The sequence below is a fragment of the Streptomyces sp. AC550_RSS872 genome, from assembly GCF_019049285.1.
Classification (GTDB): Bacteria; Actinomycetota; Actinomycetes; order Streptomycetales; family Streptomycetaceae; genus Streptomyces.
This window is the reverse complement of sequence record NZ_JAGMUL010000018.1, coordinates 1-57,671: the sequence shown is the minus strand read 5'-3', so window position 1 is coordinate 57,671 and position 57,671 is coordinate 1. Positions and strand designations below refer to the sequence as shown.

The window sequence follows — 57,671 nt, the reverse complement described above, 5'->3', positions numbered from 1 at the left end:
CCAGCTCATGCTCCATATCGACGAGTTCGCACGCGTCGAGGACCTCCATCGGCTGTACGCCGTGCCGTGCCGCGAGCCCGCCGATGACCGAGTCGGTGGTGTCCTGAAGCTCGTACAAGCCCGGAGCCTGATCGGCCTCCGGCTCCGCCTCCCCCGCTTCCGCGGCGGCTCCGTACCGCTCCAGCAGGGCGGTCCACAGGTCGCCGGTCCACCGGTCCACGGTGCCGGCGAAGTCACCGGCGGCGTCCGCGGCGCCGCGCTCCAGCAGTGAGGTGGCGCCCGCCGCGGCGAGCCGCTCGTCGATGAGGGTGGGGATGCGCTGATAGGTGGCGGCCCAGTTACGGTCGCCGACGCCGAGTACGGCATAGCTCAGGCCCTCGAGCGCGCCGGGCTCCAGGCCTTCCAGCCACGTAACGAACTCGGTGGCGTCGTCGGTGGGCCTGCCGTTGTAGGAGGCGGCCACGATCACCACCGGACCATCGCCCGCGGAGAGCTTGCCCACGGCGTCGTTGAGCGCGGCGACGGACGGGGCGAAGCCGCGCTCGTCGCCGTCCTCGGCCAGATCGCGGGCGATGCCCGCGCAGGTGCCCAGGTTGGAGCCGTGCAGCAGGGTCAGCGCGGTTCCCGTGGCACGCCGGAGGACGGGCCCGTTCCCGGCGGCGGGAGCGTTGCCGGCGGTGACGGCCGCCGCGGCGGGCAGGCGGCGCTCTGCGCTGGTGCGCCGGGCCAGGTTCAGGGTGAACGCGTCCGGCTTGAGGGTGAGCGACTGCTTGATCTTCAGCTGGTAGTTGGTGTGGTCGATCAGGCGGTAACGGTGGATCACCAGCGCGAGGACCAGCGTCGCCTCGTGCAACGCGAACTGGCGGCCGATACAGGCGCGTTCACCGCTGCCGAACGGCTTGAACAGGTGGACCGGGCGCTCCTGCTCCTGCTCGGGAAGGAACCGGTCGGGATCGAACAGCTCGACGTTCTCTCCCCAGGCAGGGTCCCGGTGCAGCTGCGGGATGAGGATCTGGATCGACTCGCCCTTGCGCACCGCGTATTTCCCGCCGATGACCGTGTCCTGAAGCGGTTCCACCGCGAACGCGGGCGCCGTCGGCCACAGCCGCAAGCTCTCGTTGAGCACCTGTCGGATGTACGTCAGCTTGCCGATGTCCCCGTAATCCGGGTCCGGGGCATCCGCGTCACCCCACAGCGCGTCGACCTCGGCCTGGGCACGGGCCAGGACCTCGGGATGCTTGGTCAGGTAGTACAGGGCGAAGGACAGCGCCCCGCTGGTGGTCTCGTGCCCGGCGATGAGGAACGTGATCGCCTGGTAGCGGATGTTGACATCGTCCAGAGGCTCACCCGTCACCGCGTCCCGGGTGTGCAGCATGCGCCCGAGCAGGTCATCGGTGCTCGCGTCGCCGGACGCCCGGCGCTGCCGGATCACATCGTCGACCAGCCCCTCCATCAAGGCCACGTCGGCCCGGAACTGCTCCGCCTGCCGCCACTTGAACAACTCCGTACCGGGGATGGACTCCCCCTTGGCCTGCGCGAAACCCAGCGCCCGCGACAAGGCGGTGACGAAAGGATGCGGCTCGTCGCGGTCGAACGACTCGAAGTCGTAGCCGAAACCGCACAGGCCGATCGTGTCAAGCGTCAGCCGCGTCATGTCGTCGGCCACATCCACGGCCTCCGTCCCGGCGGCCCGGTCCCACTTCCCCACCAGCTCCCGCGCCACCCGGAGCATCGTCGCGTGGTAGCCGCGCATCGCGCCGAGGGAGAACGCCGGCATCAGCACGTCATGCGCCTTGCGCCAGTTCGGCTCGTCATTGAACGCCGTGAACAGCCCGTCTCCGCCGATCCCCCGCAGGATCACCAGGTCGGGATGCACGTTCTTACGGAACCGGCTCTCGTCCGCCAGCTCGGTGACCAGATCCAGACCGGACGCGAAGTTGATCTCATTGCCGAAGACACGGAGCTTGAACAACGGCCCCAGCTCCCTGGCCTCCTTCATCACGTACAGCAGGCCGTCGGCGCCACCCGGAATGTCGAATGCGTGGCCGACCAGGGGCAGGGCGGGACGCTGAGGGATCGGCTCGGTTCCGCGCACGGTCTCGTGAGTCATGAGCTTGCCTTTCGTTCGGCACGGGCTGTCGCTACCCAGAACCATACAAGCGACATTGTCGAGTGACAATGTCGCTTGATTGTGTTGAGTGACACAGTCACTTGCTGGAACTGTCGGAGGCCTTGAAACGTCCGGCCGGACCAAGCCCCCGGGGCCCCGGGGGACACCTCTCCGCCCACCGGCCCGCCACAAGGCACGAAGCCCCTCCCGCGACTCACCGTCGCCGGAGGGGCTTCTCGGACCTTCTTCGGACCACTTCGATTTCAGACCCCTTCGATCAGCCTTGGCCCCCAGGGCGGGGTCAGCAGGCTTCAGGGGGTGAGAACAAACCGGATCGGGTCGCCGATCTTCTTCTCCAGCCGGGTGACGGCGTCGGCGGCCTCGGCCAGCGGGATGTGAGCAGTGATGGAAGGGGCCAGATCGATCCGTCCGGCGGAGGTCAGGCCGATGAGCTGTTCCACGTGCTCGAACCCGGAGCCGTAGTGGCCGCGGATCTGGTTGCCCCGGAAGCTGAAGCCGGTGCTGTCGCTGACGACGATCGACTCCGGCGTGAGCCCTGCGAGCACCAGGATTCCACCGGCCCCCAGCGCGGCAACCGCCTGAGCGCGAGCGGCGGGTACGCCGGCGAAGTCGAACGCGACCTCGATGCCCCGCCCCGCCGTGGCCTCCGCCAGCGCCTCCGCAAAGCCGTCCGCCATCGGGTCGAGCGCGAGATCGGCACCGAAAACGAGGGCCCGCTCCCGAGCCGTGGGCAGCGGATCGACGGCGATGATCGGGGCTGCGCCGACCATACGGGCAAGCCGGATGCCATGCGCGCCCAGACCGCCCGCACCCCAGATCCCGACCGCCTGCGCCGGACGTACCGCACCCGCTTCGACGATGGCGGCGTACGGAGTGGAGACGGCGTCGGGGATGATGGCGGCCTGGTCGAAGGGGAGGTCGTCCGGGATGGCGAGCAGGGTGTCCTCGCGCGCTACGGCGTACTGGGCCCAGCCGCCGTCATAGTCCACGCCGCGTGTGAGCGGCTGACGGCACTCGGAGCGGCGCAGACAGCCGCCGCACCCGCCGCACGCCTGCCCGGCCTGGAGCACCACCCGGGTGCCAGGCACCCATTCCCCGGCCACCTCCGGGCCTACGGCATGGACGACGCCGGCAACCTCATGACCGAGGGTGACGGTGCGGGCCTTCCTCACGGAGTCGACAGGGAACTCCGGGCTGATGCTGCCGTCGATCAGATGGACGTCGGACAGGCACACCCCCGCGGCCCGCACCTCGACCAGCACCTCCCCCGGGCCGGGGGTGGGCACGGGGACCTCTTCGACGGCGAACGTGTGGGTGTCCAGGCGGAGCCGCCCGGCAAGCATGGTCTTCATGACGGAGCTCGATTCTTCCGATGTCTCAAGCGGCTGACATTGTCAGTCGACAATGTCAGCTAATCCAGTCGATAAACAAGATCGAGTGACTCATGTCTCACCAGGCCAGTCGGCGAAGGACTTCGGCGACCGCTTCAACAGGCGGAAGTACACGCCCCGGCTCGCCTCGGAGATGCGCCGACCGGACGATCGGCAGCCGGGTGCATTGACTCTTACGCAGGGGCCAGAAGCAGTACGGGCGGGGCGAGCAGCGGCCCGGCGACCACCCCAGACACTCAGCGCCCCTGCCGTCCCCAGATGCCGCACGGACTCGCCGATCTCGGCGGCGACTGCGTCGGTGCAGCAGTCCGAGCGGAGGCCAGGCCCGAGCCGGTACACACCGGCCCCGCCGGGTACCCATGAGGTTGCCGTCGCTCCCCGATTGCGGAACTGATCCGCCGTCCCGCACGTCTTGAGAGCAGAGTCAGGAGATGGGGGGCGGCATGGCGGTGACGCTGGGCGAGGAGATCATGCTGCTGTCGCTGGACGACGCGTCGGGGCGGTGCGGGAGCGGCAGGCCTGCCAGTGGGCGGTGGCAGGCGGTATCGTCCTCGAACTCGTCATGGCAGGTTGTGTGTCCTCGGTGGCCGATACGGCTCCGACGGGAGTCCGGTTGCTCGACGACCGGCTGGGGATGATCGATGCCTGGGCGGCGGGGAAGAGCAGGCCGCCCAAGGTGACGGAGTGGCTGACCAAGGACAGGGGCAAGGCTCTGGACGCCCCTCGAAAGCCTCACAGAGCGTGGCCTGGTCAGTAGGCAACAGCGCAACGTGCTGGGCATGTTCCCGGTGCGGCGGTTCCCAGAGACGGACGGCACGGCCGAGCGCGAACTGCGGGTACGGCTTGAGGAACTGGTCTTGCGCCATGCCGAACCCGACGACCGCTCGGCCGGCCTCATCGCACTGCTGCACGGCGCCAAGCTGCACCGCCTGGCATTCCCGACCTGCCTCGCAAGGAGGTCGCTCCACGGATGAAGGAGATCTCCGAGGGGCAATGGGCGGGTGAGAGCGTGCGCAAGGCGATCCGAGAAATGCAAGCGGCGATGACGGCGGTCGCCCTGGTCACCATGAGAAGCTGACCGGTCCCCTCCGCATTGGCATATCAGGCGACCATGGCCTGAATGACAGGCGGCGCCACTATGCGGCTGCTACTGACACGGCGATCGCCGGGGAGCTCGTCGTACGTGCTCCCCGGCGATCGTCGTTGTCCGGAAGGTCAGGAGGAGAGACCTCGCTGCTCCTCGCGCCTGCGCAGGCGTTCCGCGAGCGGTACCTGCCCTGGGGGCCTGAGGATGAACTTGTTCTTCATCTCGTCGAAGTCAGTCAGATAGCAGGACACACGGTCTCCCACCTGGTAGTTGTCGTCGTCGTCGATGTAGAGGACATCAATGAAGCCGTCCCGTGACAGACCCAGGTCCACGATGACCCCCCAGCGGAAGACGGCCGTGGCCTCTCCCTCGACGATGCTCCCCACGAGGCGCATCTCGGCCTCGGGTACCTCAGGGCTGGTCATAGCTCGTCCATCACTCTCAGCGGATATGAGTTGAGGAGACCGAACATCTCCTTGGGGATTGCGACCTCGGCGCGTGGAACGCCGTCGTACCTGCCGACGAACTTGTCGAAGTGCTGATCGAAGTCGGCCCTGGGGACTGGACGAGTTCCAAGTCGTACGTCAGCCAGCAGCTCAACCCATCCCTACGGCGCTAAGTCTGCCCAAGGAGTGGCCGGTCGGCGACGCCTTCCCTCTACGGCACCAGAACTACTCAAGCTGAAGGCAGCGGCGCCACCGTCTTTGGCTTCTACGTCTTGCAGCTCGAAGGACGCGATGCGCCGCGCGGGAGACGCCTTCATGCCCGGCCCGGCTCCACAACTGAGACCAGAACTGAGACCGCCGATACCCGTGCGGCGCGCGCCCGGCGTCGTCGGCGCATCCATTGAATGAGAAAACCCCAGGTCGGAGCACTCCGCCCTGGGGTTTGATGGAGCCGCCTTCGGGATTCGAACCCGAGACCTACGCATTACGAGTGCGTTGCTCTGGCCATCTGAGCTAAGGCGGCGCGCTGTCCGCACTATGGTGCGATCAGCAACGTCGGTAAGTCTACACAGTTTCCCAGGTGCTCCGTACCAACCCCTCCCGGGCCCTCCCCGGGCCCTCCCCAGGCTCTCCGCGGCCGGCTCCGCGCCCCGCCCTGGCCCGCCCCCGGCCCCGGAGCGAGGTGCTCCGGGGCAGCTCACAGCGGCTGTCGGCACCCGCTGTCGGCACCCGCTGGCAGTACCGGCGGAGCAGCTCACCGCGCGCCAGCAGCGGCGTCGGCCTCCACTGTCAGCAGCGGCCGCCAGCAGCAGCCCTCAGCACCGCTTGTCCCGCACCGGCGGCGTCCCCCGCAGGAGATACGCGTTGATCGTCCGGTCGATGCATGTGCTCCCCCGCCCGTACGCGGTGTGGCCGTCCCCCTCGTAGGTGAGGAGGCGGGCGGAGGAGAGCTGGCGGGAGAGGGCCTGGGCCCAGCGGTAGGGGGTCGCCGGGTCGCGGGTGGTGCCGACCACGACGATCGGGGCCGCGCCCGCCGCCTCGATGCGGTGCGGCTCGCCGGTGGGTGCCACCGGCCAGTACGCGCAGTTCAGGGTGGCCCAGGCGAGGCCCTCGCCGAAGACGGGGGACGCCTTCTCGAAGGCGGGGAGGGACCTGCGGACGTCGTCGGGCGTGGAGAAGGCCGGCGGGAGGTCCAGGCAGTTCACCGCCGCGTTGGCGAACATCAGGTTCGTGTAGCGGCCCTCGGCGTCGCGTTCGTAGTAGCTGTCGGAGAGGGCGAGGAGGCCCGCTCCGTCGTTCCCCCGCATCGCCGCGGACAGCGCGTCGCGCAGATGCGGCCACGCGCCCTCGTCGTACATCGCCGCGATCACGCCGGTGGTGGCGAGGGATTCGCCGAGCTCACGGCCGTCCCTGTCCCCGGCCGGGATGGGCCGCGCGTCGAGCTTGTCGAAGAAGGCCTTGAGGTTTCTGCCGACGTCGCTCACCTTCGTGCCCAGCGGGCAGTCCCGGTGGTGCACGCAGTCCCGGGCGAACGCCTGGAACGCCGTCTCGAAGCCCGCCGTCTGGTCGAGGTTCAACCGGCGGGCGGGCAGGGAGGGGTCCATCCCGCCGTCCAGGACCAGCCGGCCCGCCCGGTCCGGGAAGAGCCCGGCGTACGTCGCCCCGAGCAGGGTGCCGTACGAGGCGCCCACGTACGTCAGCTTCTCGTCCCCCAGCACCGCGCGCAGGATGTCCATGTCCCGGGCCGCCTCGGTGGTGGAGACGTGCCGGAGCAGGCCGGCCGCGTCCGCGCCGCAGCCCTCCGCGAACTTCTTGTACGCGCCGACGAGCCGGCCCGTCTCCTTGGTGTCGTCGGGCGTGAAGTCCGTCTGTGTGTACCTGTCCATCGCCCGGCCGTCGAGGCATTCGACCGGCTCGCTGCGTGCGACTCCACGCGGGTCGACCGCGACCATGTCGTACTGGGCGCGTACCTCGACCGGGTAGCCGATCCCCGCGTACTGCTGGAGATAGCCGATCGCCGAGCCGCCGGGGCCGCCCGGGTTCACGAGCAGCGAACCGAGCCGCTTGCCCGGGCCCGTCGCCCTCTTGCGGGCCACGGCGAGGCGAGTGTCCCCGGCGTCCGGCTTCGCGTAGTCGAGCGGCGCCTTCATGGTCGCGCACTGAAAGCCGGGCACCCCGCAGCTGCGCCAGGTCAGCTTCTGCGCGTAGTACGGCGCGAGCGCGTTCGGTGTCGCCCGGGGCAGCGCGGCCAGCGCCGCCCCGGCCGCCGGGCCCCCCGACTTCGTCGCGCTGGTCACGCCGCCGGAGGTGCAGGCGGAGACGAGCAGCGCGCCGGCGACGAGGAGGGCACCGATCGTGCCGGTCCGCCGGGCGGTCGAGGGACGGTTGCGTGGGCCCTGTCCTCGACGGTTGCGAGGTCCCTGCCCGCTGGGACTCGGGGCTGGGCCGGCTGGAGAGCTGCGCCTGATGTACATCAGGCGAGCGTAACTCTGCGCAGCCGTCCGGATGCTGTGCGTGCGCGCCACGGCTCGTACGTGTTACATGGTCAACCTCCCGTTGATCACCGGTGAACGCCTACCGCCCCCGGGGCCCCGCCCGATTCAGCCCGCTCTCAGCGCCATGGTCATCGCTTCCACCGCCAACAGCGGCGCCACATTGCGGTCGAGGGCGTCGCGGCAGGCGGCGATGGCCTCGATCCGGCGCAGGGTGGACTCCGGGGCGCTGTCGCGGGCGAGGCGCTCCAGGGCATCCTCGGCGTCGGTGTTGGCGAGGGCTACGCGGGAGCCCAGCTGGAGGGCGAGGACGTCGCGGTAGAAGGCGGTGAGGTCGGTCAGGGCGAGGTCGAGGCTGTCGCGCTGCGTCCGCGTACGGCGCCGCTTCTGCTTGTCCTCCAGATCCTTCATCACGCCCGCCGTGCCGCGCGGCATCCGGCCACCCTGGGCCGCGCCCAGCGCCGCCTTCAGCTCCTCGGTCTCCTTGGCGTCGATCTCCTCGGCGAGCTGCTTGGCGTCCTCGGCCGCGGCGTCCACGAGTTCCTGGGCGGCCTTGAGGCAGCCACCGATGTCGCCGAGTCGGAGGGGCAGCTTGAGGACGGCGGCCCGGCGCTCGCGGGCGGCCGGGTCGGTGGCGAGGCGGCGGGCCCGGTCGACATGGCCCTGGGTGGCGCGGGCCGCCGCAGCGGCGACTTCGGGCTCGACGCCTTCGCGCCGTACGAGCATGTCGGCGACGGCGTCGACCGAGGGCGTGCTCAGGTTCAGGTGGCGGCAGCGGGAGCGAATGGTCGGCAGGACGTCGTCGAGGGAAGGGGCGCAGAGCAGCCACACCGTGCGGGGAGCGGGCTCCTCGACCGCCTTCAGGACGGCGTTGGCCGACTTCTCGTTCAGCCGCTCGGCGTCCTCGACGAGGATGACCTGCCAGCGGCCGTTCGCCGGCGAGGTGAACGACTTGCGGACCGTGTCCCGCATGTCGTCGGCGAGGATCTGGGTGCCGACGGCGGCGACGGTGGTGACGTCGGCGTGCGTGCCGACGAGCGCCGTATGGCACCCGTCGCAGAAACCGCAGCCGGGCGCGCCGCCCAGCGCCCGGTCAGGGCTGACGCACTGAAGTGCGGCGGCGAAGGCCCGTGCCGTCTGGTTCCGGCCCGCGCCGGGCGGGCCGGTGAACAGCCAGGCGTGGGTCATCTTCGACGCCTCGGGGGGCGGCGCGTCGGTGGCAGCGGCGGTGACGAGGGCATCGGCGTCCCGAGCGGCGGCATCCAGCTGCTCGCTCACCCTCGCCTGCCCCACCAGGTCGTCCCACACGCTCATGGGTCCCGCCGCCCTTCGTTCACATTTCGCGGTGCGGGATCCATTGTGCGGGGCGGCACTGACAACAGGTGCCGGAGCGGGCAACGGACGTCGGAGCGAGCACCGGCGCCGGAGCGGGCAGAGCCGACGAGCGGCCCTGCCGAGCCGGGCGTCAACGCCGTCGGCCGCGGCCCCGGCCCCCGTCCTCGTCGTACTCGTCCTCGCGCGGTCCCAGCAGCTCGTCGGCCAGCGTGGGCAGATCGTCCAGCGGCGTCTCCTCGGCCCAGTCGGACCGAGCCCTGCGCCGCGGCGTCCCCGCCTCGTCGACCTGGGGCATCTCGCGCGTACGTTCCTCGGCGCGGACGTCGTCGCGGAAGTACCCGGGCGGAACCTGGTCCGCCCCCCGGTCACGATCCACCCGCTCCTCCCCCGACACGGAAGGCAGCATCGCAGTCTCGTCGGCGGCCCCCGGAGTGACCGGCGGCAACACAGCGGTCTCCTCGGCGGCGCCGGGCACCACCGGCGGAAGCACCGCCGTCTCGTCCGCCGCCCCCGGCACCGGCGGCTGCGGCAGCTTCGCCGTCACCTCGGATTCGGACTCCCCGGCGGTACGGCCACCGCGAGCACGGCTACCGGACGGACCGCCCTCGAAAGCACCCTCTCCTGCGGCGCTGTCTGCGGAAGAGCGCTCACCGGCCGTCTCCCGCCGCTCCGCGTCGCGCACGGGCCGCAGCACAGTCGTCTCGTCCGACACCCCGCCCGGCGCGCTCCCCGGCGTCACCACCGGCGTGGGAACCGTCAGCGCGTCCCCGGGGGTGGCCCCGGCGCCGGGCGCCGGCGGCCTCGGACCCGCCTGGGCCTGCGCGGCCGCCTGCTCCGCGAGCCGTCGGGCCTCCTCGGCGCGCAGCAGGGCCTCCTCGGCCTTGCGCTGCTTCTCCAGTCGGAGCGCCTCCGCCTCGGCGCGCAGTCGCGCCTCCTCCTCGGCCTGCTTGCGGCGGCGTTCCTCTTCGGCCTTGCGGCGCGCTTCCTCCTCGGCGCGCGCCTTCTCCTCCGCGAGGAGCCGCTGCCGCTCCTCCTCGGCCCGCCGAGCCGCTTCCTCGGCCCGCAGCCGGGCCTCCTCCGCCTGCCGTTCGGCCTCGCGCCGCTGCGCCTCCTCCAGCTCGCGCCGCTTGCGCTCCTCCTCCTCGGCGCGCAGCCGGGCGAGCTGCTCCTGGCGCTCACGCTCCAGGCGCTCCTCCTCGGCCTTGCGGGCGGCCTCCTCCTCGGCCTTGCGGCGGGCCTCCTCCTCGGCCTGGCGGCGCGCTTCCTCCTGGGCCTGGATCTCGGCCTCGGACAGCGGCAGCATCTGGTCGAGCCGGTGCCGGACGACCGTCGTCACGGCTTCCGCCTCCTGGCCCGCGTCCACCACCAGGTAGCGCCCAGGGTCAGCGGCGGCCAGCGTCAGGAAGCCGGACCGCACACGCGCGTGGAACTCCGCCGGCTCCGACTCCAGCCGGTCCGGCGCCTCGGTGAACCGCTCGCGGGCGATCTCCGGCGAGACGTCCAGCAGCACGGTCAGGTGGGGTGCGAGTCCGTTCGTCGCCCAGCGGTTGATGCGTGCGATCTCCGTCGGCGACAGGTCACGGCCCGCCCCCTGGTAGGCGACCGAGGAGTCGACGTAACGGTCCGAGATGACGACCGCGCCGCGCTCCAGGGCGGGCCGGACCACCGTGTCGACGTGCTCTGCGCGGTCCGCCGCGTACAACAGCGCCTCCGCGCGGTGCGACAGGCCCGCGCTCGACACGTCCAGCAGGATCGACCGCAGCCGCTTGCCGACCGGCGTCGCCCCCGGCTCGCGGGTGACGACGACCTCGTGGCCCTTGCCCCGGATCCACTCGGCGAGCGCCTCGGCCTGGGTGGACTTCCCGGCGCCGTCGCCGCCCTCCAGGGCGATGAAGAAGCCGGACGTCGCGGGCACCTGCTCCGGGTCGTCCCCGCCGAGCAGCGCGTCGCGCAGGTCCTGGCGCAGCGGCACGCCGGAACGGTCGTCGACCTTGGCCAGCACCAGCGCGGCGACCGGCAGCAGCAGCGCCCCGGCCAGCATCAGCGTGAACGCCGCGCCGCCGTGCGCGAAGACGAACTTGCCGCTCTCCAGCCGGTGCGGCCCGATCAGCGCGGCCACCAGCGGCGCGATCACCGCGCCGAGCGCCACACACACGCGTACGACCGCGTGGAGGTGCTCCGTCGTGCGCGGGCGCCGGAATTCCTCGGCCTCCTGGTCGAGCAGGGTGTGCCCGGTGTTGGCGGCCATGCCCGCGCCGATTCCGGCCAGGGCGATGATCAGCAGCACGGTGGTGACGTCCGGGACGAGTCCCGCGGCCAGCAGCGCGATGCCGGTGAAGGCAATCGCCAGGGCCAGCAGCCGGCGCCGCGACAGGGACGGCAGCACGGAGGGGGCCGTACGGATGCCGACGACCACGCCGCCGGTCAGCGCGAGCACCAGCAGGCCGTACAGCACCGGGCCGCCGCCCAGGTCCTTGGCGTGCAGCACGGCCACGGCGACCCCGGCGGACACCGCACCGGCGACAGCCGCGCACGCCGTCACCAGCAGCGGGATCGCACCGGTACGGCCCTTGTCGACGCCGGAACCGGTCTTGGGCCGGCGCAGGCCCTCGAGCGGCGACCGCGCGCGTGGGGTGCGCGTGTCGGGCAGCTCCAGAAAGGTCAGCACGGACAGGGAGGCGGCGAACAGACCGGCCGCGACATAGGACGCGAGGGCCGCGTGGTGCTGGTCGAACCAGTCGAGGCCGGTACCGAGCAGGTTGTTGAGCAGGGCGGCGGCGACGAGTGCGGCGGCGGCCATGGGGATCGCCACGAAACCCGTACGCAGCGACAGGCGGCGCAGGGCGTCCATGTGGTCCGGCAGCGGTCGTACCGTCGCTCCCTCGGGCGGCGGGGGCGGCAGCAGCGCGGGCGCCGCGCTCTCCCGGCACACCGTCCAGAAACGCTCGGCCACGCCGGACACGAAGCCGGTGACCAGCAGGACGGCCAGCGCGTCGTCCGGGGTCCAGTCGATCCACAGGGGCGCGACGATCAGCAGGGCGGCCCGCAGGCCGTCCGCGCCGACCATGGTCCAGCGCCGGTCGAGGGGGCCTTCCTGGGAGGTGAGCGACGTCAGCGGGCCGAGGAGTACGGCGCCGAAGAGCAGCGTCGCGAGGATGCGCACCCCGAAGACGGTCGCCACCGCGAACGCCACGCCCCGGTACCCACCGCCGAACGACCCTTCGGCGATCGCCGCCTGAAGGGCCAGGAGGACCAGCACCAGCAGGGCGAGGGTGTCGCCGACACCTCCCACCAACTGCGCGCTCCACAGCCGCTTGAGCTGCGGTCGCCGCAGCAGGGCGCGGACGGCGCGCTCGCGGGAGTCCGCGACCAGGGCGTCGTCGGGGGCGGGGTGGTGGGCCGTTGGCTGCTCGGCTCGCGTCATGCTTTCAGCCTATCGGGACGCACTGACAGCCCGGCGCGCACGCCCGAACGTACGCGCGCCTCGACACCAAACTGATGCCGAGGCGTTCGTTTTGCGAACCGCAAGCGAAGAACCGGGCCCTCAACCGGACTCCGAAAGAGCCCGGTTGGCGCTCAAAGCGACCTAGGACGGCGGCTCAGTCCTCGCTCGCCGACTTCGAAGCCGCCGTCTTCTTCGCGGTGGTCTTCTTCGCCGTCGTCTTCTTCGCGGCCGTCGTCGTCTTCGCCGCGGTCTTCTTGGCGGCCGTCTTCTTGGCCGGGGCGGCCTTCTTGGCGGTCGTCTTCTTCGCGGGGGCCTTCTTCGCCGTCTTCTTGGCGGGCCCCTTCGCCCGCTTCTCGGCGAGCAGCTCGAAGCCGCGCTCCGGGGTGATCGTCTCGACGCTGTCGCCGGAGCGCAGGGTCGCGTTGGTCTCCCCATCGGTGACGTACGGCCCGAAGCGACCGTCCTTGACGACGACCGGCTTCTCACTCACCGGGTCGGTGCCCAGCTCCTTCAGCGGCGGCTTGGCGGCCGCGCGGCCACGCTGCTTGGGCTGGGCGTAGATCGCCTGCGCCTCCTCCAGCGTGATCGTGAAGAGCTGCTCCTCGGTCTGGAGCGACCGCGAGTCCGTGCCCTTCTTCAGGTACGGGCCGTAGCGGCCGTTCTGCGCGGTGATCTCCACGCCGTCCGCGTCGGTGCCGACGACGCGGGGCAGCGACATCAGCTTGAGGGCGTCCTCAAGGGTCACCGTGTCGAGAGACATCGACTTGAACAGCGAGGCCGTGCGCGGCTTGACGGCGTTCTTGCCGGTCTTCGGGGTGCCCTCGGGGAGCACCTCGGTGACGTACGGGCCGTAGCGGCCGTCGCGGGCGATGATCTGGTGGCCGGTCTGCGGGTCGGCGCCGAGTTCGAAGTCGCCGCTCGGCTTGGCGAGCAGTTCCTCCGCGAGCTCGACGGACAGCTCGTCGGGCGCCAGATCCTCGGGCACGTCCGCGCGCTGGTGCTGCTCTGTGTCCTTCTCGCCGCGCTCGATGTACGGGCCGTAGCGGCCGACCCGCAGCACGATGTCGTTGCCCACGGGGAACGACGACACCTCGCGGGCGTCGATCGCGCCCAGGTCGGTCACCAGCTCCTTGAGGCCACCGAGGTGGTCCCCGTCGCCGTTACCGGCGTCGGCCGCGCCGCCCTCGCCTGTGCCCTCGCCGAAGTAGAACCGCTTCAGCCACGGCACGGACTGGGCCTCGCCGCGGGCGATGCGGTCGAGGTCGTCCTCCATCTTGGCGGTGAAGTCGTAGTCGACGAGCCGCCCGAAGTGCTTCTCCAGGAGGTTGACCACGGCGAAGGACAGGAAGGACGGGACGAGGGCCGTGCCCTTCTTGAACACATAGCCGCGGTCGAGGATCGTGCCGATGATCGACGCATACGTCGACGGGCGGCCGATCTCGCGCTCTTCCAGCTCCTTGACCAGCGACGCCTCGGTGTAGCGGGCCGGGGGCTTGGTGGCGTGCCCGTCGACCGTGATCTCCTCGGCGCTGAGCCGGTCGCCCTCGCCCACCTGCGGCAGCCGGCGCTCGCGGTCGTCCAGCTCGGCGTTCGGGTCGTCGGCGCCCTCGACGTAGGCCTTCAGGAAGCCGTGGAAGGTGATCGTCTTGCCGGACGCGCTGAACTCGACGTCACGGCCGTCGGCCGCGGTGCCGCCGATCTTGACGGTGACCGAGTTACCGGTCGCGTCCTTCATCTGGGAGGCGACGGTCCGCTTCCAGATCAGCTCGTAGAGCTTGAACTGGTCGCCGGTCAGTCCGGTCTCGGCAGGGGTGCGGAAGCGGTCGCCGGAGGGGCGGATCGCCTCGTGCGCCTCCTGGGCGTTCTTGACCTTCCCGGCGTACGTCCGCGGGGCGGACGGCAGGTAGTCGGCGCCGTACAACTGTGTGACCTGGGCACGGGCGGCCGCGACGGCGGTGTCGCTCAGCGTCGTGGAGTCCGTACGCATGTACGTGATGTAGCCGTTCTCGTACAGCTTCTGCGCGACCTGCATGGTGGCCTTCGCGCCGAAGCCGAGCTTGCGGCTCGCCTCCTGCTGCAAGGTCGTCGTACGGAACGGGGCGTACGGCGAGCGGCGGTAGGGCTTGGACTCGACGGACCGGACGGCGAACTGCGTCTGCTCCAGGGCGGCGGCCAGCGCGCGGGCGTTCGCCTCGTCGAGGTGGAGGGTGTTCGCGCTCTTGAGTTGTCCCAGGGAGTCGAAGTCGCGGCCCTGCGCGACTCGCCTGCCGTCGACGGTCTGGAGGCGGGCGACCAGCGACGACGGGTCCGACGAGTCCCCCGCGCGGCCGGTCGCGAAAGTGCCCGTCAGGTCCCAGTACTCAGCAGAACGAAACGCGATGCGCTCGCGTTCCCGCTCCACGACAAGTCGGGTGGCGACGGACTGGACACGGCCGGCCGACAGGCGCGGCATGACCTTCTTCCACAGGACCGGCGAGACCTCGTAGCCGTAGAGGCGGTCGAGGATGCGACGGGTCTCCTGGGCGTCGACGAGCTTCTGGTTGAGCTGGCGCGGGTTGGCCACGGCGGCCTGGATCGCGGCCTTGGTGATCTCGTGGAAGACCATCCGCTTGACCGGGACCTTGGGCTTGAGCACTTCCTGGAGGTGCCAGGCGATGGCCTCGCCCTCGCGGTCCTCATCGGTGGCGAGGTAGAGCTCGTCGGAGTCCTTCAGCAGGTCCTTGAGCTTCTTGACCTGCGCCTTCTTGTCGGCGTTGACGACATAGATCGGCTCGAAGTCGTGCTCTACGTCCACGCCGAGGCGGCGGACCTCGCCGGTGTACTTCTCCGGGACCTCCGCGGCGCCGTTGGGGAGGTCGCGGATGTGCCCGACGCTCGCTTCGACTACGTAGCCGGGGCCCAGGTAGCCCTTGATCGTCTTCGCCTTGGCAGGCGACTCGACGATGACGAGTCGGCGGCCGCCCTGTGCGGTCTCGCTGGTCGGGGACAACTTCGCTCTTCTCTCCGGTCGACGCTTGGGCCTTCCCAGGGTCAAACGGCTCCGGGGAGGTGCAGGTGCGGTCCCGCGCCCGCCGCGGCGGCTGTCTTCACAGCCGGTGCGTGCTCTCGGTTGCCGGATGAAGGCTCTCGTAGCGGAGCTACCAGGTCCTTCGGCCGGTGCGGCGAGAGTGCGTGCCGGGCGGCGCGAGGTCGTGCCTGCACCTCCCCGGGGTCGCTTGGGCCCGGGGTCGGGTGGTGGTGACGCTGCGGAGTGTGACGGTACATCCCGCCCCGTTGTCAAACGGGAAAAGCCCGCAACGGCCACTCGAACGGTAACCCGACTTCCGCCATTCCTGCCGCCCGGAGTGCCCACCGGCCTTTTCGAGCCTTTCCGGAAGAGGCCCTCCCAAATATCGGCCGCGCAGCTCGCGAGCGGTTCTCAGAGTCGGGTGAAGCACCACGTTCCGAGGATCAGCGCGATCACCGAGACAAGGCCCGCGACCGTCGCCGATGCGACGGGACTCACACCCTGGGCGACGGGCAGACGCTGTCGGACCCGCACCGCGGTCCACGTCAGCAGCCCGCTTCCGAACAGCGCGAACACGACCCCGGCGAAGATCGCCGGCCCACTTTCCATGGTTCCGCTTGCCCCTTTTCTCCCGTCCGCGAGCGCCCAGCCCGGCGAGGCTGTCACGCGCGGGCGGCGCACAGGCGAACCTCGGGTGAACACGGGGCCGACTCGGGACCGACGCCGCTGTGGACTCTCCGGGGACCGAGGTCCCAGCGGCCACGACAGCCCCACAGAGCTCGGCACCCTCACGAACCTCCGTAGCCGAACCAGTCCACGCGCCGCCCGAAATCGTCTGAATTTGTCGCCCGTCAGCTCGGCGACGCACTCGGAATCCGTCCTGTGAGGCATTTCTTTGCGACGGACGCACGATCCTCAGCGGCGAAACCCCCGCAAGGTCACCGTGCCGGTTCGAGGAACCCCTGCTCCACCAGCAGCCGAATCTGGGCGGGTGTACGGTCCCGCAGCAATACCGGATCCTCGCCCATCAACTGTGCGATCGCGTCCAGGATCCGTCCCGCGCTCAGCGAGCCGTCGCAGACGCCCGCGAAGCCGGCGCCGACGGTGTCCACCCGGGTCGCCCGGCGCATGCCGCGATGCTGGCGCAGCACCACATGCTCCGGGTCCTCGGCGCCGGGCAGCCCGACCTGCTCCTGCACGACCTCGCCGACGAGCTTGAAGTGGTCCTCCAGCAGGGCCGCGTCGTCGCGGGCACGCAGATAGTCGAGTCGGCCGAAGTGCGCCAGGACCGTGTCACCGAGCGGCTGCTCGACCGGATGCGGCCACTCCTCCACCGTGATCGAGGGCACGGGGGCGGCCGCCTTGCGCAGGGTGATCCACCCGAAGCCCACGGCCTTGACCTTGCGCGCCTCGAACTCGTCCAGCCACGCGTCGTACCGCGCCTGGTACTCGGCCATGTCACCCCGGTGGTCACCGGCGTCACGGAGCCACAACTCGGCGTACTGCGTGACGTCCTGGACCTCGCGCTGCACGATCCACGCGTCGCACCCGCGCGGCGCCCATGAGCGCAGCCGGTCCTGCCAGTCCTCCCCTTCCACGTGCTGCCAGTTGGCGAGGAAGTGCGCGAATCCGCCCTCGTTCAGCCGCTCCCCCGCCCCTTGAACGATCGAGCGGCACAGATCGTCCCCGCCCATCCCGCCGTCGCGGTACGTCAGCCGGGCGCCCGGCGAGATGACGAACGGCGGGTTGGACACGATCAGGTCGTACGTCTCGCCGTTCCTGAGCGGCTCGAACAGCGAGCCCTCCCGCAGATCCGCGGCCGGGGCGCCGGACAGCGCGAGGGTGAGCGCGGTGATGTGCAGGGCGCGCGGGTTGAGGTCGGTCGCCGTCACGCGCGTGGCGTGCTGCGCGGCGTGCAGCGCCTGGATGCCGGAACCGGTGCCGAGGTCGAGGGCGGCGGCGACGGGCGTACGGACGGTGATGCCGGCGAGGGTCGTGGAGGCGCCGCCTACGCCGAGGACGACCCCTTCGTCCTTGCTGCCGATGCCGCCCGCTCCGCCGACCGCACATCCGAGGTCGGACACGATGAACCAGTCCTCGCCGTCGGGCCCGCCGTACGGCCGTACGTCGACGGTCGCGGCGACATCGTCGTCGGGGTGTCCGCCGGCACGGACCAGCCAACCGCTCTCCAGGCAGGCGTCCACGGGCAGAACACCCGCCACGCGCGCGTGCGGCACGGGTTGCTGCAACAGGAAGAGGCGTACGAACGCCTCCAGCGGGGTGTCCCCCCGGGTCGCCCGGAGCGCGGGCACGGTCTCGCTCCGGGCGAGCGCCGCGTACGCGGGCGCACCGAGCAGTTCGAGCAACCCGTCCGCGGTGAAGGAGGCCGCTAGCAGGGCTTCCCGCAGCCGGGCGGCGACATCGGGACGGTCGGAGGCGGGCAGGGCAGACAGGCTGGAGTCACTCACACCCTCATTGTGACCCGCGCCCGGCCCCGAAGGCGGCTCAGCTGCCGGTGGCCGAGGCGGACGCCGAAGCGGCTGCCTTCTTGCAGCTCTCCTGCTCGAGCAGCGCCTGCTTCGTGTCGCCGCTCGATTCCAGCTTCTTCAGCGCGTCGAACGCGCTCTTGCGCTGGCTCGCCGCGTCCTTCATTTCCTTGCCGACCTTGCTCAGCCCGGACGCGAACTTCGCCTGGTCCTTCGTGTTGAGCCCGTCCATCTGCTTCTTGAGGTCGGCGTAGCTCGCGGAGAGCGCGGTGAGCTTCTTGATGGCGTCCTGCTGTTTCTTCGCGCCGTCCTCGACGCCCGGAGGCGCTCCGGCGTCCGCGAGGAGGGTCGCGCGTGCCTTGAAGCCGTCGGCGAGGTCCTGGAAAGCCTTGGCGTCGACCTTCTGGAGTTCCTCGGGCGGGCTGTCCTTGGCCGCCTTCGTGATCGCGTTGTCGGCCGCCGTGATCTTCGCGTTCTGCGTCGGCACCGTGTCGCAGATCTGCTTGGCCCAGGCGTCCAGCTCCGGGTTGCCCTCGTCGCTCGTGCATCCCGTCAGCGCCAGCACCAGCACCGCACCGCCGGACAGTGCGGCCGTGAGCTTCTTGTTCACCGGTTCGGTCCCTTCCGTGGCTCTCGGCCAACGGACCTTACACGCCGTACGGAAGACAGCCATGCACCGAATGCAGCATTAGTGTCGTTATCAGACTCTTTACACCATGTGAGAGAAGGGTCACGGCTGGGGCGTGAACACGCACAAGGCGGGCGGGCGGCACGTCAACGCGCGCCGCCCGCCCGCCTCTTGAGCTGGGCCGTCGTAAGACCGCCTACGAAACCACCGCGGGGTCGGCCGGTTTGGCCACCCTGTCCGCGTTGCCTTCGTCACCCATGGCGATGCCTCGCCGCTTGGAGACGTAGACCGCGCCGACGATCACGAGGAGCGACAGTACGGCGATCACGACCCGTACGCCGACGTTCTTGTCCTCGCCGTAGCTGAACTGGATGACCGCGGGCGCGATGAGCAGCGCGACCAGGTTCATCACCTTCAGCAGCGGGTTGATCGCGGGACCGGCGGTGTCCTTGAAGGGGTCGCCGACCGTGTCGCCGATCACCGTGGCGGCGTGGGCCTCACTGCCCTTGCCGCCGTGGTGGCCGTCCTCGACGAGCTTCTTGGCGTTGTCCCAGGCCCCGCCGGAGTTGGCCAGGAACACCGCCATCAGCGTGCCGGAGCCGATCGCGCCCGCCAGGAACGCGCCCAGGGCGCCGACGCCGAGCGTGAACCCGATGAAGATGGGCGCCAGTACGGCGAGCAGACCGGGCGTGGCGAGTTCGCGCAGGGCATCCCGGGTGCAGATGTCGACGACCTTGCCGTACTCCGGCTTCTCCGTGTAGTCCATGATCCCGGGCCGCTCACGGAACTGCCGCCGCACCTCGTAGACCACGGAACCCGCCGACCGCGAGACGGCGTTGATGGCGAGTCCGGAGAAGAGGAAGACGACCGCGGCGCCCGCGATGAGGCCGACGAGGTTGTTGGGCTGGGAGATGTCCATCATCAGGTTCATCGGCGCGCCTTCGCCGCTGAGCTTCTCGCCCACGTCCCGTGCGCCGGTGGTGATGGCGTCGCGGTACGACCCGAAGAGCGCCGCTGCCGCGAGGACGGCGGTGGCGATGGCGATGCCCTTGGTGATGGCCTTGGTGGTGTTGCCGACCGCGTCCAGGTTGGTGAGCACCTGGGCGCCCGCGCCCTCGACGTCGCCGGACATCTCGGCGATGCCCTGCGCGTTGTCGGAGACCGGCCCGAAGGTGTCCATGGCGACGATCACGCCGACCGTGGTGAGCAGACCGGTGCCGGCCAGCGCCACCGCGAACAGCGCGAGCATGATCGACGTACCGCCGAGCAGGAACGCCCCGTACACGCCGAGCCCGATCAGCAGGGCGGTGTAGACGGCCGACTCCAGGCCGACGGAGATGCCGGCCAGGACGACGGTTGCGGGACCGGTCAGCGAGGTCTTGCCGATGTCCATGACCGGGCGTCGGTTGGTCTCGGTGAAGTAGCCCGTCAGCTGCTGGATGACGGCGGCCAGCAGGATGCCGATCGCCACGGCGACGAGCGCGAGGATCCGCGGATCTCCGTCCTTGGCCGCGATGGCGGCGTCGGTGATGCCCTCCAGGTCGGCGTACGACGACGGCAGGTAGACGAAGACGGCGATGGCGACCAGCACGATGGAGATCACCGCGGAGATGAAGAACCCGCGGTTGATCGCGGTCATGCCGCTGCGGTCGGTCCGGCGCGGGGCCACCGCGAAGATGCCGATCATCGCGGTGATCACGCCGATCGCGGGCACGATCAGCGGGAAGGCGAGCCCGGAGTCACCGAACGCCGCCGATCCGAGGATCAGCGCGGCGACCAGGGTCACGGCGTACGACTCGAAGAGGTCGGCCGCCATGCCCGCGCAGTCGCCGACGTTGTCGCCCACGTTGTCGGCGATGGTCGCGGCATTGCGCGGATCGTCCTCCGGAATGCCCTGCTCGACCTTTCCGACCAGGTCGGCGCCGACGTCGGCGGCCTTGGTGAAGATGCCGCCGCCGACACGCATGAACATCGCGATCAGCGCGGCACCGAGACCGAATCCTTCGAGCACCTTCGGCGCGTCGGCCGCGTACACCAGCACCACACAGGAGGCGCCCAGCAGACCGAGCCCCACCGTGAACATGCCGACGACGCCGCCCGTGCGGAAAGCGATCTTCATGGCTTTGTGCGAGACGGCGGTGAGATCCTTTTCCGGTTCACCCTCCGCCGGGGTCGCTTCCCGTGCGGCCGCGGCGACGCGCACATTGCTGCGCACGGCGAGCCACATGCCGATATAGCCGGTGGCCGCCGAGAACGCTGCGCCGATCAAGAAGAACACCGATCGGCCGATGCGCTGATTCCAGTCGTCCGCGGGCAGCAGCATGAGCAGGAAGAACACGACGATGGCGAATACGCCGAGCGTGCGCAACTGCCGGGCCAGATAGGCGTTGGCGCCTTCCTGGATGGCCGTCGCGATCTTCTTCATGCTGTCGGTGCCCTCGCCGGCCGCGAGCACCTGGCGGACCAGGACACCGGCGACCACGAGCGCTGCCAGCGCGACAACGCCGATGCCCGTGATGATGATCCGGTTGTCGTCGGTGAGCACCGCGGCCGCGAGGGTTGTGGGGTGGTCAAGCTGATGAGGGGTAGAAAGCCCCGCCATTCGTCCTCCTTGACGCTTGGGCTGAGCTCAAGATGTGGACGGATTCTAGGTACCGGAACCTGATCAAAACAGAGCGCGGCAAACGGAATTAGCCTTCACATGCCGTTCAGCAAATGATCGACATCACGCCACTGAACCCGAAAGCGCTAATGCCTCAAAACCATTGACGCTCGCGTTTACTTGATCAAATTATCGGCGGATTGATCGTGAATTCCTTCACGAATTCCCCGGCGGCGATGATGAAAACGCGAAGGGGCCCTGCTGAGCAGGGCCCCTTCGCGTCGAGAGTGTTTCGTTCGGCAGTTCGTCAGGCGAGCACCGCGGCCGGCGGTGTGGTCGGCCAGGTCATACGGATCAACCCGCCGTGCTCCCCCGCGGAGACCTCCACGTCGTCGACGAGGCCGCTGATGACCGCGAGGCCCATCTCGTCCTCCTCGGTCTCCACTTCGGCGTCGTCGCCCGCGGCACCGCCTGCCCGCTCACCGGGAACGGAGCGCGGCGCCTCGTCGCCGACCTCGATGGAGAACTGTTTCTCCTCCTCGATCAGCGACACCTTCACCGGCGCCGTGATGCCGACGCTCTGGTGCAGTCCGACGGCACGGGTGCAGGCCTCGCCGACGGCGAGCCTGACCTCGTCCAGGACGGCCTCGTCCACTCCGGCCCTGCGCGCCACCGCTGCCGCCACCAAACGGGCGGTCCTGACGTGCTCGGGCAGCGCACTGAAGCGGAGTTCAACGGTGGCCATGCATCCCCCTCCGAACTACGGGCGTGCTGTCCGGAGGACCGGGCTGCCGAAAGCCCGGTCCCCCTTCTCCTTCAACTTCTGCCGCCCCGGATCCGCCCTGCGACGGATCCGGGTCCGGTGGTCAGTCGGTCGCCGCCACCGCTTCCTCGACCGAGGTGTGGATCGGGAACACCTTGGTGAGGCCGGTGATACGGAAGATCTTGAGAATGCGCTCCTGGTTGCAGACCAGGCGCAGGGAGCCCTCATGGGCACGCACACGCTTCAGGCCGCCGACCAGCACGCCGAGCCCGGTGGAGTCGAGGAAGTCCACGCCCTCCATGTCGACGACGAGGTGGAAACTCCCGTCGTTCACCAGCTCGACCAGCTGCTCGCGCAGCTTGGGCGCGGTATATACGTCGATTTCGCCACCGACCTCGACGACCGTACGATCGCCGACGGTACGGGTCGACAGGGACAGGTCCACGGATCCTCCAGCACCTTGCTAATCGAGCGGTCGTCCCTCGGGACACCTCGGCTTACAGCCCCCAGGACGGTTCGCCAGCCGCGATGGCATTCAATCACTTACCGGCAGGCGTGCACGACGCCTTGGTCCCATTGTCCGTCACGCCAGTGACACACTCGGTGCCGATGGCCAAGAATCACCGATCCGATCGATCCCCGACGGGCCCCGTTTCCCGGGTGGACCCGGGCACGGTGCTGGGCCGACTCGCCTCGGGTCCGAGCCGGGCTGCGCGCATCACTCATACGGAGCATGTGCCCCCGCGGGCGGGTCGCCATGCCGTCTGGCCCGACCGGATCCGTGCGGAGGTCATCGCCGCCGTACAGACTGCGGGAATCGAACATCCCTGGGCCCACCAGGCACGCGCCGCCGAGCACGCCCTGGACGGCGACTCGGTGGTCGTCGCCACGGGCACGGCGTCCGGCAAGTCACTGGCCTACCTCGTGCCGGTCCTGTCGACGCTTCTGGAGGGCTCCGAGGCGCCGAACGGCCGCGGCGCCACCGCCCTCTACCTGGCCCCGACCAAGGCCCTTGCGGCGGACCAGTGCCGTTCAGTGAAGGAACTTTCACATCCTCTGGGCAATTCCGTACGGCCGGCCGTGTACGACGGCGATACTCCGTTCGAGGAACGCGAGTGGATCCGCCAGTACGCCAACTACGTCCTCACCAACCCCGACATGCTGCACCGGGGCATACTCCCGTCCCACCCCCGCTGGTCCTCCTTCCTGAAGTCGCTGAAGTACGTCGTCATCGACGAATGCCACACCTACCGCGGCGTCTTCGGCTCCCACGTCGCCCAGGTGCTGCGCCGTCTGCGCCGCCTCTGCGCCCGCTACGGCGCCTCTCCCGTCTTCCTGCTGGCCTCCGCGACCTCCGCCGAGCCGGCGGTGGCCGCCGGCCGTCTCACCGGCCTCCCGGTGGTCGAGGTCGCCGACGACGCCTCCCCGCGCGGCGAACTGGTCTTCGCCCTCTGGGAACCCCCGCTCACCGAGCTCCAGGGCGAGAAGGGCGCACCCGTCCGGCGTACGGCCACCGCCGAGACGGCCGACCTCCTCACCGACCTGGCCGTACAGGGCATCCGGTCGGTCGCCTTCGTCCGCTCCCGGCGCGGCGCCGAGCTGATCTCGGTCATCGCCCAGGAGCGCCTCGCCGAAGTCGACCGCTCCCTCGCCCGGCGTGTCGCGGCCTACCGAGGCGGTTACCTCCCCGAAGAACGCCGCGCCCTGGAACAGGCCCTCCACTCCGGCGAGCTCCTCGGTCTCGCCGCCACCACCGCCCTCGAACTCGGCATCGACGTCTCCGGCCTGGACGCCGTACTGATCGCCGGCTACCCGGGCACCCGCGCCTCCCTGTGGCAACAGGCGGGCCGGGCCGGCCGCTCCGGACAGGGCGCGCTGGCCGTCCTGGTCGCCCGGGACGACCCGCTGGACACCTACCTCGTCCACCATCCCGAGGCCCTGTTCGACCGTCCGGTGGAGTCGACGGTCCTCGACCCCGACAACCCCTACGTCCTGGCCCCGCACCTGTGCGCGGCGGCCGCGGAGATCCCGCTGACCGACGAGGACCTGGCACTGTTCGGCCCCGAGACCGAGGCGCTGCTGCCGCAGTTGGAGGCCGCGAAGCTGCTGCGCCGCCGTACCAAGGCCTGGCACTGGACACGTCGGGAACGGGCCGCCGACCTGACCGACATCCGCGGTGGGGGCGGCCGCCCGGTCCAGGTCGTCGAGTCCGGGACGGGCCGGCTGCTCGGCACCGTCGACGCGGGCGCGGCGCATGGCACGGTGCACGAGGGCGCGGTCCATCTGCACCAGGGCCGCACCTACCTCGTGCGCTCCCTCGACCTGGAGGACTCGGTCGCCCTGGTCGAGGAGGCCGCCCCGCCGTACTCGACGGTCGCCCGGGACACGACCGCCATCTCCGTCCTGGAGACGGACATCGAGATGCCGTGGGGCGACGGCCGCCTGTGCTACGGCTCCGTCGAGGTCACCAACCAGGTGGTCTCCTTCCTGCGCCGCCGGCTGATCACCGGCGAAGTACTGGGCGAGACCAAACTCGATCTCCCTCCTCGTACGCTGCGCACCCGCGCGGTTTGGTGGACGGTCACCGAGGACCAGCTGGACGAGGCCCGGATCAACCCGGAGATCCTCGGCGGCGCCCTGCACGCCGCCGAGCACGCCTCGATCGGCCTGCTGCCCCTCTTCGCGACCTGCGACCGCTGGGACATCGGCGGCGTCTCGATCCCGCTGCACCCCGACACGCTGCTCCCCACGGTCTTCGTCTACGACGGCCATCCCGGCGGCGCGGGCTTCGCGGAGCGCGCCTTCCACACCGCCCGCACGTGGCTCACCGCCACCCGCCAGGCCATCGCCTCCTGCGAGTGCGACGCCGGCTGCCCGTCCTGCATCCAGTCCCCCAAGTGCGGCAACGGCAACGATCCGCTGCACAAGCGGGGGGCGGTGCGGTTGCTGACGGTGTTGTTGCGGGGGGCGCCGGAGGACAAGGAGGCGGCCGGCCTGGACGGGGAGGGGGAGCCCGTCCAGGAACCTGAGCGGCAGGAGCAGCCCACGGGGGCCGCACAACCGGTCAAGGGCCCGGTATCGGACGGTTCGTCGCCGCTGGGCCGAACGGCGGACTCCCCGTCGGCGGGTCATCCTTCCCCGTAGGACCGAAGGGCGGAGGCCCGGTCGGCAGGCTCGGCCCCGCAGGCCCGGCAGGCCCTGCCCGTGCCCTGACCTCCGCTGCGAACGGCCCCCGGCCCGATGCCGCCGTCACGTCCGAGACCTCCCCGACCAGCGCGCACCGCACGAGCCGCACGCCCTGCGCCCGAGCCACCCCTTCCGCTCGGTCGCAGGCCGCCGCACCGCCCTCCGCCCAGTGGCCGGCCGCCGCGAGCGCCGCGAGATCCGCTCCGCCGGCCGCGCGGTGCCGGGTCACGACGGCGTGGCCAAGGGCGAGCACCACGCCGAAGACGACACAGAGCACGGTGATGGCTCCGACACTCCAGACCGTGGCGGAGCCTCGGTCGGAACGCAGGCCGGCAGCAGGGCCTCGGGCGGCGTCTCGGCTGACGGCACGTAGGCCGGCCGTATGCCGGCCGAGGGTGCGCCGCCGGGCCACGGCACGGCCGATGGAACGCCCCGGTGAGAAGCCCCCTCTCATGTCCCCGCCCCCACGATCTCCTCCGCCGCCGCCACGGCCTCCTCCCGTACCTCGAAGGGAAGGCCGCTCAGCACCGGCGGCTTGGCCACGACGACCACGCGCACCTCGTCCCCCTTCCGGCCCACCGTGACCGTCGCACCGCGCGGTGCCGCCTCGCGGGTCACCCTGATGACCGCGTCGGCCGGATCCTGCCGGGCTGCCGCGCGGGCGCCTGTGCGGGCCGCGTCCACGCACTGGATCTGGGCGGCCACCACGAGCAGCCCCCACACCAGCGCCATCGCGAACATCACCAGCACGGGCAGCACGACAGCCGACTCCGCCGTCACGAATCCCCGGTCCGACCGTCGGCCTGACCACCGGCCCGGCTCTCTGTCCGGCCCGCTGCCCGGCTCGCGGCCCGGCTCTCTGCCCGGCTGTCGGCCCGACCACCGGGCGGCGCACCGCCCCTTCTTCCGCTCACATTTGCGCATCGAGCGCCCGCTTCACGATGTCCTGAAGCTCCGCGCTGACCTGCCCGCTCGTCACGACCTTGTAGAGCACCACGGCGAACGCCACCGCCGCGACGATCCCCATCGCGTACTCGGAGGTGACCATTCCCGCGTCGCTCCGCGCCGCCCGTGCCCTGCACACCAGGGCACGCATCCGTGCCCGCATAACCCGTACTGCCTTGTACATCTCAACCCCCGTAAGGCTCAGTTCTGTTACTTCTTCTGCTGACCGGCGGCGATTGCCGCTGCCGCCCGTTACGCCGTCACTCCGTCACCCACCACCCCCTCCCAGCACCCCGCCCGCCAGCCCGATCACCACTGGCGCCACGCCGACCGCGATGAACGCGGGCAGGAAGCACAGCCCCACCGGTGCGGAGACCATGACGGCCGCCCGTCTGGCCCGTTCCGTCGCGGTGCGCGTCCAGTCGGCGCGGGCTTCCGTGGCGAGCCGCGCGGCCGGTCCGGCCGCGGGGAGCCCGGACACATCGGCCCGTTCCAGCAACCGCGCCAGCGCCCCGGCCCGTGGCAACGACGCAAGCCGCTGCCACGCCTCACCCGGCTCACCACCGAGCCGCACCTCCGCGGCGCCTCGCGCCAGCCCTTCTCCGACAGGGCCGCCCAGGGCCTCGCCGACGGCCTGCGCCGCGATCACCGGACCCGCTCCCGCGGCGATGCAGGCAGCCAACAGATCCGCCGCGAGCGGAAGTTGCCGTGCCACCTCACCGGCGTCGGGCTCCTCCGCCGGGCCGGCGGCTCCCTGTCGGCGCCGCCACAGCCACAGCCCGCCCGCGGCGACCGAACCGACCGCCATCCCGACCCCACCGCCGACCAGCGCCCAAGCGGCGCCCACGACAGCCGCCAGGGGCAGCACTCGCCGCACGCCGTGCCGGACGTCGAACCGTCGGCGGATCGCTCCCACGTCCGCTGTCGTCATCAACTCGGCGAACCGTCGTCGGGCTCTGCGCTCACGCCGGGCCACGATCGACCAGTGCAACAGCCACCCGACGACCAGGGCCGCTCCCAGCGCCATCCCCAACCTGTGGACAACCTCCGCACTCATACCGTCACCTCCTTCTCATGCCCCGTGCGGTTCGAATCCCTCGCCGCCTCCGCTCCTCGTACGATCCGCATGGCCCACCACATCCCCAGCCCTTCCAGGGCACCTCCGACCAGCAGGCACCCGATCCCCGCGCCGGTGTGCAGCAGCACATGCAGTGGCTCAGCCCCCATCGCGGCGCCGAGCAGCAACCCGAGGACCGGCAGGCCGGCGAGCATCACCACCGTCGACCGCGCCCCCGCCAACTGGGCTCTCAGGTCGGCACGCTGGTCCCGCTCGGCGCGCAACGCCCCTTCCAGCCGGTCGAGTCCGGCCGCGAGCCCGGCGCCCTGGCCCACGGCCACCCGCCAGCACGCCGCCAGGCCCACCAGCCCCTCGGCGCCCGGCTGCCGTCCCGCCGCGGCGAGCGCCCCCGGTACATCCCCGCCGAAACGCGCCGCCGCCAGCACCGCGGCCTGCGCCTCACCGAGCCCACCCGAGTCCCGTGCGGCCCACTGCAGCGCCTCACCCGGCTGCCGTCCGGCCCGCACCTCCCCGGCCAGCGCCCCGCACAGCACGATCACCGCATCCCCGCGACGTTCGCGTGCCCGCCGCGCTTCCCGGGCCAGCCGCACCCGCCGCAGCAACGGCACTGCGACAGCCCCCGCGACGACCGGCAACACCGACGAGCCCAGCACGGACAGCACCAGTCCGACGGCCGGCGCCCACCACTCGGCCCGCAGCCGTCCCCGCAGCCGCCGCAGCTCCCCGGCCAGCCGCCGCCAGTCGGGCGGCCCGGCCCCCACCGCCCCGCCACCCGCGAGCAGCAACTGCGCCCGACGGGCGCCGGAGTTCGGTCCGCCCAGCAACCAGACGGCCGCCCCGAGGCACACCACGGCCGCGCCCAACGACATCTCACCCATGCAGAACACCCGCGCCCTTCACACGCCGGGCCTCATCGCTCTCCTGGCCCTCGTCGCCCTCACCCCGAAGCAGTCCCCGCAGCCGCTCCCACCCGCGCTCGTAGACGAACCCCTCATCGCCCCACCGCAGCGCCGGCACCGTCCGCACCAACCCCGACGGGTCCCGCTCCAGCACATGGACCTCGGCGATCCGCCGCCGCCCGGTCCGGTCGCGTGCGAGATGGACCACGACCGACAGCGCGGCCGCCAACTGGCTGTGCAGCGCGGCCCGGTCCAGCCCGGCCGCCGTGCCGAGCGCCTCCAGCCGGGCCGGGACGTCGGCCGCCGCGTTGGCGTGGACCGTCCCGCAGCCTCCTTCGTGGCCGGTGTTCAACGCCGCCAGCAGATGGACCACTTCGGCCCCGCGCACCTCGCCCACGACCAGCCGGTCCGGCCGCATCCGCAGCGCCTGCCGCACCAGGTCCTCGAGGGTGACGAGCCCGGCGCCCTCCTGGTTGGCGGGTCTACTCTCCAGCCGTACGACATGTGGGTGTTCCGGCCTGAGCTCCGCCGAGTCCTCCGCGAGCACGATCCGCTCGCCCGCGCCGACCAGTCCGAGCAACGCGCTCAACAGCGTCGTCTTGCCGCTGCCGGTCCCGCCGCTGATGAGGAACGACAGCCGCGCGTCGACCAGCGCCCGCAGCAGCCGGTCCCCGCCCGGCGGCACCGTGCCCGCCGCGACCAGCTCGCCGAGCGTGAACGCCCTCGGCCGTACGACCCTCAGGGAAAGGCAGGCGCAGCCGACGGCGACGGGTGGCAGCACCGCGTGCAGCCGGGTTCCGTCGGGAAGCCGCGCGTCCACCCAGGGCCGCGCGTCGTCCAGTCGCCGCCCGGCCACCGCGGCGAGGCGTTGTGCGAGGCGCCGTACGGCCGCCGCGTCCGGGAAGGACACGGGGGTCAGCTCCAGGCCACCGCCCCGGTCCACCCAGACCCGGTCCGGCGCCGACACCAACACGTCCGTCACCGATGGATCGGCGAGCAGCGGCTCCAGCGGGCCGCTCCCGACCAGCTCGGACCGCAACTGCTCGGCGGCCCCGAGGACTTCTGCGTCCCCGAGTACCCTGCCCTGCTCGCGCAGCGCCTGCGCCACGCGCGCGGGTGTCGGCTCACCGCCGCTCTCGGCCAGCCACTGCCGCACCCCGTCCAGCAGCCCCGACGGCATACCCGCCCCGGCCGCCGCCCCGTTCGACGCCCATGCCCCAGCCGAGGGTCCGACCCGATCGATCGACGCCCGCCGCGCGGTGGCCGCGCTCGCCGCGAACTCCGGCGCCCGCCGCACCACCAGGGCGTCCGTATCCCCCTCCGGCTCCCGCCGCGCCACACCGGCGCTCACCGAACCGTCCGGAACCCGCCGCACGACAGCATCAGTCCCCGAACCCTCCACCGCCCATCGCGGCGCAGCCCTACGCCCCCTCTCGTCCGACCTACTTTCCGTCCTGCCGTCCGCCCTCCCGTTCACCGTCCCGCCCGACCGCCACCGCGCAGGAGCCGCCCGCACCGAACCACCTGTGCCACCGCTCACCCAGTCGAGCCCCGAAGCCGTACTCACGCCCCCGCTCGTCCCGTCACTCATGCCGCCCTCGCCTCGAGCAAAGCGCCCTCCCAGAACTCCCGGCAGAACCGCGCCAGCGGCCCCCGCCCCGCCGCTCCCGGCGGTTCCTTGCTCTCGTGCGGCCGTAACAGGCCTGATTCCAGGGGCACCTCACCCACCAGCGGCAGCTCCAGCAGCCGGGCCACCTCGCGGTCGTCGAGCCCGGGTGCGTACGGTCCGCGTACCGCCACCCGAAGATCCCGCAGGACCAACTGCACCGCGGAGGCCACCTGTCGAGCCGCCGCGACGGCGCGCAGTTCGGCGGGGACGACGAGGATGCCCACGTCGAGCTGGGCGAGCGCCTCCGCCACCCCGTCGTCGATACGGCGGGGCAGGTCGACGACGACCGTGCCGCCCCGGCGCCGGGCCGCGGCGAGCACCGCGCGCATCGCCTGTGGCGGGACGGCGACGCAGTCGCCGCGATCCCAGCTCAGGACCCGCAGGGAGTGCAGCTTCGGCAGCGACTCCTCCAGGGCGCCGCTGCCGAGCCTCCCCCGCGAGCCGGCGAACGCGGGCCAGCGCAGCCCGTCGGCGGCCTCGCCGCCGAGGAGTACGTCGAGTCCGCCGCCCAGCGGATCGCCGTCCACAAGCAGGGTGCGCAGCCCCTCCCGCGCGGCCGTCACGGCGAGGGCGCACGCGAGCGTGGAGGCTCCGGCCCCGCCGCGGCCGCCGATGACACCGACGGTGAGGGCGGGGCGACCGACGCCCTCGGCGACATCGGCGATACGGTCGACCAGCCACTGCTCGCCGTCGGGCAGCACCAGCACGTGGTCGGCGCCGATCTCGACGGCCCGGCGCCAGACCCCGGAGTCGTCCTGGTCCCGGCCGACGAGCACCACTCCGCGTCTGCGTGCGACACCGCGCACACGGCGTGCGGCGTCGTCGCCGACCAGGACGAGCGGCGCGGCCTCCCAGCTGCCCCTTGGTTCGGGCACTGAGTGGTGAACCTCGGGCGTGGCGCCGGCTGCCGCGCACAGGCGCAGCAGGTCGTCGAGCAGTCCGGCGTCTTCCGTGACGATCAACGGCTTGCCCGGGCGCCCGGAGGCGGCGGGCGGCGGATCGTGTGTGACGACTGCGGTCACGGTTTTCTCCCCCTTCGCTGCATCACTCGCGCAGCCCTGCGGCCCCGCGATTCCCAAACATGTGAAGAACCGGCAACCGGCCTCCATATGAACGGCCGATACGAACCGGCCAAACACGCCCGACTAACCAGATCCGGCCATGAAGTCGGCCCTCGGCGGTGCGCGTTGGAATCACGGTGCAGCGATCCCGGAAATCGTGTGGATCTTGGTCGATAACTGTGGACAACCCGGCGGTTGTGAATATCGCCGTCACCCATACCGGTGACCCACGCACCGACCCCTGTGCGACTTCCGCAGAGCAGCGCGACGACTACACACGGTCACGGATCATGGGCATGCCGAAAGGCGGCCGCAGCCGCCTCGTCGCGGCCCCGCGGCCGCGCTCGGAAGAGGAAAACCCACCCGGACATGCGACGACCCCCGCCGGGGGGGAGAGCGGGGGTCGTCTCCACGGCCGACTCGGGGGGGGAGGAGTCGGACCGGGTTAGCACGGTCGCGAACGATCCGTGACTTCCATGGTGTACCCGAGAGCCCTCTCAGGCAAACCCACGCGCCCACCTTACGCCGAATGGGCTGCGCCTATGCTCAGGGGCGTGGAAAACCACTCCTTGCCCCGCACAGCCGCCTTCTTTGACCTGGACAAGACGGTCATTGCGAAGTCGAGCACGCTCACGTTCAGCAAGTCCTTCTACCAAGGCGGCCTGATCAACCGCAGGGCCGCCTTGCGGACCGCATATGCCCAGTTCGTCTTCCGACTGGGCGGTATGGACCATGACCAGATGGAGCGCACGCGCGAGTACCTCTCCGCGCTCGTCCGCGGCTGGAACGTCCAGCAGGTCAAGGAGATCGTCGCCGAGACGCTGCACGACCTGATCGACCCGATCATCTACGACGAGGCCGCCTCCCTCATCGAGGAGCACCACACGGCCGGCCGCGACGTGGTCATCGTGTCCACGTCGGGTGCCGAGGTGGTCGAGCCGATCGGCGAGCTGCTCGGCGCAGACCGCGTGGTGGCGACTCGTATGGTCGTGGGTGAAGACGGCTGCTTCACCGGCGAGGTGGAGTACTACGCGTACGGCCCGACGAAGGCCGAGGCGATCAAGGAGCTGGCCGCGTCCGAGGGTTACGACCTCTCCCGCTGCTACGCCTACAGCGACTCGGCCACCGACCTGCCGATGCTCCAGTCCGTCGGCAGTCCGCATGCCGTGAACCCCGATCGCGCGCTGCGCCGCGAGGCACTCGCGCGCGGGTGGCCGATTCTCGACTTCCATCGCCCGGTGCGGCTCAAGCAGCGGCTTCCGTCCTTCTCCGTACCGCCGCGCCCCGCCCTTGTCGCGGCGGCTGCCGTAGGAGCCGCCGCGGCCACCGCGGGCCTCGTCTGGTACGCGAGCCGCCGCCGATCAGCGCTCGCCTGAACTGCGCACATCGGATTCGGCGCACCTCGTGGGCACAGCGATGACCGTTTGTCTCCGTTTTGCGAGCAAAAGTAAAGAACTGCGGCCGGGCCTTCCGCTTGGTTGGGTCCTGGAGTACAAAGGACTCAACGGCCCGCGAGACCAAGGACATCCGAGAGGATCACCTTAAATACGCATTTGGCCCCACGGACCGAGCATGAACATTGGGCACCCACGCGACGTCGACCCGTCGATTACGGGCCAGCCGCACCAGGTGACGGGCAAAGTTCCCGACCTGATGGGCAACATATCGAGGACGCTTGGTAACCCGGTGAACATGCCAGCGGCGGTACGAATCCTCGTACCGCCGCAACTTGTATGCGCACCCACCTTGTACGAGCCCCCATATGGGGGCTTTTTCGCACCCTATGCCTTTTGAACCGCTCGACGACGCCCCCCGCGCGCGGGCGTCACGCCGCGCCGCGCTGTAGCGCCTCGCAGACGGCAGTCGACTCGCGTGCCCCGAGCTCGACCGCCTTGCCGCAGTGGGCGATCCAGGCCGCCATGCCTTCGGGGGTCCCGGAGACATAGCCCTCGAGCGCCGCCAGATAGGCCGCGCGGCCCAGTTCGGCGTGACCGACCTCGGCCGCGCAGACGGACTTCGGGTCGAGGCCGCTGCCGACCAGGACGACACGCTCTGCCGTGCGCGCGATCAGGCCGTTGTGCGAGGTGAAGGGGCGCAGCGCGAGGAGCTCGCCGTGCACGACGGCGGCCGTCACCAGTGCCGGCGCCGAACCGCCGGCGATGATCAGCCCGGACAGCCCCTCCAGCCGGCCGTGCACCTCCGCCGCGCTCGGCAGGGGCAGCTCGACCAGCGGCTCGTCGACCGGCTCACCCTCCTGACGCGGCCGTCCGACCCGGTCGTCCTTGTCGGCCGCCGCCACCAGATGCAGCCGGGCCAGCACCCGCAGGGGCGACTGCCGCCAGATGGACAGCAGTTGACCCGCCTCGGCCGTCAGCCGCAGCGACGCGCCCATGACGCGCGCCTCGTCATCACCGCTGAAGTCGGTACGCCGACGCACCTCTTCGAGTGCCCAGTCGGCTCCGGACAGCGCGGCCGATCCGCGGGCGCCACGCAGGGCCGCCTCGGAGGTGATCTCGTTGCTGCGGCGCCGCATGACCCGGTGCCCGTACACCCGGTCCACGGCCTTGCGCACGGACTCCACGGACTCGGGGACTCCGGGCAGTGAACCGAGGGCCGCGAGCGGATCGGCGGCCGCGCCTGTCGTACTCATGAGTACGACACTACGCACCCCTGGCCCCCACCCCACGATCGAGTGGCCTTCTTCACGCCCGTCTGCCACGTACAGCTATCCGGCGACTACTCTTCGTGAACATGAAAATTGGTTTCGTCGGAAAGGGCGGCAGCGGCAAGACGACCCTGTCCTCCCTGTTCATCCGCCACCTCGCGGCCACCGGCGCGCCGGTCGTCGCCGTCGACGCCGACATCAACCAGCACCTGGGTGCCGCGCTGGGCCTCGACGACGCCGAGGCCGCCGCGCTGCCCGCGATGGGCGAGCGGCTGTCGCTGATCAAGGACTGCCTGCGCGGCTCCAATCCGCGGATCGAATCCGCCCGGACGATGATCAAGACAACGCCGCCCGGCGAGGGATCGCGGCTGCTGCGCGTGTGCGAGAGCAATCCGGTGTACGACGCCTGCGCCCGGCCGGTGGAACTCGACGGCGGTGCCGTCCGTTTGATGGTCACCGGCCCCTTCACCGACTCCGATCTGGGGGTCGCCTGCTACCACTCCAAGACGGGGGCGGTGGAGCTGTTGCTGAACCACCTGGTGGACGGCCCCGACGAGTACGTCGTGGTCGACATGACGGCAGGCTCGGACTCCTTCGCCTCCGGCATGTTCACCCGCTTCGACATCACGTTCCTCGTCGCCGAGCCGACCCGGAAGGGGGTCTCCGTCTATCGCCAGTACAAGGAGTACGCCCGCGACTTCGGCGTCATCCTGAAGGTCGTCGGCAACAAGGTGCAGGGCCAGGACGACCTCGACTTCCTCCGCGCCGAGGTCGGGGACGACCTGCTGGTGACCATCGGGCACTCGGACTGGGTGCGCTCCATGGAGAAGGGCCGCCCGCCCCGGTTCGAACTCCTGGAGGCCGCCAACCAGCTCGCCCTGCGCCGACTGCGCACGGCCGTGGACGCGACGTACGAACTGCGGGACTGGGAGCGCTACACCCGCCAGATGGTGCACTTCCACCTGAAGAACGCCGCGTCCTGGGGAAACGAGCGCACCGGGGCCGACCTGGCGGCGCAGGTCGACCCCGGGTTCGTACTGGGCGAGAGCGTCATCGCCTGTCCGGGCGACAACTCCCACCTGACTCCTACTGCTTGACCGTCGGCGCCCCGGGCACCCCCTTCGGGGCCGGAGCCGGGCGCGCCGACAGGTAGGACGCCCAGCCCTCCTTCGGGGCCTCGCCGACGCCCAGGGTGCGCAGCTTCTTCAAGGTCGCCGGGTCCTGGGCGTCCAGCCAGTCGGCGAGCTGGCGGAAGGAGACGCAGCGCACGTCGGGCTTGTTGCAGACGGCCTCGACGACGTCCTCGACAGCGCGCATATAGGTGCCGCCGTTCCAGGACTCGAAGTGGTTGCCGATGATCAGGGGCGCACGGTTGCCGTCATAGGCCCGCCGGAAGCCGGCGAGCAGACCGTCCCGCATCTGATCGCCCCAGAAGTCGTGCTTGGCGGGATCACCCTGGGTCGTGGTGCCCGACTGGTTGACCATGAAGTTGTAGTCCATGGTGAGCTGCTCGTAGGAGTGCCCAGGGAAGGGCACGAGCTGCATCGACAGGTCCCATAGGCCTCCCTCCTTCGCGGGCCACAGCTGGTTGTTGACGCCGCTGGAGTCATAGCGGAAGCCCAGCTCGCGCGCGGCCTTCATGAAGTTCTTCCGGCCCTCCAGGCAGGGGGTGCGGGCGCCGATGAGTTCCTTGTCGTAGTCGAAGGGCAGCGGGGCCGCCTTCGTCATGCCGGTGGTGCTCTTCCAGGACTTCACAAACTTCTTCGCCTGGGTGATCTCGTCCTTCCATTCCTCCACCGACCATTCGCCGACTCCGCCGCCGCTGCCGCAGAAATGGCCGTTGAAGTGCGTTCCGATCTCGTTGCCTTCGAGCCACGCGAGGCGCAATTGCCGCACGGTGGCGGCGATGCCCTCCTCGTCGTTGAAGCCGATGTCGGAACGGCCCGGGGAGTGCTGGGGCGGCCGGTACAGGTCGCGTTGGTGATTCGGCAGCATGTACACGCCACTGAGGAAGTACGTCATCGTCGCGTTGTTCGCCTTGGCGACCGCACGGAAATGGGAGAACAGCTTCTGACTGTCCTCGCCGGCTCCGTCCCAGGAGAACACCACGAACTGCGGTGGCTTCTGACCGGGCTTCAGGCGCTCCGGTCTGGGCAGATGTGGCTGCGCCCCGGTGTAGGCGGTGGATCCGTCGCCGATCAGCCGCACCACGCTCTGCGGCGCGGGCGCCGCCGGCTTCGCCTTCTCCGGCCCGGGCACCCCCTGGCGGGCATCGTTGCCGGTCGAGCAGCCGGCGAGCGATGCGGCACAGACCGCGGCCACCGCGGTGCCCGCGGCGATCCGGCGGGCAGGGGCGATCCTGTGCGCGGGCGTGATCCGCTGCGTCACGGCGGCCCCGTGCGACGCGGCGTTCCTGCGGGTGGCGGCCATGTTCCGTCCACCTTCTTCCTTCTCTCGGGAGCCGACAGCGCCGCCAAGGTCGCATGGGACAAAGAAGGAATAAGTACGACAAGCCGACTAATCAACCACTTCACCCTTCAGGGGGATTTATTAGTCCATTTGCTCGGAAAATCTATTCCCGCCCTTTACTCTGCATTACGGTCTGTTTACCGACTGTTGATGCATCCCGCCGCTGCATGCCGTGACCACACGGCCGCGACCCGACCCCTCGCCCGAGAGCGGGGGACCGCCAGATCCGCGACCGCGCTGCCCCGGAGGAGACGGGAAAACATGTCAGCCTTCGTTCCCACCCGCGCCGACGAACCGAGTCGAGAGAAGCGCGTCCACGAACCACACAGCCCACCCCCGACCCGACCCCGCCGACCCCGCGTCGAGGGCGCCGACCTGTCGGCCTCGATCGCGGTCTTCCTGATCGCACTTCCCCTGTCCCTGGGCATCGCGCTCGCCACCGGCGCGCCCCTCCAGGCGGGCCTCGTCGCGGCCGCCGTCGGAGGACTCGTCGTCGGCTACCTCGGCGGCACCCCGCTCCAGGTCAGCGGCCCCGCCGCCGGCCTCACGGTCGTCACCGCCGAGCTCATCCACCAATACGGATGGCGTACGACCTGCGCCATCACGGTCCTCGCGGGCATCGCCCAACTCGGCCTCGGCTTCGTGCGCGTGGCACGCAGCGCGCTCGCCGTCAGCCCCGCCATCGTGCACGGCATGCTCGCCGGCATCGGCGTCACCATCGCCGTGGCCCAACTGCACATCGTCCTCGGCGGCACCCCGCACAGCTCGGTCCTCGACAACATGCGTGAGCTGCCCGCCCAGCTGGCCGGCGTGCACCCGGCCGCGCTGTCGGTGAGCGTGCTGACCCTGGCGCTGCTGCTGATCTGGCCCCGGCTGCCCGGCCGGCCCGGCCGGCTCCTGCGCAAGGTGCCGGCCCCGCTCGTCGCCGTCGCCGGAGCCAGCACGACCGCGTCCCTCGCCGGGCTCAGCCTGCCCAAGGTCGATCTGCCCTCGTGGAGCAGCCACGCGCTGGCCACGCTGCCCGAGGGCCCGGTGCTCGGCCTCGTCGCCGCCGTACTGACCATCACGCTGGTGTGCAGCGTGCAGTCGCTCCTCGGCGCGGTCGCCGTGGACAAGCTGGTCGCCACCCGACCCGAGCTGTCCGCCCGCGTCGGACGCTCCGACCTGGACCGTGAGCTGCTCGGACAGGGCGCCGCCAACGTCGTCTCCGGCGTGCTCGGCGGGCTGCCCGTCGCCGGCGTGGCCGTGCGCAGCTCCGCGAATGTGCAAGCCGGTGCCGTCAGCCGGAACTCCACGATGCTGCACGGCGTTCTGGTAGTAGTCGCCGCGCTGCTGATGGTCCCGATCCTGGAGCTCATCCCGCTCGCCTCGCTCGCCGCCCTGGTGATGGCCGTCGGCATCCAGATGGTGTCCCTGCACCACATCCGCACGGTGACCCGCCACCGAGAAGTGCTGGTGTACGCCATCACAACCCTCGGCGTGGTGTTCTTCGGCGTCCTGGAAGGCGTGACCCTGGGGATCGCCATGGCCGTCGCCGTCGCCCTGCACCGCCTCACCCGCACGCGGATCACCCATGACGAGAAGGAGGGAGTCCATCACGTACACGTACGAGGGCAGTTGACGTTCCTCGCGGTGCCACGGCTCAGCCGTGCCCTGCATCTCGTACCCCAAGGCGCCCACGCCGTCGTGGAGTTGGACGGGTCGTTCATGGACCACGCGGCGTACGAGTCACTACAGGACTGGCAGAACACGCAGACCGCCCACGGCGGCACCGTCGAGCTGATCGGCCGCAGGTCCGGAGTCCGGATCGGTGAGCCGACCGGACCGGCCGGCCTCCATCTCGACACCGGGACGGCCATGGCCGATGCGGCCGACTGCCGTTGCCACCCCTGGACGCCCTGGCGCAATCACCAGTGCGAGATCCCGGAGTCGGTCGCATCCGGCGACGGTCGCCCCGGGGCACCGCCCGCGACCGGGTCCGACGAACCGGCCACGGTCGAGAGAGCCCAGGCCCTGAGCGCTGCCGGCGCCACCGGCACCTCCGACAGCACCGGCGAGCTCGACATGGCCGGCGGTACCGGAGGAATCGGCGGCGCCGAAGGCCTCACCGGGTCCGGCCGACCGGGCGAGGGCCCTGTCGACGGATCGGGCGGCACCGACGGGAGCCGGCCGAGCGGCCACCAACTGGCCCGGGGTATCAGCGCGTTCCAGCGCAACACCGCGCCCCTGGTGCGGGGTGAGCTGGCGCGGCTGGCGCGCGAGGGGCAGCAACCCTCCCAGCTGTTCCTCACCTGCGCGGACTCCCGGGTGGTCACGTCGATGATCACCTCCAGTGGTCCCGGCGACCTGTTCGTGGTGCGCAACGTGGGCAACCTCGTGCCGCTGCCCGGCCAGGAGAGCGGGGACGACTCGGTGGCGGCCGCGATCGAGTACGCGGTCGACGTCCTGGAGGTGCGGTCCATCACAGTGTGCGGCCACTCCGGATGCGGGGCGATGCAGGCACTGCTCGGCTCCGAGCCGGACGGCACGCAGACCCCGCTCAGGAGGTGGCTGCGGCACGCGCAGCCGAGCCTGGAGCGGCTGTCCGACGAGAGCCGGCCGTGGGCCAGGCTCGCCGGGCGCGCACCGGCCGACGCGGTCGAGCAGCTCTGCCTGACCAACGTGGTCCAGCAGCTGGAGCATCTGCGTGCCCACGAGTCGGTGGCCCGGGCCCTGCGGGAGGGGGCGCTGGAGTTGCACGGGATGTACTTCCACGTGGGCGAGGCACAGGCGTATCTGCTCGCCGAGGAGGGCGGGGACGACGACGTGTTCGATCACGTGGGGGTGGCGGATCTGTCGGCATGACGCCGGGAGAGCCAGCGCGGCCCCGCGGTGCGGGGCCGCGCTTCACGTGGGAGGCGGTGTCCTCGGCGTCCCGCCTGGCAGGGGCTGGAATGTGAAAGGGATTACAGAGCTGAACCGCGTCCGTCCGGCGTCCGTGGGAACGGATGAGCACGGCGGCGAAAGCACCTCCGGGCCGCCGCCGGGGCAAGCCCGCCGACAGGTCTAAACCAATTTTCCGTCGACCCTTGTCATCGGACCCTCGGGTCTGATGAGCTGTGGCCTGGGACACAACGGACACCCTGGGAAAGGGAGATGTCGTGAGCAACGAAAGCCTGGCCAACCTGTTGCGCGAGGAGCGCAGGTTCGCGCCGCCCGCCGACCTGGCCTCGAACGCCAACGTCACCGCGGAGGCGTATGAACAGGCCAAGGCTGACAGGCTCGGCTTCTGGGCCGAGCAGGCCCGTCGGCTGACCTGGGCCAAGGAGCCGACGGAGACGCTGGACTGGTCGAACCCGCCGTTCGCGAAGTGGTTCAAGGACGGCAAGCTCAACGTCGCGTACAACTGCGTGGACCGGCATGTGGAGGCAGGGCTCGGGGACCGGGTCGCCATCCACTTCGAGGGCGAGCCCGGCGACAGCCGTGCCGTCACCTACGCCGAGCTCAAGGACGAGGTCTCCAAGGCCGCCAACGCCCTGCTGGAGCTGGGGGTTCGGAAGGGCGACCGGGTCGCCGTCTACATGCCGATGATCCCCGAGACGGCGGTCGCGATGCTGGCGTGCGCCCGTATCGGCGCCGCACACTCCGTCGTCTTCGGCGGCTTCTCGGCGGACGCCCTCGCCACCCGGATCCAGGACGCGGACGCCAAGGTCGTCATCACCTCCGACGGCGGCTACCGGCGCGGCAAGCCGTCGGCGCTCAAGCCCGCCGTGGACGAGGCGGTCGGCAAGGTGGACAACGTCGAGCATGTGCTCGTCGTACGGCGCACCGGCCAGGACGTCGCCTGGGACGACAGCCGTGACGTCTGGTGGCACGAGATCGTCGAGCGGCAGTCCGCCGAGCACACCCCCGAGGCCTTCGACGCCGAGCAGCCGCTCTTCATCCTCTACACGTCCGGGACGACGGGTAAGCCGAAGGGCATCCTGCACACCTCCGGCGGCTACCTCACCCAGACCGCCTATACCCACCACGCCGTCTTCGACCTCAAGCCGGAGACGGACGTGTACTGGTGCACGGCCGACGTCGGCTGGGTCACCGGGCACTCGTACATCGTGTACGGGCCGCTGGCGAACGGCGCGACCCAGGTCATGTACGAGGGCACGCCGGACACGCCGCACCAGGGCCGCTTCTGGGAGATCGTGCAGAAGTACGGGGTGACCATCCTGTACACGGCGCCCACCGCCATCCGTACGTTCATGAAGTGGGGCGACGACATCCCCGCGAAGTTCGACCTCAGCAGCCTGCGGGTGCTGGGTTCCGTGGGTGAGCCGATCAACCCCGAGGCGTGGATCTGGTACCGCAAGCACATCGGTGCCGACGCCACGCCGATCGTGGACACCTGGTGGCAGACCGAGACCGGCGCGATGATGATCACGCCGCTGCCGGGAGTCACCGCGACCAAGCCCGGTTCGGCGCAGACGCCGCTGCCCGGCATCGCCGCCACCGTCGTCGACGACGAGGCGAACGAGGTGCCCAACGGCGGTGGCGGCTACCTGGTCCTGACCGAGCCGTGGCCGTCCATGCTGCGCACCATCTGGGGCGACGACCAGCGGTTCATCGACACGTACTGGTCGCGCTTCGAGGGCAAGTACTTCGCCGGTGACGGGGCGAAGAAGGACGATGACGGGGACATCTGGCTCCTCGGGCGCGTCGACGACGTCATGCTCGTGTCCGGTCACAACATCTCCACCACGGAGGTCGAGTCCGCCCTCGTCTCCCACCCCTCCGTCGCCGAGGCGGCCGTCGTCGGTGCCGCAGACGAGACCACCGGGCAGGCCATCGTCGCCTTCGTCATCCTGCGCGGCACGGCGAACGCCGAGGACGAGGGCCTCGTCAACGACCTGCGCAACCACGTCGGCGCCACCCTCGGCCCGATCGCCAAGCCGAAGCGGATCCTGCCGGTGGCCGAGCTGCCGAAGACCCGCTCCGGCAAGATCATGCGCCGTCTGCTCCGCGACGTCGCCGAGAACCGCCAGCTCGGCGATGTGACGACGCTGACCGACTCGACCGTCATGGACCTCATCCAGGCGAAGCTCCCGGCGGCGCCGAGCGAGGACTGAGTTCGGCCACCGAGGGCACCCGGCGACAAGCGCGCCGGGTGCCCTTCGCGTACGTACGGTGGAGTTCAACGGGCTCGAGGGATGCACTTACGGCGCACCCTTAGGTAAACTAACCAAAACAATCTCGATCTCAGGTGCGCCGGGAAGTCTGGTCGGCATGTGCTCCGTCCTGCCCACCGACCGGAGGTCTCCCTCGTGACCGCGCCCCGCAGCACCGCCCCCGCCCGCAAGCTCTTCGGACGACTGTCCCTCCCCGAGCGGAACTTCGTCGCTGAGGCGCTGCGTACCGAGACCGTCGGCGGTGTGCTGCTGCTCGTCGCCGCGATCACCGCGCTGGTCTGGGCGAACGTCCCCGCACTGCACGACAGCTACGAGAGCGTCGGCCACTACCACCTCGGCCCCGAGGCTCTCGGCCTGAATCTCTCCGTCGAGCACTGGGCCGCCGACGGGCTCCTCGCGATCTTCTTCTTCGTCGCCGGAATCGAACTCAAACGCGAACTGGTCGCCGGCGATCTCAAGGACCCCAAGGCGGCCGTACTGCCGGTCGTCGCCGCACTGTGCGGCATGGCCGTACCCGCGCTCGTCTACACGCTGACCAGCGTCACCGGGCACGGCTCGTCGGCGGGCTGGGCGGTGCCGACCGCCACGGACATCGCCTTCGCGCTCGCCGTGCTCGCCGTCATCGGCACCTCCCTGCCCAGTGCCCTGCGTGCCTTCCTGCTCACCCTCGCGGTCGTCGACGACCTGTTCGCGATCCTGATCATCGCGATCTTCTTCACCTCGCAGATCAACTTCGCCGCGCTCGGCGGCGCCGTCGTCGGCCTCGCCGTCTTCTGGCTGCTGCTGAGGAAGGGCGTCCGCGGGTGGTACGTGTACGTCCCGCTCGCCCTCGTGATCTGGGGGCTGATGTACAACAGCGGCGTGCACGCCACCATCGCGGGCGTGGCGATGGGCCTGATGCTGCGCTGCACCCGCCACGAGGGCGAGGAGCACTCGCCCGGCGAACACATCGAGCATCTCGTACGCCCCCTGTCGGCGGGGCTGGCCGTGCCGCTGTTCGCGCTGTTCAGCGCCGGTGTGGTCGTCTCCGGCGGCGCGCTCGGCGATGTCTTCACCCAGCCGGAGACGCTCGGTGTCGTCCTCGGTCTGGTCGTCGGCAAGACGGTCGGGATCTTCGGCGGCACCTGGCTGACGGCACGTTTCACCAGGGCCTCGCTCAGCGACGACCTGGAGTGGGCGGACGTGTTCGCCGTCGCGACCCTCGCCGGAATCGGCTTCACCGTCTCGCTGCTCATCGGCGAGCTCGCCTTCGTGGGCGACGCCCCGCTGACCGACGAGGTCAAGGCGGCCGTACTCATGGGCTCGCTCACCGCGGCGCTCCTGGCGACGGTGCTGCTGAAGGTACGGAACGCCAAGTACCGCCGCTTGTGGGAGGCCGAGGAGCGCGACGAGGACGCGGACGGCGTTCCGGACATCTACGAGGAGGACGAGCCGGAGTACCACCTGCGTATGGCCGCCATCCACGAGCGCAAGGCCGCCGAGCACCGCCGTATCGCCGAGGAGAAGGCCGCCGCACGCCACACGCTTGCCGAAGTGGCGGGCGGGGCAGGCGAGGAGGAGCATCGTCGGGCATGATCTGACGGGACGGTACAAAAGACGGAACCGTACGCAGTCAGGCAGAAGACGGAACCGTATCTACGAGGGAGACCGCGATGAGCGCACCCGACGGCAGCCCGGTCGGCGCCGAACGCAGCATCGGCCAGCTGTTCGCGTCGGCGACGACCGAGATGTCGGCGCTGGTGCACGACGAGATCGCACTGGCGAAGGCTCAGCTCAAGCAGGACGTCAAGCGCGGCGCGACGAGCGGCGGCGCCTTCACAGCGGCCGGCGCGGTGCTGGTGTTCTCGCTGCCGATGCTGAACTTCGCCCTCGCGTACGGGATTCGGACCTGGAGCGACTGGAACCTCGCGATCTGCTTCCTGTTGTCCTTCGCGGCGAACGTCCTCGTCGCCGTCGTCCTCGCGCTGATCGGGGTCGCGTTCGCGAAGAAGGCCAAGAAGAGCAAGGGCCCGCAGAAGGTCGCCGCCTCGGTGAAGGAGACGGCGGGCGTCCTCCAGAACGCCAAGCCGCATCCGCGGCCGGCCCCGGCGACGGCACCGGAGCTTCAGGACCGGGCGCCCGCCGCCATCGAGGCTGTGGCACGCTCGTCGTCATGACGGATCCCGCCACCCCCTCGGCGCAACCTGCCTCGGTCGTACGACTGGACGTCCCCGGCGGGAAAGAGGTGACCCACCGGGACGTGGCCGCCAACGGTGCGCGCTTCCACATCGCGGAGATGGGCGACGGCCCGCTGGTGCTGCTCCTGCACGGCTTCCCCCAGTTCTGGTGGACCTGGCGGCATCAGCTCGTCGCCCTCTCCGACGCCGGTTTCCGGGCCGTGGCGATGGACCTCAGGGGCGTCGGCGGCAGCGACCGAACGCCGCGCGGTTACGACCCCGCCAACCTCGCTCTCGACATCACCGGCGTGATCCGCTCGCTCGGCGAGCCCGACGCCGCGCTGGTCGGCCACGACCTGGGCGGGTACCTGGCGTGGACGGCGGCCGTGATGCGCCCCAAGCTGGTGCGGCGGCTCGCGGTCGCGTCCATGCCGCACCCTCGGCGCTGGCGTTCGGCGATGCTCTCGGACGTCAAGCAGACGAGTGCGAGCTCCTACATCTGGGGGTTCCAGCGCCCCTGGATCCCCGAACGGCAGCTGACCGCCGACGACGGCGCGCTCGCCGCCCGGCTGATCCGGGACTGGTCCGGCCCGCGCCTGCCCGACGACGAGGCGGTGGAGACGTACCGCCGTGCGATCTGCATCCCGTCGACGGCACACTGCTCCATCGAGCCGTACCGCTGGATGGTCCGCTCGCTGGCCCGCCCCGACGGCATCCAGTTCAACCGCCGTATGAAGCGGCCGGTGCGCGTGCCGACCCTCCATCTGCACGGCTCACTCGACCCCGTGATGCGCACCCGCAGCGCGGCCGGCTCCGGCGAGTACGTCGAAGCGCCGTACCGCTGGCGGCTGTTCGACGGGCTCGGGCATTTTCCGCACGAAGAGGACCCCGTCGCGTTTTCCACCGAGCTGATCAATTGGCTGAAAGATCCCGAACCCGATCGGTGACCGCGCCGATGCGCCCGGTATCCGGATCTGAACACGTGTACTACGAACAGCCAATTGCCTGGCGCATAGGCCAATTGGGGGCCCTGGGGGCGGTTATCGACCTTGGGGCAGGGGCAGACGTCGGGGTATGGGCTGGACGCACGACTACAGTGACGCAGCACGCAATCGACGCTCGGCCGGAGGCCTGAGCTCCCACCAGCGAGGCAGCGCCCCGCAGATGCCGGGCTCGGACCTCCGGGTGGGCATTCCGCGCATCCTGCGCCGCCGGGCCCGCTGGGTCTCGGTGCGGCTACGCCACCCGCGCGGCTGACCGGCCGGCCGCCTTTCACGGCCGGTCGCACGACCCTTCCACGGACCTACAGCGCGCAGCTGTCGCTGTCCACCTGCTGGTTGGCGGTACGCCCCTTGACGATGTCCTCCTGGATCTCGTCCGCGGTGAGCGCGTAGCCGGTCTTGGCGTCGTCGAGGGACTTGGCGAAGACCACGCCGTACACCTTGCCCTCGGGCGTGAGCAGCGGGCCGCCGGAGTTGCCCTGGCGGACGGTCGCGTACAGCGAGTAGACATCGCGGCGCACGGTGCCGCGGTGGTAGATGTCCGGACCGTTGGCCGGCAGCCGCCCACGCACCCGCGCGGCCCGCACGTCGTACGCCCCGTTCTCCGGGAAGCCCGCGATGATCGCGCCGTCGCCGCTCTCGGCGTCCGTGGCCGTGAACTGGAGGGCGGGCGCCCGCATGTCCGGCACATCGAGCACGGCGATGTCGCGCTCCCAGTCGTAGAGGACGACGGTCGCGTCGTACTTCCTGCCCTCGCCGCCGATCTGGACGGTGGGTTCGTCGACACCGCCGACGACATGGGCGTTGGTCATGACGCGACGGTCGGCGAAGACGAAGCCGGTGCCCTCCAGGACCTTGCCGCAACTCGGCGCCGTGCCCATGACCTTGACGATGGACCGCTGGGCGCGGGTGGCCACCGGGCTGTTGGCCAGGGCCGGGTCGGGCGGCTGGACCTCGTTGATCGGCTCGTTCGAGAACGGGCTGAAGACCTGCGGGAAACCGTTCTGCGCGAGCACGGAGGAGAAGTCCGCGAACCAGGTGTCCGCCTGGTCGGGCAGCGCCCGCGAGACACCCAGCAGCACCTTGGAGTTACGGACTTCCTTGCCGAGCGTCGGCAGCGTCGTCCCGGCGAGGGCGGAGCCGATCAGCCAGGCGACGAGGAGCATCGCGACGACGTTGACGAGGGCACCGCCGGTGGCGTCCAGGGCGCGGGCCGGGGACCAGGTGATGTACCGGCGCAGCTTGTTGCCGAGATGGGTGGTCAGAGCCTGCCCGACCGAGGCACAGACAATGACGACGACGACCGCGACGACGGCGGCCGTCGTGCTCACCTCGGCGTTGTCGGTCAACGCGTCCCAGATGACCGGGAGGAGGTACACGGCCACGAGGCCGCCGCCCAGGAAGCCGATCACCGACAGGATGCCGACCACGAAGCCCTGGCGGTAGCCCACGATCGCGAACCACACGGCGGCGACCAGCAACAGGATGTCCAGCACGTTCACCGCTTCAGGCCTCGCCTCTTCGCTCTCCGGTCCCACCAGCCCGGCCGGGGGTCCGGGGGTCGACCCCCGGGACAACACAGCACGGCAGACACCCTGTCATGACCGCCAGTCGAGCGGGACCTGCTTCCCCCGGTCCCAAGGCCGTTCCCAGCCCGAGAAATGCAGCAGACGGTCGATGATCCCGGCGGTGAAGCCCCACACGAGCGCCGATTCGACCAGAAATGCCGGACCTCGGTGGCCGCTGGGGTGGACGGTCGTGGCGCGGTTGTCCGGATTCGTGAGATCCGCCACGGGGACGGTGAAGACGCGTGCCGTCTCGTTCGGATCGACGACGTCGACCGGGCTCGGTTCGCGCCACCAGCCCAGCACCGGCGTGACGACAAAGCCGCTGACCGGGATGTACAGCTTCGGCAGCACACCGAAGAGCTGGACGCCGCTCGGATCGAGCCCGGTCTCCTCCTCCGCCTCCCGCAGCGCGGCCCGCAACGGCCCGTCGGCCTGCGGGTCGCCGTCCTCGGGGTCGAGGGCGCCGCCCGGAAACGAAGGCTGACCGGCATGGGAACGCAGCGAGCTGGCCCGCTCCATCAGCAGCAGCTCGGGCCCGCACGCACCCTCACCGAAAAGGATCAGTACGGCGGACTGCCGCCCCGCGCCGTCCTCCGGCGGCAGGAACCGGCTCAGCTGCACCGGCTCGACCGTCTCGACCACCCGCACCATCGGGTCCAGCCAGTCCGGCAGCCCGTCCTTGCTCAGCGTCACCGGCCCGTCCTGCGTCTCGCTCGCCCGCGTCATCGCCACCCCCGTCGTCCTGCCCGGTTCCAACGCCCGACGGTCCCTGGATCGTTCCGACCACGGCGACGTCATCCGGCCGCCCCCAGTGGCGGGGCCGGCTTGCCACCCGCGTCCAGGTAGGACTTCGGCGGATTGAGCCGCTGGCCGGGGAAGCCGCCCTTCTCGTACTTGAGGAGCTTCTTCGCCTTCTCCGGGTCCGTCTCGCCCTCGCCGTACGCCGGGCAGAGCGGCGCGATGGGGCAGGCGCCGCACGCGGGCTTGCGGGCGTGACAGATACGCCGGCCGTGCCAGATCACATGGTGCGAGAGGTCGGTCCAGTCGCCCTTCGGGAACAGCGCGCCGATCTCGGCCTCGATCTTGTCGGGGTCCGTCTGGTCGGTCCACTGCCAGCGCCGTACGAGCCGCTGGAAGTGCGTGTCCACGGTGATCCCGGGCCGGCCGAAGGCGTTGCCGAGCACGACGAAGGCCGTCTTGCGCCCGACACCGGGCAGCTTGACCAGATCTTCGAGCCGCCCCGGCACCTCGCCACCATGGTTCTCGACCAGCGCTTTCGACAGGCCCATGACCGACTTGGTCTTGGCCCGGAAGAAACCGCACGGACGGAGGATCTCCTCGACCTCCTCCGGATCGGCGACGGCCAGGTCCTCGGGGGTCGGGTACTTGGCGAAGAGCGCCGGGGTCGTCTGGTTGACCCGCAGATCGGTGGTCTGGGCGGACAGCACCGTGGCGACCAGCAGCTGGAACGAGTTGTCGAAGTCCAGTTCGGGGTGGGCGTACGGATAGACCTCGGCGAGCTCGCGATTGATCCGCCGGGCACGACGAACCAGGGCGGTGCGGGACTCACCCGTAGGAGGCTTGGTGGCGACGGTCTTGACGGGAGAGGCGCCCTTCACCGCGGCGGTGGCCTTCTCGGGCGCGATGACGGGCTTCTTCTTGATCGCCTTCTTGGTGCTCTTCACCGCCGCTTTCTCGCCACCGGCCGCCACCTCACGCACCCCGCTCTTCGCCGCTTTCGTCGCTTTCCTGCCACCACCAGGGTTCTGTTCGCCCACAGCGGAATCCCGACGTACAACCACCCGCCCAGCCCCCTTGGCCTGTGCTCTCACCGGCGATTTGGACACTCGGCCAGCCTAAAGCCCGACACTGACATCCGCCCCGGACCCTGAAGATCGGCCCCCAATTGGACCCCTGCCGCTTACCTCGGGACACCTGTGCGGCATCCTTGTGACAGATCACACTGTTTGGACCGTCCGGCAAAATGGGGAGCACGGTCCCCTGGTACGCAGGGGAGAGATCCCCTGAGCAGGTCGACAAGGAGAGAACTCGTGGACGACCCTCTGCGGCGCAATCCGCTCTTCGCGGCTCTCGACGACGAGCAGTCCGCGGAACTGCGCGCCTCCATGAGTGAGGTGACCCTCGCCCGTGGCGACTCTCTGTTCCACGAGGGCGACCCCGGCGACCGGCTCTACGTGGTCACCGAGGGCAAGGTCAAGCTCCACCGCACGTCTCCCGACGGCCGCGAGAACATGCTCGCCGTCGTCGGCCCCGGCGAGCTCATCGGCGAGCTGTCCCTGTTCGACCCGGGCCCGCGCACCGCGACCGCCACCGCGCTGACCGAGGTCAAGCTGCTCGGCCTCGGCCACGGCGACCTCCAGCCCTGGCTGAACGCCCGCCCCGAGGTGGCCACCGCCCTGCTGCGCGCCGTGGCCCGCCGGCTGCGCCGCACCAACGACGCGATGTCCGACCTCGTCTTCTCGGACGTCCCCGGCCGCGTGGCCCGCGCACTCCTGGACCTCTCCCGCCGCTTCGGCGTGCAGTCCGAGGAGGGCATCCACGTGGTGCACGACCTCACCCAGGAAGAGCTGGCCCAGCTGGTCGGCGCCTCCCGCGAGACGGTCAACAAGGCCCTGGCGGACTTCGCCCAGCGCGGCTGGCTCCGCCTGGAGGCCCGCGCGGTGATCCTCCTGGACGTGGAACGCCTGGCAAAGCGCTCCCGCTGACCCAAAGCACACCGGGGCCCCACCTCACCACGAGGCGGGGCCCCACCGCTTTCCCGGACGGCCCCCTCGGCCCCACGGCGCGACACCCGCGTACGGCGGCAAGGGGCCGTGCCGGGGGTGTCCGCCCGCAGTGGCGGGAGTCAACGCAGAGCACATCTTCAACCCACCGAGCCGCCCGAGGACGGACACCCCCGGCACGGCCCCGCCCACCCACCCGCCGCACCGCGGCCGGCTGCAAACCCCTACCGAAGGGCCGGGGCCGCCGCAGGCATCCACCCCACAACCCGCCCGCGCGGACCACCCCTCGAACATCCACGCACCACGAGATAGCCTCCGCCCATGGCAAACGGGCAGTGGTACCCACCGGAGTGGCCGGACCGCATCCGCGCACTGGCGGAGGGAAGTCTCACCCCCGTAGCCCCGAAGCGAGCGTCCACAGTCATGCTGCTCAGGGACGCCGACACCGACCCCGGCAATGACACCGCCACCGGCACCGGCACCGGCACCGCAGTCCACATGCTGCGCCGCCGAGCGAGCATGGCCTTCGCGGGCGGCGCCTACGCCTACCCCGGCGGCGGCGTGGACCCGCGCGACGAGCAGCCGATCCGCTGGGCGGGCCCCACGCGCGCGTGGTGGGCACACAGGCTGGGGGTCGACGAGGCCACAGCCCAGGCGATCGTCTGCGCGGCCGTGCGCGAGACGTACGAGGAGGCGGGCGTCCTGCTCGCCGGCCCCACCCCCGACTCCGTCGTAGGCGACACCACCGGCGAGGACTGGGAGGCGGACCGCGCCGCCCTGGTCGCCCGCGACCTGTCGTTCGCCGAGTTCCTGGACCGCCGGGGCCTGGCTCTGCGCTCCGACCTCCTGGGCGCCTGGACCCGCTGGATCACCCCGGAGTTCGAACCCCGCCGCTACGACACATGGTTCTTCGTCGCCGCCCTCCCGAAGGGGCAGCGCACCCGCAACGCCTCCACCGAGGCCGACCGCACGGTGTGGATCCGCCCCGCGGACGCCGCCGCCTCGTACGACAAGGGCGAGCTGCTGATGATGCCGCCCACCATCGCGACCCTCCGTCAGCTGACGCCGTACGACAGCGCCGCCCAGGCCCTCGAAGCCGCTCCCGAGCGCGACCTCACCCCCGTCCTGGCCCAGGCCCGCCTGGAGGACGGCGAGATCGTCCTCTCCTGGCCCGGCCACGACGAGTTCACCAAGCGCATCCCGACCGACGGAGCCCCGGCATGACCGTGCCCACGACTCCCGCACCGCCCACAGCGCCGAACCCGAAGCCGCCCATGATCCCGAACCTGGCCCTGGACCCGGAAGGCCCTCTCGCATGACGGACGCAGCAGCCCTCCCCGGCCAGCCGCGGGGCGTGGTCCTCACGGGACCCGCCACCCCCCGCGCCGTCAACGTCCTCGCGCCCAACGCCTCCGCGATGACCCTGGACGGCACCAACACCTGGCTCCTGTCCGAGCCGGACTCCGACCTGGCCGTGGTCGTCGACCCCGGCCCGCTGGACGAGGGACACCTGCGCAACGTCGTCGCGACGGCCGAGAAGGCCGGCAAGCGCATCGCCCTGACCCTGCTCACCCACGGCCACCCGGACCACGCCGAGGGCGCCGCACACTTCGCCGAACTGACCGGCACACGCGTGCGTGCCCTCGACCCGGCGCTGCGACTCGGCGACGAAGGGCTCGCCGCCGGGGACGTGATCAGCGTCGGCGGCCTGGAACTACGCGTCGTACCGACGCCCGGCCACACCGCCGACTCGCTCTGCTTCCACGTCCCGGCCGACCGCGCCGTGGTGACCGGCGACACGATCCTGGGCCGCGGCACGACGGTCGTGGCGCATCCCGACGGCCGCCTCGGCGACTACCTGGACTCACTGCGGCGCCTGAGGTCCCTCACGGTCGACGACGGCGTCCACACCGTCCTCCCCGGCCACGGCCCCGTCCTGGAGGACGCCCAGGGCGCCGTCGAGTTCTACCTCGCCCACCGCGCCCACCGCCTCGCACAGGTCGAGACGGCCGTGGAGGACGGCTACGGCACACCGGCCGAAGTGGTCGCCCACGTGTACGCGGACGTCGACCGCTCCCTGTGGCCGGCGGCCGAGCTGTCCGTACGGGCGCAGTTGGACTACCTGGAGGAACACGGCCTCATCTAGGACCGTCAGGGCGAGAAGCCGCCCCTACGCCCCCGTCAGCTCCACCTGAACCTCGACCTCCACCGGCGCGTCCAACGGCAGCACAGCCACGCCCACCGCACTGCGCGCGTGTACGCCCTTGTCGCCGAGGACCTCCGCGAAGAGCTCGCTCGCGCCGTTGATGACACCCGGCTGCCCCGTGAAGTCGGAAGCCGACGCGACGAAGCCCACGACCTTCACCACGCGCGCGATGCGGTCCAGGTCGCCCGCCACCGACTTGACGGCCGCGAGAGCGTTGAGGGCGCAGACACGGGCGAGGTCCTTGGCCTCCTCGGCGGTGACCTCAGCGCCCACCTTGCCGATGACCGGAAGCTTGCCCTCCACCATCGGCAGCTGCCCGGCGGTGTACACGTACACACCGGACTGGACGGCCGGCTGGTACGCGGCCAGCGGAGGGACGACCTCCGGAAGCGTCAGGCCCAGCTCGGCGAGCTTCGCCTCGACCGCGCTCACGCCTGCTTCTCCCGCTTCAGGTAGGCCACGAGCTGCTCGGGGTTGTTCGGCCCGGGCACGACCTGGACGAGCTCCCAGCCGTCCTCGCCCCAGGTGTCCAGAATCTGCTTCGTGGCATGGACGAGCAGCGGCACGGTTGCGTATTCCCACTTGGTCATGTGGCCGACTTTATCCGTTGCCCGCGGGGGGCCATGCCGCCGACCACGTCCAAGTTATCCACAGGCCGCCGCGTGACTCGCGCCGCGACTGGTTAGGCTCGAAGACGTGAGCAGGCTCCAGGTCGTCAGCGGCAAGGGCGGGACCGGAAAGACCACGGTCGCCGCCGCGCTCGCGCTCGCCCTCGCGACGGAGGGGAAGCGGACGCTTCTCGTCGAGGTCGAGGGCAGGCAGGGCATCGCGCAGCTCTTCGAGACAGAGGCGCTGCCTTACGAGGAGCGGAAGATCGCCGTCGCTCCAGGGGGCGGGGAGGTGTACGCCCTCGCCATCGACCCCGAACTGGCCCTTCTGGACTACCTCCAGATGTTCTACAAGATGGGCGGTGCGGGCCGGGCCCTGAAGAAGCTCGGCGCCATCGACTTCGCCACCACCATCGCGCCGGGTCTGCGTGACGTGCTCCTCACCGGCAAGGCCTGTGAGGCCGTACGCAGGAAGGACAAGGCAGGCGGGTTCGTCTACGACTACGTCGTCATGGACGCGCCGCCCACCGGTCGCATCACCCGCTTCCTGAACGTCAACGACGAGGTCGCCGGGCTCGCCAGGATCGGGCCGATACACAATCAGGCGCAGGCCGTGATGCGGGTGCTGAAGTCGTCCGAGACGGCCGTGCACCTGGTGACCCTGCTGGAGGAGATGCCCGTCCAGGAGACCGCGGACGGGATCGCCGAGCTGCGGTCGGCGCGGCTGCCGGTGGGGCGGATCATCGTGAACATGGTGCGGCCGGAGGTGTTGGACGCGGCCGATCTGGAACTCGTACGCAGTGTGCCGCGCGCCGCCGTCGCCAAGTCGCTGTCCTCGGCCGGGCTCGGCGGGGCGCGGCGCGGCGGGAACGCCGAGCGGCTGGTGGACCCGCTGCTGACCCAGGCCGACGAGTACGCCGAGCGGTACACGCTGGAGCACGAGCAGCGGGCGGTCCTTGCGGAGTTGGGGCTGCCGGTGCACGAACTGCCGTTGTTCACCGAGGGCATGGACCTGGCGGGCCTGTACGAACTCGCGGGCGAGCTGCGGGAACAGGGCCTGTCATGAGTCCGTTCACAAGTCGGGAGCCGTACGCGGTACGTCGGAAGCAGGGGATGTCATGAGTCGTCCGGAACCGGCCCAGGCGCACGACGGGACCCGCCACCATGCCCCGCACCTCTCCCCCACGCGCGTGCTCGACCTCGACCCGCTGCTCGACGACCCGAAGACCCGCATCGTGGTGTGCTGCGGCTCGGGCGGCGTCGGCAAGACGACGACCGCGGCGGCGCTAGGGCTGCGGGCGGCCGAGCGCGGGCGCAAGGTGGTCGTGCTGACCATCGACCCGGCCCGCCGGCTCGCCCAGTCCATGGGCATCGACTCGCTGGACAACACCCCGCGCCGGGTCAAGGGCGTCGAGGGCGACGGCGAGCTGCACGCGATGATGCTCGACATGAAGCGCACCTTCGACGAGATCGTCGAGGCGCACGCGGACGGCGAGCGGGCGGCCGCGATCCTGGGCAACCCCTTCTACCAGTCGCTCTCTGCGGGCTTCGCGGGCACGCAGGAGTACATGGCGATGGAGAAGCTGGGCCAGCTGCGGGCCAAGGACGAGTGGGACCTGATCGTCGTCGACACGCCCCCGTCGCGCTCGGCGCTGGACTTCCTGGACGCGCCCAAGCGGCTCGGCTCGTTCCTGGACGGCAAGCTGATCCGCGTGCTGCTGGCCCCGGCGAAGGTGGGCGGGCGCGCGGGGATGAAGTTCCTGAACGTCGGCATGTCGATGATGACGGGGGCGCTCGGCAAGCTGCTGGGCGGGCAGCTGCTGAAGGACGTACAGACCTTCGTGGCGGCGATGGACTCGATGTTCGGCGGCTTCCGTACGCGCGCGGACGCGACGTACAAGCTGCTCCAGGCGCCCGGGACGGCGTTCCTGGTGGTGGCGGCGCCGGAGCGGGACGCGCTGCGGGAGGCCGCGTACTTCGTGGAGCGGCTGGCCGCCGAGGACATGCCGCTGGCCGGTCTGGTGCTCAACCGGGTCCACGGCAGCGGCGCCGACCGGCTGTCCGCCGAGCGGGCGCTCGCCGCCGCGGAAAATCTTGAAGAGCCCCGCATTGTGGATCAGGAGGGCGGGAAAGCTGGACTTCGTAACTCCCCCGACACGTACGACAGTTCAGAATCGGCCGCTTCCGAGGCACCGGCTCCCGACGCAGGCTCCCCCGCCGCCACGGACCCCGAGCGCACCGCGGCCACAGACGAACCGAAGTCCGTCACCCCGCATGACGAACCGAAGTCCGTCACCCCGCATGTGGAGCGGTCCGTCGACCAACTCACCGCAGGCCTGCTGAGGCTGCACGCCGACCGCATGCGGCTGCTCTCCCGCGAGCAGCGCACGCGTGACCGCTTCACCGCGCTGCACCCCGAGGTGGCCGTCGCCGAAGTGGCCGCGCTGCCCGGCGATGTACACGACCTCGCAGGGCTGCGGGACATCGGCAACCGGCTCGCGGCCCATCGGCCGGAGCTGCCTGATCCTGCGGTCGACGCCTGAGGAAGTGCGAGGGAGTCCGAGTGAGCCCCGCGGGCCCCGCCCAGAGAGGCCCGAGAGCCCTGGCCCCTCAGCTCACCGCCGCGTAGTTCTCGTACACCTCGTCGTCGTCGAGCGGCAGGATCCCGGCCCCCCGCTCGTACTCCGTACGCGCCGTCTCCAGCAGCCGGCGCCAGGAGGTCACGGTGGGCCGCCTGCGCAGCAGTGCGCGGCGCTCGCGCTCCGTCATTCCTCCCCACACGCCGAACTCGACGCGGTTGTCGAGCGCGTCCGCCAGGCACTCCGTGCGCACCGGGCAGCCGGTGCACACCGCCTTGGCCCTGTTCTGCGCTGCTCCCTGAACGAACAGTTCATCCGGATCGGTAGTGCGGCAGGCCGCCTGCGCACTCCAGTCGACTACCCAGCCCATACCGGCGCCGTCCTCTCCCGAATCGAGGCTCCCCCACGGCGGCAGCGGCATATTCACCGCCGCCAGTTGAGGACGTTACGGAAGGTGGGCACAGCGCAACACCCCCTTCGGGCCCAATCTTGAATGGCCCGAACGGACTATGCGTAAGCGGCAGATCACCCGGGGGAGTGAGCTGGCGACATACATGACCTTCCCGGCAAACCGGGACAGTTCTGTTGAGTCACAACGGACGCCGGGTGACACACAAGGCGGATTCGGACACGCGCCCACCAAAAAAGTGGGGAACCTCCGCAACGATTCGGGGTCGCCGGACGTATTGATACGTGGCCGCACTGCTGTGACAGTTGAGAGCAGCTTAGGCCAATGCCTGCACGCCTGTCCGGGAAATGGGCTGCATCCATCATGCGAGCTCCGCCCGCGGGTGGACGGCTGACTTTGCCGTGCCATGGCTTGCGTAGGCTCGCCGTGCCCACTGCGAACGTCTGTGTGCTCCCACACGGTCGGCCCTCGGTTCGCTCATCTCTACGGTTTAGGCTGCCCCCATGCCAAAAAAGCGCTCGGGCGGTGGTCTGTCGCCAACACAGCAGGCCGCCAAGTTCCTCGGTGTCAGTGTGCTCGCGGGAGCCGTGCTGGCCGGTATCGCACTGCCCGCCGTCGGCGCGCTGGGGCTCGCGGCCAAGGGTTCGGTCGAGAGTTTCGACGAGCTCCCGGCCAACCTCAAGACGCCACCGCTGAGCCAGCGCACCACGATCCTCGACGCCAAGGGCGGCACGCTCGCCACGGTCTACTCACGCGACCGCACGGTGGTCGACCTCAAGGACATCTCGCCGTACATGCAGAAGGCGATCGTCGCGATCGAGGACGCCCGCTTCTACCAGCACGGCGCGGTCGACCTGAAAGGCATCCTGCGCGCCCTCAACCGCAACGCCCAGAGCGGCGGCGTCAGTGAGGGCGCGTCGACGCTGACGCAGCAGTATGTGAAGAACGTCTTCGTCGAGGAGGCCGGCGACGACGCGACGAAGGTCCAGCAGGCCACCCAGCAGACCCTCGGCCGCAAGATCAAGGAGCTGAAGTACGCGATCCAGGTCGAGGAGGAGCTGGGCAAGAAGAAGATCCTCGAGAACTACCTGAACATCACGTTCTTCGGCCAGCAGGCCTACGGCGTCGAGGCCGCGGCCCAGCGCTACTTCTCCAGGTCCGCCAAGGACCTCAAGCTCCAGGAAGCCGCGCTGCTCGCCGGCATCGTCCAGTCGCCCAGCCGCTACGACCCGGTCAACGACGAGGCCGAGGCCACCAAGCGGCGCAACATCGTCCTGCAGCGCATGGCCGACCTCGGCGACGTCTCCCAGGCGGAGGCCGACAAGGCCAAGGAGGCGCCGCTGGGCCTGAAGGTCTCCAAGCCCAAGAACGGCTGCATCACCGCGGTCAAGGGCGCCGGGTTCTTCTGCAAGTACGTCGAGAAGGTCTTCCTCAGCGACCCGGTCTTCGGCAAGAACCGCGAGGCCCGCGCCAAGATCTGGAACCAGGGCGGCCTGACCATCACGACGACCCTCGACCCGCAGTCCCAGGAGTCGGTCCAGGCCTCGCTCAAGGACCACGTCTACCAGGACGACAAGGTCGCCGCCGCGGCCACCCTGGTCGAGCCCGGCACCGGCAAGATCCTCGGCATGGGCCAGTCGAAGCCGTACGGCTTCGGCAAGAACGAGACCGAGCTCAACTACTCGGTCGACAAGGCGTACGGCGGCTCCAACTTCGGCTTCCCGACCGGTTCGACGTTCAAGCCGTTCGTCGCGGCGGCCGCGCTGGAGGAGGGCCGGCCGCCGACGCAGGAGTACTCGTCGCCGTACGAGATGCCCTACCCGAGCCCGGTGCAGACGTGCGACAGCACGCCGTGGAGCAACAACAACAACGAGAAGCTGGAGAACGAGAGCGAGTCGGAGCGCGGCCCCTACCGTCTGAAGAAGGCGATGGAGCTGTCGGTCAACACCTACTTCGTGCAGATGATCGCCGACATCGGCCTGTGCCCGGTGGTCAACGTCACCGACAAGCTCCAGGTCCGCCAGGGCAACGGCAAGAAGCTTCCCGAGGAGCCCGCCATCGCCCTCGGCTCCGTCGGCCTGTCCCCGCTGACGATGGCGAGCGCGTACGCCGCCTTCGCCTCCCGCGGCATGTACTGCACGCCGATCGCCATCGAGTCGATCTCGCAGAAGGTCGGCGGCGAGCAGAAGTCCCTGGAGGTCCCGAAGTCGACCTGCTCGCGCGCGATGTCCGAGCAGACCGCGGACACCATCAACAGCCTGCTCCAGGGCGTGGTCGACTCCGGTACGGGCAAGGAGGCCGGGCTCACCGACCGCGACAGCGCCGGCAAGACCGGTACGACGGACGAGCGCCGCAACGCCTGGTTCGTCGGCTACACGCCGAACCTCTCGGGCGCCGTCTGGGTCGGCAGCGCCACCCAGAAGGTCAAGATGCGCAAGATCTACATCGGCGGCCAGTACAACGACCTGGTCTACGGCGGCAAGGTGCCGGGCCCGATCTGGCGCGACGCCATGATCGGCGCCCTCGACGGCAAGCCCGTCGAGAACTTCAACCGCGTCCACATCCCGGACGACGAGGAGCAGGGCCGGGGTGACGAAGACGGTGACGGCAACGGCGACGACGGGAACAACGGCGACGACGGCGGTCTCATCGGCGGCCTGATCGGCGGCGGAGACAACGGCGGGAACAACGGCGGCGCCGACGGCGGCACGGACGGCGGTACGGACGGCGGTACGTTCCCGACGCCGAGCTTCTCGATCCCCGAGGGCTGGTGGCAGGGCCAGTCGAACGGGAACGGCAACGGGGGGCGCGGCTGAGGCCTCGGCCCACCCGGCCCGAGGCCCGTGACATGGCAACGGCCCCTGTCCCTTCGTACGAACGAGGGGACAGGGGCCGTTTCCGACGGGGCCGCTGCCTGAGCGTCAGCCCGCCAGCAGCTTCTTGACGGCCGCGGCGACCCGGCCGCCCTCGGCGAGCCCGGCGACCTTCGGGTTCACGATCTTCATGACGGCACCCATGGCCCGCGGGCCCTCGGCACCGGCCGCCCTGGCCTCCTCGACGGCCTGGGCGACGATCTGGTTCAGCTCGTCGTCGCTGAGCTGCTTCGGCAGGTACGTGGCGAGGACCTCGCCCTCCGCCTTCTCCCGCTCGGCCTGCTCGGCCCGACCACCCTGTGCGAAGGCCTCGGCCGCCTCACGGCGCTTCTTCGCCTCGCGGGTGATCACCTTCTGCACCTCGTCGTCGGAGAGCTCGCGCTTCTCCTTGCCCGCGACCTCCTCCTTGGTGATCGCGGCGAGCGTCAGCCGGAGCGTCGAGGAGCGGAGCTCGTCGCGCTCCTTGATCGCGGCGTTGAGGTCTTCCTGAAGCTTCGACTTGAGCGTGGTCATGGGGTGATTGTCGCAGGTGTGGGGGGCGGAACGCCCGTTGATTTCAAGGGCCGTGCGGGGTGGGGCGCAG

Annotated in this window: 44 protein-coding genes, 1 tRNA gene and 1 pseudogene (1 of these 46 running past the window's edge); 16 read left to right on the top strand and 30 right to left on the bottom strand. The window is 70.6% G+C overall.

Annotated features, from left to right (window positions below; translation table 11 throughout):
* Together KUM44_RS08310 and KUM44_RS08305 are read right to left on the bottom strand one after the other, a co-directional pair.
* Positions 1-2,110, bottom strand: the 5' portion of a protein-coding gene (locus KUM44_RS08310; RefSeq protein ID WP_217207135.1) for a bifunctional cytochrome P450/NADPH--P450 reductase. Its footprint begins 1,112 nt before the window's first position; the window shows 2,110 of its 3,222 coding nt (coding positions 1-2,110); the start codon lies at positions 2,108-2,110; its stop codon lies off the left edge, out of view.
* Positions 2,111-2,421: 311 nt separating this feature from the next.
* Positions 2,422-3,483 carry a zinc-binding dehydrogenase gene (locus KUM44_RS08305; RefSeq protein WP_217207134.1) on the bottom strand — a complete coding sequence of 354 codons (1,062 nt, stop codon included), beginning with the start codon at positions 3,481-3,483 and terminating at the stop codon, positions 2,422-2,424.
* Positions 3,484-3,965: 482 nt separating this feature from the next.
* Here KUM44_RS08305 and KUM44_RS08300 point away from each other — a divergent pair.
* Positions 3,966-4,600: pseudogene (locus KUM44_RS08300) on the top strand (GPP34 family phosphoprotein).
* A 137-nt stretch (positions 4,601-4,737) separates the two neighbouring features.
* Here the strand turns inward: KUM44_RS08300 and KUM44_RS08295 are convergent.
* The 12 genes from KUM44_RS08295 to bldG form a co-directional block, all read right to left on the bottom strand.
* Positions 4,738-5,034, bottom strand: coding sequence for a S1 RNA-binding domain-containing protein (locus tag KUM44_RS08295; RefSeq protein ID WP_217207133.1), 297 nt, complete (start codon positions 5,032-5,034; stop codon positions 4,738-4,740).
* A 467-nt stretch (positions 5,035-5,501) separates the two neighbouring features.
* A tRNA-Thr gene (locus tag KUM44_RS08290) sits at positions 5,502-5,578 on the bottom strand.
* Between the two features lie 292 nt (positions 5,579-5,870).
* Positions 5,871-7,529, bottom strand: a complete 1,659-nt coding sequence (locus tag KUM44_RS08285; protein ID WP_217207132.1) for an alpha/beta hydrolase — start codon at positions 7,527-7,529, stop codon at positions 5,871-5,873.
* Positions 7,530-7,655: 126 nt separating this feature from the next.
* Positions 7,656-8,861, bottom strand: a complete 1,206-nt coding sequence (locus KUM44_RS08280; RefSeq protein ID WP_217207131.1) for a DNA polymerase III subunit delta' — start codon at positions 8,859-8,861, stop codon at positions 7,656-7,658.
* Positions 8,862-9,012: 151 nt separating this feature from the next.
* Positions 9,013-12,306 carry a dTMP kinase gene (gene tmk, locus KUM44_RS08275; RefSeq protein ID WP_217207130.1) on the bottom strand — a complete coding sequence of 1,098 codons (3,294 nt, stop codon included), beginning with the start codon at positions 12,304-12,306 and terminating at the stop codon, positions 9,013-9,015.
* Positions 12,307-12,481: 175 nt separating this feature from the next.
* Entirely contained in the window at positions 12,482-15,316 is a 2,835-nt protein-coding gene (gene topA / locus KUM44_RS08270) for a type I DNA topoisomerase (RefSeq protein ID WP_217207129.1), read from the bottom strand.
* Between the two features lie 429 nt (positions 15,317-15,745).
* Positions 15,746-15,943 (bottom strand): hypothetical protein, encoded by a 198-nt coding sequence (locus KUM44_RS08265; RefSeq protein ID WP_217207128.1) that lies wholly within the window; start codon positions 15,941-15,943, stop codon positions 15,746-15,748.
* 329 nt (positions 15,944-16,272) lie between these two features.
* Positions 16,273-17,802: a class I SAM-dependent methyltransferase gene (locus KUM44_RS08260; protein WP_217207127.1), complete on the bottom strand. Its 1,530-nt coding sequence runs from the start codon at positions 17,800-17,802 to the stop codon at positions 16,273-16,275.
* Positions 17,803-17,839: 37 nt separating this feature from the next.
* Positions 17,840-18,430, bottom strand: a complete 591-nt coding sequence (locus KUM44_RS08255; protein WP_217207126.1) for a small secreted protein — start codon at positions 18,428-18,430, stop codon at positions 17,840-17,842.
* 214 nt (positions 18,431-18,644) lie between these two features.
* Entirely contained in the window at positions 18,645-21,050 is a 2,406-nt protein-coding gene (locus KUM44_RS08250; RefSeq protein WP_217207125.1) for a sodium-translocating pyrophosphatase, read from the bottom strand.
* A gap of 307 nt (positions 21,051-21,357) precedes the next feature.
* Positions 21,358-21,795 (bottom strand): ATP-binding protein, encoded by a 438-nt coding sequence (locus KUM44_RS08245; RefSeq protein ID WP_217207124.1) that lies wholly within the window; start codon positions 21,793-21,795, stop codon positions 21,358-21,360.
* 121 nt (positions 21,796-21,916) lie between these two features.
* Positions 21,917-22,258, bottom strand: a complete 342-nt coding sequence (bldG, locus tag KUM44_RS08240) for an anti-sigma factor antagonist BldG (protein ID WP_003975386.1) — start codon at positions 22,256-22,258, stop codon at positions 21,917-21,919.
* Positions 22,259-22,341: 83 nt separating this feature from the next.
* Between bldG and KUM44_RS08235 the strand changes: the two genes are divergently transcribed.
* Complete coding sequence (locus KUM44_RS08235; RefSeq protein ID WP_254389228.1) at positions 22,342-24,957, top strand: DEAD/DEAH box helicase; 2,616 nt, start codon at positions 22,342-22,344, stop codon at positions 24,955-24,957.
* Here the strand turns inward: KUM44_RS08235 and KUM44_RS08230 are convergent.
* The 7 genes from KUM44_RS08230 to ssd all read right to left on the bottom strand — a co-directional run bounded on the left by KUM44_RS08230 (position 24,878) and on the right by ssd (position 30,612).
* The gene (locus tag KUM44_RS08230) at positions 24,878-25,453 is read right to left on the bottom strand and encodes an Rv3654c family TadE-like protein (RefSeq protein ID WP_217207123.1); all 576 of its coding nucleotides are present in this window, start codon (positions 25,451-25,453) and stop codon (positions 24,878-24,880) included. The two genes, KUM44_RS08235 and KUM44_RS08230, sit on opposite strands and share 80 nt — an antisense overlap.
* The gene (locus tag KUM44_RS08225; protein ID WP_217207122.1) at positions 25,450-25,779 is read right to left on the bottom strand and encodes a TadE family type IV pilus minor pilin; all 330 of its coding nucleotides are present in this window, start codon (positions 25,777-25,779) and stop codon (positions 25,450-25,452) included. Before KUM44_RS08225 ends, KUM44_RS08230 begins: the two co-directional genes overlap by 4 nt.
* A 130-nt stretch (positions 25,780-25,909) precedes the next feature.
* The gene (locus KUM44_RS08220; RefSeq protein ID WP_217207121.1) at positions 25,910-26,128 is read right to left on the bottom strand and encodes a DUF4244 domain-containing protein; all 219 of its coding nucleotides are present in this window, start codon (positions 26,126-26,128) and stop codon (positions 25,910-25,912) included.
* 84 nt (positions 26,129-26,212) lie between these two features.
* Positions 26,213-27,001, bottom strand: coding sequence for a type II secretion system F family protein (locus KUM44_RS08215; RefSeq protein WP_217207120.1), 789 nt, complete (start codon positions 26,999-27,001; stop codon positions 26,213-26,215).
* Positions 26,998-27,900 (bottom strand): type II secretion system F family protein, encoded by a 903-nt coding sequence (locus tag KUM44_RS08210; protein ID WP_217207119.1) that lies wholly within the window; start codon positions 27,898-27,900, stop codon positions 26,998-27,000. Before KUM44_RS08210 ends, KUM44_RS08215 begins: the two co-directional genes overlap by 4 nt.
* Positions 27,893-29,101: a TadA family conjugal transfer-associated ATPase gene (locus tag KUM44_RS08205; RefSeq protein WP_217207193.1), complete on the bottom strand. Its 1,209-nt coding sequence runs from the start codon at positions 29,099-29,101 to the stop codon at positions 27,893-27,895. Before KUM44_RS08205 ends, KUM44_RS08210 begins: the two co-directional genes overlap by 8 nt.
* A gap of 407 nt (positions 29,102-29,508) precedes the next feature.
* Positions 29,509-30,612: a septum site-determining protein Ssd gene (gene ssd, locus KUM44_RS08200; protein WP_217207118.1), complete on the bottom strand. Its 1,104-nt coding sequence runs from the start codon at positions 30,610-30,612 to the stop codon at positions 29,509-29,511.
* A gap of 581 nt (positions 30,613-31,193) precedes the next feature.
* Between ssd and KUM44_RS08195 the strand changes: the two genes are divergently transcribed.
* Complete coding sequence (locus KUM44_RS08195; RefSeq protein WP_217207117.1) at positions 31,194-32,027, top strand: HAD family phosphatase; 834 nt, start codon at positions 31,194-31,196, stop codon at positions 32,025-32,027.
* Between the two features lie 449 nt (positions 32,028-32,476).
* On the opposite strand, the gene KUM44_RS08190 is transcribed toward KUM44_RS08195, so the two are convergent.
* Positions 32,477-33,301 carry an oxidoreductase gene (locus KUM44_RS08190; RefSeq protein WP_217207116.1) on the bottom strand — a complete coding sequence of 275 codons (825 nt, stop codon included), beginning with the start codon at positions 33,299-33,301 and terminating at the stop codon, positions 32,477-32,479.
* Between the two features lie 101 nt (positions 33,302-33,402).
* Here KUM44_RS08190 and KUM44_RS08185 point away from each other — a divergent pair, with 101 nt between their 5' ends.
* The gene (locus KUM44_RS08185) at positions 33,403-34,413 is read left to right on the top strand and encodes an ATP-binding protein (protein ID WP_217207115.1); all 1,011 of its coding nucleotides are present in this window, start codon (positions 33,403-33,405) and stop codon (positions 34,411-34,413) included.
* Here KUM44_RS08185 and KUM44_RS08180 read toward each other — a convergent pair.
* Positions 34,403-35,674 (bottom strand): hypothetical protein, encoded by a 1,272-nt coding sequence (locus tag KUM44_RS08180; RefSeq protein ID WP_217207192.1) that lies wholly within the window; start codon positions 35,672-35,674, stop codon positions 34,403-34,405. The two genes, KUM44_RS08185 and KUM44_RS08180, sit on opposite strands and share 11 nt — an antisense overlap.
* Before the next feature lie 372 nt (positions 35,675-36,046).
* On the opposite strand from KUM44_RS08180, the gene KUM44_RS08175 reads away from it, so the two are divergent.
* The 6 genes from KUM44_RS08175 to KUM44_RS45190 all read left to right on the top strand — a co-directional run bounded on the left by KUM44_RS08175 (position 36,047) and on the right by KUM44_RS45190 (position 44,357).
* A complete protein-coding gene (locus tag KUM44_RS08175) occupies positions 36,047-38,629 on the top strand; it encodes a bifunctional SulP family inorganic anion transporter/carbonic anhydrase (RefSeq protein ID WP_217207114.1) in 2,583 nt (860 codons plus the stop codon).
* A gap of 296 nt (positions 38,630-38,925) precedes the next feature.
* Positions 38,926-40,884 carry an acetate--CoA ligase gene (gene acs / locus KUM44_RS08170; protein WP_217207113.1) on the top strand — a complete coding sequence of 653 codons (1,959 nt, stop codon included), beginning with the start codon at positions 38,926-38,928 and terminating at the stop codon, positions 40,882-40,884.
* A gap of 195 nt (positions 40,885-41,079) precedes the next feature.
* The gene (gene nhaA / locus KUM44_RS08165) at positions 41,080-42,519 is read left to right on the top strand and encodes a Na+/H+ antiporter NhaA (RefSeq protein WP_217207112.1); all 1,440 of its coding nucleotides are present in this window, start codon (positions 41,080-41,082) and stop codon (positions 42,517-42,519) included.
* Positions 42,520-42,596: 77 nt separating this feature from the next.
* Positions 42,597-43,100 (top strand): phage holin family protein, encoded by a 504-nt coding sequence (locus KUM44_RS08160; RefSeq protein ID WP_217207111.1) that lies wholly within the window; start codon positions 42,597-42,599, stop codon positions 43,098-43,100.
* Complete coding sequence (locus KUM44_RS08155; RefSeq protein WP_217207110.1) at positions 43,097-44,047, top strand: alpha/beta fold hydrolase; 951 nt, start codon at positions 43,097-43,099, stop codon at positions 44,045-44,047. The genes KUM44_RS08160 and KUM44_RS08155 overlap by 4 nt, the downstream gene beginning before the upstream one ends.
* A gap of 127 nt (positions 44,048-44,174) precedes the next feature.
* The gene (locus KUM44_RS45190) at positions 44,175-44,357 is read left to right on the top strand and encodes a hypothetical protein (RefSeq protein WP_078662374.1); all 183 of its coding nucleotides are present in this window, start codon (positions 44,175-44,177) and stop codon (positions 44,355-44,357) included.
* 46 nt (positions 44,358-44,403) lie between these two features.
* Here KUM44_RS45190 and KUM44_RS08150 read toward each other — a convergent pair whose 3' ends face one another.
* The 3 genes from KUM44_RS08150 to nth form a co-directional block, all read right to left on the bottom strand.
* A complete protein-coding gene (locus KUM44_RS08150) occupies positions 44,404-45,603 on the bottom strand; it encodes a MarP family serine protease (RefSeq protein WP_217207109.1) in 1,200 nt (399 codons plus the stop codon).
* Positions 45,604-45,699: 96 nt separating this feature from the next.
* On the bottom strand, positions 45,700-46,395 hold the full coding sequence (locus KUM44_RS08145; protein WP_217207108.1) for a CoA pyrophosphatase: 696 nt from the start codon (positions 46,393-46,395) through the stop codon (positions 45,700-45,702).
* Positions 46,396-46,463: 68 nt separating this feature from the next.
* Complete coding sequence (gene nth, locus KUM44_RS08140) at positions 46,464-47,354, bottom strand: endonuclease III (protein ID WP_374202021.1); 891 nt, start codon at positions 47,352-47,354, stop codon at positions 46,464-46,466.
* Between the two features lie 366 nt (positions 47,355-47,720).
* Between nth and KUM44_RS08135 the strand changes: the two genes are divergently transcribed.
* The 3 genes from KUM44_RS08135 to KUM44_RS08125 all read left to right on the top strand — a co-directional run bounded on the left by KUM44_RS08135 (position 47,721) and on the right by KUM44_RS08125 (position 50,559).
* Positions 47,721-48,395 carry a Crp/Fnr family transcriptional regulator gene (locus tag KUM44_RS08135; protein ID WP_030046018.1) on the top strand — a complete coding sequence of 225 codons (675 nt, stop codon included), beginning with the start codon at positions 47,721-47,723 and terminating at the stop codon, positions 48,393-48,395.
* Positions 48,396-48,734: 339 nt separating this feature from the next.
* Entirely contained in the window at positions 48,735-49,637 is a 903-nt protein-coding gene (locus tag KUM44_RS08130) for an NUDIX hydrolase (protein ID WP_217207106.1), read from the top strand.
* A gap of 91 nt (positions 49,638-49,728) precedes the next feature.
* Positions 49,729-50,559 (top strand): MBL fold metallo-hydrolase, encoded by an 831-nt coding sequence (locus KUM44_RS08125; RefSeq protein ID WP_217207105.1) that lies wholly within the window; start codon positions 49,729-49,731, stop codon positions 50,557-50,559.
* A 24-nt stretch (positions 50,560-50,583) separates the two neighbouring features.
* On the opposite strand, the gene KUM44_RS08120 is transcribed toward KUM44_RS08125, so the two are convergent.
* Both KUM44_RS08120 and KUM44_RS08115 read right to left on the bottom strand, forming a co-directional pair.
* Complete coding sequence (locus KUM44_RS08120) at positions 50,584-51,051, bottom strand: RidA family protein (protein ID WP_217207104.1); 468 nt, start codon at positions 51,049-51,051, stop codon at positions 50,584-50,586.
* A complete protein-coding gene (locus tag KUM44_RS08115) occupies positions 51,048-51,209 on the bottom strand; it encodes a DUF4177 domain-containing protein (RefSeq protein WP_003975360.1) in 162 nt (53 codons plus the stop codon). The genes KUM44_RS08120 and KUM44_RS08115 overlap by 4 nt, the downstream gene beginning before the upstream one ends.
* Positions 51,210-51,315: 106 nt before the next feature.
* On the opposite strand from KUM44_RS08115, the gene KUM44_RS08110 reads away from it, so the two are divergent.
* Both KUM44_RS08110 and KUM44_RS08105 read left to right on the top strand, forming a co-directional pair.
* Positions 51,316-52,293 carry an ArsA-related P-loop ATPase gene (locus KUM44_RS08110; protein ID WP_217207103.1) on the top strand — a complete coding sequence of 326 codons (978 nt, stop codon included), beginning with the start codon at positions 51,316-51,318 and terminating at the stop codon, positions 52,291-52,293.
* Positions 52,294-52,345: 52 nt separating this feature from the next.
* Positions 52,346-53,770 (top strand): ArsA family ATPase, encoded by a 1,425-nt coding sequence (locus KUM44_RS08105; RefSeq protein ID WP_217207102.1) that lies wholly within the window; start codon positions 52,346-52,348, stop codon positions 53,768-53,770.
* 67 nt (positions 53,771-53,837) lie between these two features.
* On the opposite strand, the gene wblA is transcribed toward KUM44_RS08105, so the two are convergent.
* Positions 53,838-54,176, bottom strand: a complete 339-nt coding sequence (wblA, locus tag KUM44_RS08100) for a transcriptional regulator WblA (RefSeq protein WP_062697668.1) — start codon at positions 54,174-54,176, stop codon at positions 53,838-53,840.
* Positions 54,177-54,718: 542 nt separating this feature from the next.
* On the opposite strand from wblA, the gene KUM44_RS08095 reads away from it, so the two are divergent.
* On the top strand, positions 54,719-57,031 hold the full coding sequence (locus tag KUM44_RS08095) for a transglycosylase domain-containing protein (RefSeq protein WP_217207101.1): 2,313 nt from the start codon (positions 54,719-54,721) through the stop codon (positions 57,029-57,031).
* Between the two features lie 105 nt (positions 57,032-57,136).
* Here the strand turns inward: KUM44_RS08095 and KUM44_RS08090 are convergent, their stop codons facing one another.
* Positions 57,137-57,601 carry a GatB/YqeY domain-containing protein gene (locus KUM44_RS08090; protein WP_217207100.1) on the bottom strand — a complete coding sequence of 155 codons (465 nt, stop codon included), beginning with the start codon at positions 57,599-57,601 and terminating at the stop codon, positions 57,137-57,139.
* Between the last annotated feature and the right edge of the window lie 70 nt (positions 57,602-57,671).

Excerpts from the sequence above, each read along its gene's own strand:
- KUM44_RS08305 (WP_217207134.1), bottom strand. The coding sequence starts at position 3,483 with ATGAAGACCATGCTTGCCGGGCGGCTCCGCCTGGACACCCACACGTTC.
- KUM44_RS08295 (WP_217207133.1), bottom strand. The coding sequence starts at position 5,034 with ATGACCAGCCCTGAGGTACCCGAGGCCGAGATGCGCCTCGTGGGGAGC.
- KUM44_RS08285 (WP_217207132.1), bottom strand. The coding sequence starts at position 7,529 with ATGTACATCAGGCGCAGCTCTCCAGCCGGCCCAGCCCCGAGTCCCAGC.
- KUM44_RS08280 (WP_217207131.1), bottom strand. The coding sequence starts at position 8,861 with ATGAGCGTGTGGGACGACCTGGTGGGGCAGGCGAGGGTGAGCGAGCAG.
- tmk (WP_217207130.1), bottom strand. The coding sequence starts at position 12,306 with ATGACGCGAGCCGAGCAGCCAACGGCCCACCACCCCGCCCCCGACGAC.
- KUM44_RS08265 (WP_217207128.1), bottom strand. The coding sequence starts at position 15,943 with ATGGAAAGTGGGCCGGCGATCTTCGCCGGGGTCGTGTTCGCGCTGTTC.
- KUM44_RS08250 (WP_217207125.1), bottom strand. The coding sequence starts at position 21,050 with ATGGCGGGGCTTTCTACCCCTCATCAGCTTGACCACCCCACAACCCTC.
- KUM44_RS08245 (WP_217207124.1), bottom strand. The coding sequence starts at position 21,795 with ATGGCCACCGTTGAACTCCGCTTCAGTGCGCTGCCCGAGCACGTCAGG.
- KUM44_RS08235 (WP_254389228.1), top strand. The coding sequence starts at position 22,342 with ATGGCATTCAATCACTTACCGGCAGGCGTGCACGACGCCTTGGTCCCA.
- KUM44_RS08230 (WP_217207123.1), bottom strand. The coding sequence starts at position 25,453 with ATGAGAGGGGGCTTCTCACCGGGGCGTTCCATCGGCCGTGCCGTGGCC.
- KUM44_RS08220 (WP_217207121.1), bottom strand. The coding sequence starts at position 26,128 with ATGTACAAGGCAGTACGGGTTATGCGGGCACGGATGCGTGCCCTGGTG.
- KUM44_RS08215 (WP_217207120.1), bottom strand. The coding sequence starts at position 27,001 with ATGAGTGCGGAGGTTGTCCACAGGTTGGGGATGGCGCTGGGAGCGGCC.
- KUM44_RS08210 (WP_217207119.1), bottom strand. The coding sequence starts at position 27,900 with ATGGGTGAGATGTCGTTGGGCGCGGCCGTGGTGTGCCTCGGGGCGGCC.
- KUM44_RS08205 (WP_217207193.1), bottom strand. The coding sequence starts at position 29,101 with ATGCCGTCGGGGCTGCTGGACGGGGTGCGGCAGTGGCTGGCCGAGAGC.
- KUM44_RS08195 (WP_217207117.1), top strand. The coding sequence starts at position 31,194 with ATGCTCAGGGGCGTGGAAAACCACTCCTTGCCCCGCACAGCCGCCTTC.
- KUM44_RS08190 (WP_217207116.1), bottom strand. The coding sequence starts at position 33,301 with ATGAGTACGACAGGCGCGGCCGCCGATCCGCTCGCGGCCCTCGGTTCA.
- KUM44_RS08185 (WP_217207115.1), top strand. The coding sequence starts at position 33,403 with ATGAAAATTGGTTTCGTCGGAAAGGGCGGCAGCGGCAAGACGACCCTG.
- KUM44_RS08175 (WP_217207114.1), top strand. The coding sequence starts at position 36,047 with ATGTCAGCCTTCGTTCCCACCCGCGCCGACGAACCGAGTCGAGAGAAG.
- KUM44_RS08160 (WP_217207111.1), top strand. The coding sequence starts at position 42,597 with ATGAGCGCACCCGACGGCAGCCCGGTCGGCGCCGAACGCAGCATCGGC.
- KUM44_RS08155 (WP_217207110.1), top strand. The coding sequence starts at position 43,097 with ATGACGGATCCCGCCACCCCCTCGGCGCAACCTGCCTCGGTCGTACGA.
- KUM44_RS45190 (WP_078662374.1), top strand. The coding sequence starts at position 44,175 with ATGGGCTGGACGCACGACTACAGTGACGCAGCACGCAATCGACGCTCG.
- KUM44_RS08145 (WP_217207108.1), bottom strand. The coding sequence starts at position 46,395 with ATGACGCGGGCGAGCGAGACGCAGGACGGGCCGGTGACGCTGAGCAAG.
- KUM44_RS08130 (WP_217207106.1), top strand. The coding sequence starts at position 48,735 with ATGGCAAACGGGCAGTGGTACCCACCGGAGTGGCCGGACCGCATCCGC.
- KUM44_RS08125 (WP_217207105.1), top strand. The coding sequence starts at position 49,729 with ATGACGGACGCAGCAGCCCTCCCCGGCCAGCCGCGGGGCGTGGTCCTC.
- KUM44_RS08115 (WP_003975360.1), bottom strand. The coding sequence starts at position 51,209 with ATGACCAAGTGGGAATACGCAACCGTGCCGCTGCTCGTCCATGCCACG.
- KUM44_RS08105 (WP_217207102.1), top strand. The coding sequence starts at position 52,346 with ATGAGTCGTCCGGAACCGGCCCAGGCGCACGACGGGACCCGCCACCAT.
- wblA (WP_062697668.1), bottom strand. The coding sequence starts at position 54,176 with ATGGGCTGGGTAGTCGACTGGAGTGCGCAGGCGGCCTGCCGCACTACC.
- KUM44_RS08095 (WP_217207101.1), top strand. The coding sequence starts at position 54,719 with ATGCCAAAAAAGCGCTCGGGCGGTGGTCTGTCGCCAACACAGCAGGCC.
- KUM44_RS08090 (WP_217207100.1), bottom strand. The coding sequence starts at position 57,601 with ATGACCACGCTCAAGTCGAAGCTTCAGGAAGACCTCAACGCCGCGATC.